The organism is Pseudomonas serbica, assembly GCF_028823535.1.
Classification (GTDB): Bacteria; Pseudomonadota; Gammaproteobacteria; order Pseudomonadales; family Pseudomonadaceae; genus Aquipseudomonas; species Aquipseudomonas serbica.
The window spans coordinates 1-47,176 of record NZ_JAQIYM010000088.1 but is presented as its reverse complement, the minus strand read 5'-3'; the positions used below and the strand labels follow the sequence as shown (position 1 = coordinate 47,176).

Annotated in this window: 36 protein-coding genes and 1 pseudogene; 25 read left to right on the top strand and 12 right to left on the bottom strand. The window is 61.9% G+C overall.

Going from position 1 to position 47,176, the window contains the following annotated elements:
• Positions 1-383: 383 nt before the first annotated feature.
• Positions 384-1,427 carry an AraC family transcriptional regulator gene (locus NQL71_RS30040; RefSeq protein WP_046817490.1) on the bottom strand — a complete coding sequence of 348 codons (1,044 nt, stop codon included), beginning with the start codon at positions 1,425-1,427 and terminating at the stop codon, positions 384-386.
• A 352-nt stretch (positions 1,428-1,779) separates the two neighbouring features.
• Between NQL71_RS30040 and NQL71_RS30035 the strand changes: the two genes are divergently transcribed.
• From NQL71_RS30035 to NQL71_RS30005, 7 genes are all read left to right on the top strand, one after another.
• Entirely contained in the window at positions 1,780-2,346 is a 567-nt protein-coding gene (locus tag NQL71_RS30035) for an RBBP9/YdeN family alpha/beta hydrolase (RefSeq protein WP_046817489.1), read from the top strand.
• Positions 2,347-2,469: 123 nt separating this feature from the next.
• Positions 2,470-4,473 (top strand): DUF1302 domain-containing protein, encoded by a 2,004-nt coding sequence (locus NQL71_RS30030; protein WP_046817488.1) that lies wholly within the window; start codon positions 2,470-2,472, stop codon positions 4,471-4,473.
• A 41-nt stretch (positions 4,474-4,514) separates the two neighbouring features.
• Positions 4,515-5,873: a DUF1329 domain-containing protein gene (locus NQL71_RS30025; RefSeq protein ID WP_046817487.1), complete on the top strand. Its 1,359-nt coding sequence runs from the start codon at positions 4,515-4,517 to the stop codon at positions 5,871-5,873.
• Positions 5,874-6,054: 181 nt separating this feature from the next.
• Positions 6,055-7,146 (top strand): WD40/YVTN/BNR-like repeat-containing protein, encoded by a 1,092-nt coding sequence (locus tag NQL71_RS30020; protein WP_248687392.1) that lies wholly within the window; start codon positions 6,055-6,057, stop codon positions 7,144-7,146.
• 16 nt (positions 7,147-7,162) lie between these two features.
• Positions 7,163-9,682 carry an efflux RND transporter permease subunit gene (locus NQL71_RS30015; RefSeq protein ID WP_077186096.1) on the top strand — a complete coding sequence of 840 codons (2,520 nt, stop codon included), beginning with the start codon at positions 7,163-7,165 and terminating at the stop codon, positions 9,680-9,682.
• 6 nt (positions 9,683-9,688) lie between these two features.
• Positions 9,689-11,467, top strand: coding sequence for an acyl-CoA dehydrogenase C-terminal domain-containing protein (locus tag NQL71_RS30010; RefSeq protein ID WP_046818737.1), 1,779 nt, complete (start codon positions 9,689-9,691; stop codon positions 11,465-11,467).
• 24 nt (positions 11,468-11,491) lie between these two features.
• Positions 11,492-13,135, top strand: coding sequence for a fatty acid--CoA ligase (locus NQL71_RS30005; RefSeq protein ID WP_077186097.1), 1,644 nt, complete (start codon positions 11,492-11,494; stop codon positions 13,133-13,135).
• Between the two features lie 723 nt (positions 13,136-13,858).
• On the opposite strand, the gene msrA is transcribed toward NQL71_RS30005, so the two are convergent.
• The 3 genes from msrA to NQL71_RS29990 are packed head-to-tail and all read right to left on the bottom strand — an operon-like array spanning position 13,859 to position 15,541.
• Positions 13,859-14,365 carry a peptide-methionine (S)-S-oxide reductase MsrA gene (msrA, locus tag NQL71_RS30000; RefSeq protein WP_077186098.1) on the bottom strand — a complete coding sequence of 169 codons (507 nt, stop codon included), beginning with the start codon at positions 14,363-14,365 and terminating at the stop codon, positions 13,859-13,861.
• A 52-nt stretch (positions 14,366-14,417) separates the two neighbouring features.
• Positions 14,418-14,936, bottom strand: a complete 519-nt coding sequence (locus NQL71_RS29995) for a copper chaperone PCu(A)C (protein ID WP_274643819.1) — start codon at positions 14,934-14,936, stop codon at positions 14,418-14,420.
• A complete protein-coding gene (locus NQL71_RS29990; RefSeq protein WP_046818741.1) occupies positions 14,936-15,541 on the bottom strand; it encodes an SCO family protein in 606 nt (201 codons plus the stop codon). Before NQL71_RS29990 ends, NQL71_RS29995 begins: the two co-directional genes overlap by 1 nt.
• A 242-nt stretch (positions 15,542-15,783) precedes the next feature.
• Here NQL71_RS29990 and NQL71_RS29985 point away from each other — a divergent pair, with 242 nt between their 5' ends.
• A complete protein-coding gene (locus NQL71_RS29985; RefSeq protein ID WP_077186099.1) occupies positions 15,784-15,984 on the top strand; it encodes a YbdD/YjiX family protein in 201 nt (66 codons plus the stop codon).
• Positions 15,985-16,086: 102 nt separating this feature from the next.
• Here NQL71_RS29985 and NQL71_RS29980 read toward each other — a convergent pair whose 3' ends face one another.
• Positions 16,087-16,443, bottom strand: a complete 357-nt coding sequence (locus tag NQL71_RS29980) for a DUF6124 family protein (protein ID WP_046818743.1) — start codon at positions 16,441-16,443, stop codon at positions 16,087-16,089.
• A gap of 760 nt (positions 16,444-17,203) precedes the next feature.
• On the opposite strand from NQL71_RS29980, the gene nirB reads away from it, so the two are divergent.
• Genes nirB through NQL71_RS29965 form a run of 3 tightly spaced genes read left to right on the top strand, consistent with a single transcriptional unit; the run spans position 17,204 to position 20,611 of the window.
• Positions 17,204-19,765 (top strand): nitrite reductase large subunit NirB, encoded by a 2,562-nt coding sequence (gene nirB / locus NQL71_RS29975; protein ID WP_077186100.1) that lies wholly within the window; start codon positions 17,204-17,206, stop codon positions 19,763-19,765.
• Positions 19,765-20,139 carry a nitrite reductase small subunit NirD gene (gene nirD, locus NQL71_RS29970; RefSeq protein ID WP_046818745.1) on the top strand — a complete coding sequence of 125 codons (375 nt, stop codon included), beginning with the start codon at positions 19,765-19,767 and terminating at the stop codon, positions 20,137-20,139. Before nirB ends, nirD begins: the two co-directional genes overlap by 1 nt.
• Positions 20,140-20,170: 31 nt before the next feature.
• Positions 20,171-20,611 (top strand): CBS domain-containing protein, encoded by a 441-nt coding sequence (locus NQL71_RS29965; RefSeq protein ID WP_274643818.1) that lies wholly within the window; start codon positions 20,171-20,173, stop codon positions 20,609-20,611.
• 90 nt (positions 20,612-20,701) lie between these two features.
• Here NQL71_RS29965 and NQL71_RS29960 read toward each other — a convergent pair whose 3' ends face one another.
• Positions 20,702-21,133, bottom strand: coding sequence for a nuclear transport factor 2 family protein (locus tag NQL71_RS29960; protein ID WP_274643817.1), 432 nt, complete (start codon positions 21,131-21,133; stop codon positions 20,702-20,704).
• A gap of 227 nt (positions 21,134-21,360) precedes the next feature.
• Here NQL71_RS29960 and NQL71_RS36930 point away from each other — a divergent pair.
• The 7 genes and pseudogenes from NQL71_RS36930 to NQL71_RS29930 form a co-directional block, all read left to right on the top strand.
• Positions 21,361-22,308 (top strand): annotated as a pseudogene (locus NQL71_RS36930) (MCP four helix bundle domain-containing protein); the annotation flags it as partial.
• Complete coding sequence (locus NQL71_RS36925) at positions 22,303-23,166, top strand: methyl-accepting chemotaxis protein (RefSeq protein WP_425520701.1); 864 nt, start codon at positions 22,303-22,305, stop codon at positions 23,164-23,166. The pseudogene NQL71_RS36930 and the gene NQL71_RS36925, both read left to right, overlap by 6 nt.
• Before the next feature lie 354 nt (positions 23,167-23,520).
• Complete coding sequence (locus tag NQL71_RS29950) at positions 23,521-25,095, top strand: ABC transporter substrate-binding protein (protein WP_425520700.1); 1,575 nt, start codon at positions 23,521-23,523, stop codon at positions 25,093-25,095.
• Positions 25,096-25,109: 14 nt separating this feature from the next.
• Complete coding sequence (locus tag NQL71_RS29945) at positions 25,110-26,051, top strand: ABC transporter permease (protein WP_046818748.1); 942 nt, start codon at positions 25,110-25,112, stop codon at positions 26,049-26,051.
• The gene (locus tag NQL71_RS29940; RefSeq protein WP_166622138.1) at positions 26,048-26,923 is read left to right on the top strand and encodes an ABC transporter permease; all 876 of its coding nucleotides are present in this window, start codon (positions 26,048-26,050) and stop codon (positions 26,921-26,923) included. The genes NQL71_RS29945 and NQL71_RS29940 overlap by 4 nt, the downstream gene beginning before the upstream one ends.
• Positions 26,924-26,925: 2 nt before the next feature.
• Positions 26,926-28,557 (top strand): dipeptide ABC transporter ATP-binding protein, encoded by a 1,632-nt coding sequence (locus tag NQL71_RS29935; RefSeq protein WP_274643816.1) that lies wholly within the window; start codon positions 26,926-26,928, stop codon positions 28,555-28,557.
• A gap of 114 nt (positions 28,558-28,671) precedes the next feature.
• Positions 28,672-29,955: an OprD family porin gene (locus NQL71_RS29930; protein ID WP_166622140.1), complete on the top strand. Its 1,284-nt coding sequence runs from the start codon at positions 28,672-28,674 to the stop codon at positions 29,953-29,955.
• An 896-nt stretch (positions 29,956-30,851) separates the two neighbouring features.
• On the opposite strand, the gene NQL71_RS29925 is transcribed toward NQL71_RS29930, so the two are convergent.
• Entirely contained in the window at positions 30,852-31,730 is an 879-nt protein-coding gene (locus NQL71_RS29925; RefSeq protein ID WP_274643815.1) for a GntR family transcriptional regulator, read from the bottom strand.
• A gap of 193 nt (positions 31,731-31,923) precedes the next feature.
• On the opposite strand from NQL71_RS29925, the gene NQL71_RS29920 reads away from it, so the two are divergent.
• From NQL71_RS29920 to NQL71_RS29910, 3 genes are read left to right on the top strand one after another with little or no spacing between them, the layout of a single operon-like run.
• A complete protein-coding gene (locus NQL71_RS29920; RefSeq protein WP_166621559.1) occupies positions 31,924-33,423 on the top strand; it encodes a serine hydrolase domain-containing protein in 1,500 nt (499 codons plus the stop codon).
• A 27-nt stretch (positions 33,424-33,450) separates the two neighbouring features.
• On the top strand, positions 33,451-34,758 hold the full coding sequence (aptA, locus tag NQL71_RS29915) for an omega-aminotransferase AptA (protein ID WP_274643814.1): 1,308 nt from the start codon (positions 33,451-33,453) through the stop codon (positions 34,756-34,758).
• 9 nt (positions 34,759-34,767) lie between these two features.
• Entirely contained in the window at positions 34,768-36,189 is a 1,422-nt protein-coding gene (locus NQL71_RS29910) for an aldehyde dehydrogenase family protein (protein ID WP_274643813.1), read from the top strand.
• A 125-nt stretch (positions 36,190-36,314) separates the two neighbouring features.
• Here NQL71_RS29910 and ilvD read toward each other — a convergent pair whose 3' ends face one another.
• Positions 36,315-37,997 carry a dihydroxy-acid dehydratase gene (ilvD, locus tag NQL71_RS29905; protein WP_077186101.1) on the bottom strand — a complete coding sequence of 561 codons (1,683 nt, stop codon included), beginning with the start codon at positions 37,995-37,997 and terminating at the stop codon, positions 36,315-36,317.
• Between the two features lie 362 nt (positions 37,998-38,359).
• Between ilvD and mqo the strand changes: the two genes are divergently transcribed.
• Positions 38,360-40,003, top strand: a complete 1,644-nt coding sequence (gene mqo, locus NQL71_RS29900; RefSeq protein WP_046818757.1) for a malate dehydrogenase (quinone) — start codon at positions 38,360-38,362, stop codon at positions 40,001-40,003.
• Positions 40,004-40,045: 42 nt separating this feature from the next.
• Positions 40,046-40,300 (top strand): hypothetical protein, encoded by a 255-nt coding sequence (locus NQL71_RS29895; protein WP_143512486.1) that lies wholly within the window; start codon positions 40,046-40,048, stop codon positions 40,298-40,300.
• Positions 40,301-40,315: 15 nt separating this feature from the next.
• Here NQL71_RS29895 and NQL71_RS29890 read toward each other — a convergent pair whose 3' ends face one another.
• Positions 40,316-40,765, bottom strand: a complete 450-nt coding sequence (locus NQL71_RS29890) for a YajG family lipoprotein (protein WP_046818758.1) — start codon at positions 40,763-40,765, stop codon at positions 40,316-40,318.
• A gap of 167 nt (positions 40,766-40,932) precedes the next feature.
• Here NQL71_RS29890 and NQL71_RS29885 point away from each other — a divergent pair, with 167 nt between their 5' ends.
• Entirely contained in the window at positions 40,933-42,342 is a 1,410-nt protein-coding gene (locus NQL71_RS29885) for a DUF2252 domain-containing protein (protein ID WP_046818759.1), read from the top strand.
• 30 nt (positions 42,343-42,372) lie between these two features.
• Here NQL71_RS29885 and NQL71_RS29880 read toward each other — a convergent pair whose 3' ends face one another.
• The 3 genes from NQL71_RS29880 to NQL71_RS29870 form a co-directional block, all read right to left on the bottom strand.
• Positions 42,373-42,867, bottom strand: coding sequence for a PaaI family thioesterase (locus tag NQL71_RS29880; RefSeq protein ID WP_046818760.1), 495 nt, complete (start codon positions 42,865-42,867; stop codon positions 42,373-42,375).
• A gap of 92 nt (positions 42,868-42,959) precedes the next feature.
• Positions 42,960-44,138, bottom strand: coding sequence for a trans-sulfuration enzyme family protein (locus tag NQL71_RS29875; protein ID WP_248687837.1), 1,179 nt, complete (start codon positions 44,136-44,138; stop codon positions 42,960-42,962).
• Positions 44,135-45,511, bottom strand: coding sequence for a pyridoxal-phosphate dependent enzyme (locus NQL71_RS29870; protein ID WP_046818762.1), 1,377 nt, complete (start codon positions 45,509-45,511; stop codon positions 44,135-44,137). The genes NQL71_RS29875 and NQL71_RS29870 overlap by 4 nt, the downstream gene beginning before the upstream one ends.
• 472 nt (positions 45,512-45,983) lie before the next feature.
• On the opposite strand from NQL71_RS29870, the gene NQL71_RS29865 reads away from it, so the two are divergent.
• Entirely contained in the window at positions 45,984-47,084 is a 1,101-nt protein-coding gene (locus tag NQL71_RS29865; RefSeq protein WP_046818763.1) for a polyamine ABC transporter substrate-binding protein, read from the top strand.
• Positions 47,085-47,176: the final 92 nt, after the last annotated feature.

The following is a 47,176-nucleotide window of genomic DNA, read 5'->3' as shown; positions in this document are numbered from 1 at the left end:
ATGGTGGGGCAAGACCTTTGGTTCCTTTGGGGCGTTTGCCAAAGGGACTCGCCGTAAGGGCGAAACCCTAGGCGGCCGTTACCGCAGGAATGGATATGTACTCCATCAACAAATAATAGGTCGGCTATAAGGCCGCCTTCGCGAGCAGGCTCGCTCCCACAGTTTGATCGCAGTTCATCTGCAGGAGATGGGTCATTTGTGAGGCCGCCTTCGCTGGCAAGCCAGCTCCTACAGGTTGAACGGAGTACATCTGTGGGAGATGGGTCGGCTATGAGGCCGCTATCGCTGCGATGCGGCGACCCGACAAGCCAGCTCCTACAGTTGATCGGGCGCGGCCGGGGGAGATGGGGCGGCTGTCACGCCGTGTTTTTTTGCCCGCGATATCAGGAGAGCCTGGGTGGGCCAGCATCCGCCGGGGCCTTTGCCGAACCCTGCTTCTGCGCTCGCCACGCCGCCGGCGGCATGCCGAACTGGCTGATGAACCAGCGGGTAAAAGAACTCGCCATCGCATACCCCAGCATGTCCGCAATCCGCCCCAACGAATAATTCGGATTCTCCAGATACCTCAGCACCAGGTCGCGGCGCACGTCGTTGATCAGGTCGTTGAAGGCGCAGCCATCGTCCTTGAGACGGCGTTGCAGGGTGCGTACGTTCATGCCCTGGCTCTGGGCGATCTGCTCGATGGTGGCGCGGCCCATGGGCAGTAGCAGGTAGATGGCCTTGCGCACTTCGAACAGCATCGAAGTGCTTTCGGTACTTTGCAGTGAGTCGAGGTAGCTCTGGGCGTAACGGGCCATCGCCGGGTCGGCATTGGGGTTGGTCATGTCCAGGCTGGCGTCGGAACAGACGATGCCGTTGAACTCACTGCCGAACTCCAGGGTGCAGCCAAACAGGCGCCGGTGCAGTTGCAGGTTGTCGGGGGCCTTGTGGGTGAAGTTGACGCTGTAGGGATGCCAGTGGGCGCCGAGCAGGGCGGCGCACAGGCGGAACATCACGCCGATGGCCAGTTCGGTGGCCTGTCGGCTGGGCATCGGTGATTCGGTGACCACCTCTTCGCGAATGATCACCATCTTGCCGGCCTCCTCGATGAAGATCGCCAGCGAATCATTCATCAAGTGCCGGTAATGCACCACCACCTGCAAGGCATCGCGCAGCGTGCGCTGATGGCTGAGCAGCAGGGCGACCACGCCGAAGTCCGAGAGCTGGCGTGACTCGGCCATGCTCAAACCGAATGTCTGGCAGCCACTGGCGGCGGCCGAATCCTCGAGCAGGCGCACCGCGGAGTCGATGGGAATGCGGTGCCCGGGGGCTTGCAGCTGGGCCTTGGACAAGCCGACGCCGGCCAGTACATCGTGCGGGTTGAAACCCAGGTATTGGGTGACCTCAAGGTAGTTGGTCAAGACGGCGGCGCGAACAAGCTTGGGCATTCGAAGGTCTTTCCTTAGCCAATTGCGATCAATTGAACCTGGCGACTATATCCAGCACATCAGCACTTGAACAGTTGTGCGGTTGACGCCGGTGCACGCCCGATTCTGCCCGGCAGACGACCGTTGTCCCAGGGCATATGACGCTCCCCATTGATTACAGCGACCCGCAGCGCTCCCGTGGGGTTATTCGACCAGCGGTTACCCCCGCCGGGCGGCGGAAAATGTGTCATCAAATGAAAAGTGCCTGACGTCCAATGAAAAGCGCCAGGGGGGGGCGATCTTTAATGTCAGTCCTACAAAAAGCCCCTGGCCAACGAGCCAGTCGAGTCATCGAGAAAGCGTAGGTGTTGAATTGAACAAACTGCAAACCGCCGCAACCGTTCTGATCGTACCGGGCCTGCGCGAGCACGTTGCCGAGCATTGGCAAACCCTGCTTGAAGCCAGGCTGGACAAGGTACGCAGTGTGCCGCCACTGGAGACCGACAAGCTCGATTGCCAGGCACGCGTGCGAGCGATTCAGCACGAGCTGGAACAGATCGACGGGCCGGTCATCCTGGTCGCCCACAGCGCCGGTGTACTGATGGTTGCTCACTGGGCCGCGCAATTTCGTCGTCCGATCAAGGGCGCCCTGCTGGCCGCGCCACCGGATCTCGGAGCGGCCTGGCCTGCCAACTACCCGTCCCCTGAGACCCTGTGCAGCAACGGTTGGGATCCTCTTCCCAAAGGCCCGCTGCCATTCCGTAGCCTGGTGGCCGCCAGCACCAACGATCACCTGGCCAGCCTGGAAGCCGCAACTAAACTGGCCGAAGGCTGGGGCGCCGAATTGCTCAACCTGGGCGATGTCGGCCACCTCAATCCGGCGGCTGGTTTCGGACCTTGGCCCCAGGCCGAAGCACTCATCCTGGAACTGGACCGCTAGTACAGGAGCCGGTCGGGCCGCATCCCGGTCGGCATTTGCCCTCACCCCTGAAAACGCAGGCCTCACCGGGTCGCGCGAGGGCTGCTGCGCTTAAAACAAATACAAAAAGGCGGAGACAACGCAATGCACAACAATAAGAGTCACGGCTTCACCACAGCGCGCTACACCTTGTTGGCCTCGGCCATCCTGGCCGCCATCATGCCGGCCGCCCATGGGGCAGAAATCGAGACGGGTAACCCGGACTGGAACGTTCGCCTGGACAACACCATCAAGTACAACTACGGCGTACGTACCGAAAGCGCCGACAAGCGCATGTTGGGCACGCCGAACAATAACGACGGCGACTACAACTTCCGCAAGTCCGGCACCAACATCACCAACCGCGTCGACCTGCTGACCGAGATGGACGTGGTCTACCAGAACCACATGGGCTTTCGCGTCAGCGCCGCCACCTGGTACGACAAGGCTTATGAGAACACCGGCTCGAACTCCAACCCGTTCGTCAACGGCAACGGTTCGACTTCGGGCCTGATCGCCAATGACCCGCGCCTGGCCGGGGTCACCAATGACAACGTCGGCAATGGCAGCCCGCACCTGAGCAACTACGCCCAGCGCTACTACACAGGTCCCTCGGGCGAAATCCTCGACGCCTTCGTGTTCTACAGCACCGAAGTGGGCGAGGAGTCGATGCTCAGCGCCAAGGCTGGCCAGCACAACGTGTTCTGGGGCGAGACCATTCTCAACCCGGTGCATTCGATCAGCTACGGCCAGTCCGGCCTCGACCTGGCCAAGCTGGCTGCTTCGCCGGGCACTGAAGCCAAGGAGTTGTTCGTCCCGCGCAACCAGCTGTCGATGACGTTCACCGTCAACCCGGAATTGACCGTGGGCGCACAGTATTTCCTCGATTGGGACGCCGCGCGCCTGCCTGAGGCAGGCACCTACTACGGTGGTTCCGACCTGGTCGGTTTCGGTGCGCAGTCGTTCCTGTTGGGCAACACCAACGCCGTGGTCCCGGGCAGCCCGCTGGGCTGTGGCCTGGCACCGTGCAACGCCTTGACCAACGTGCGTCGCGGGCATGACCTGACGCCGGACAATCGTGGCGACTGGGGCATCATGGCCAAGTGGTCGCCGGCATGGCTGGACGGCACCCTCGGTGTCTACTACCGCGAAACCTCGGAAATCCTGCCGCAAGCCTGGCTGGATGCCAGGGGCATCAGCTCGGCCAACGCCAACGGCACCCGTCCGGCCGGGCAAGTGCCTGCGGTGATCAACACCCTCAACTCGCTGAGCTCCGCCACCTATCAAATGGCTTATGCCGACAACATCAAGATCGTCGGCCTGAGCCTGTCCAAGGACGTGGGCGGGGTGAGCGTGGGTTCGGACCTCAACGTTCGGCACAACATGCCGCTGGCCAGTATTCCGGCGATCGTCAGCACCAACAGCCCGCTGGGCCTGGGCCAGGGGCTTGGCCTGCTGCCGGCGCGTACGCCCGGCACCGGCATCGTCTATGACACCCCGGAAAAGGGCGACAGCATGGCCGCCACCGGCGACACCCTGCACTGGACGCTCAACGGCCTGATGACCCTGCCGAAAACACCTGTGTTCGACCAGGCAACGGTGCTTGCCGAGTTGTACTACAGCAACTTGCTCAAGCTCGATAGCAAGAACGAGGCGCTCTACAAAGGCAAGGATACCTATCGCGGCATCGACCAACCGACCCGGGACAACTGGGGTATCGCGGTGAACTTCACACCGACCTGGTACCAGGTGTTTCCCGGTGTCGACCTCAACGCGCCGATGTCCATCAACCTCGGTCTCGATGGCGTGTCACCGGTCTCCGGTGGCGGTGCCAAGGATACCGGTAACTACGCAGTCGGCCTCGGGGCCGTTGTGTACAACAAATACTTTGTCGACCTGAAGTACGTGGATGCTTTCGGCAAGGCCGACAAGTGCAATGTCAGTGGCGTGAGCACCGGCCCCAACGGCGGTGACGGTGCTGCGCCGAACGCCTTCAGCGGCAACGAAAACTACGCCTGTTACGCCGGTGGCTACTCCTCCTTTTCCGGTGGTGGTGCAACGACTGAGGACCGTGGCGCCGTTTACCTGACGATGAAAACCACTTTTTGATTCACCACTGATTTGCTCTACGCAAGCAGGAGAATAACAAGATGAAATTCGTGAAAACCGTGTTGGCCGCTTCCCTGGCCATGGTCCTTGCCGCCCAGGTACAGGCCGCTGTTTCAACCCAGGACGCTGCCAAGCTGGGCACCAGCCTGACCCTGGTAGGCGCCGAAAAGGCCGGGAACGCTGATGGTTCCATTCCGGCCTACAACGGTGGCCTGACCACGCCGCCGGCCAGTTTCAAATCCGGTGACAGCATGCGCCCGGACCCGTTTGCCAGTGAAAAACCCTTGCTGGTGATCGACGGCAAGAACGTCGATCAGTACAAGGGCATGCTGACCGCCACCACCGTGGAACTGGCCAAGCGTTTCCCGACTTTCCGTGTCGATGTGTTCCCGACCCACCGTACCGTGTCGCTGCCCAAGGCCATCCTCGATAACGGCGTGAAGAACGCCAGCGGTGCCAAGTCCCTCGAAGGCGGCCTGGCCATCGACAACGTGCTGCCAGGCGTGCCGTTCCCGATCCCGCAGTCGGGCAACGAAGCGATGTGGAACTTCCTGTTGCGTTATCAGGGCGTGAGCATCAACTCCAAATACGACTCCTGGAACGTTGACTCCGCCGGCGTACCGAGCCTGGCCACCACCGGGCAGGCGTTCATTTCCTACCCGATCTACGAAAACCTCGCGCAGCCGATCAGCAGCGCCGACGTGTACTACCAGATGAAGCTGTCGTACACCGGTCCTGCCCGTCGCGCCGGCGAAGCGGTGATGCTCAAGGACGCCGCCAACCCGCTGACCCAGCCGCGCCGCGCCTGGCAGTACCTGCCGGGTCAGCGTCGGGTGAAACTGGCCCCGAACCTGGCGTACGACACGCCTAATCCGGGTACCGCCGGTGCGGGCACCTACGATGATGTGTTCGTGTTCAACGGTGCGCTGGATCGCTACGACTGGAAGCTGGTCGGCAAGCAGGAAATGATCGTGCCCTACAACACCTACAAGCTGACCTACGTCCAGGATCCGAAGTCGATCACGACGCCCAATCACCTGGCACCGGACTTCGTGCGCTGGGAAAAACACCGCGTCTGGGTCGTCGAGGGCACTCTCAAGGCTGGAGCTCGTCACATCTACGCCAAGCGTCGCTTCTACCTCGACGAAGACAGCTGGACCGCTCTGGCCTCGGATCAATATGACGCCCGTGGCCAGCTCTATCGCGGTTCCTTCGCCTTCCTCAGCCAGAGCTATGACAAGCAGATCCCGGACTCCACGCCGTTCATGATCTACGACCTGGTCGGTGGTTCCTACAACATCAACGGTGTAGTCGGCCCTTACGGCGGCATCAAGTACATCGATCCGCTCTCCAAGGCCCAGTGGTCTTCGGAATCCCTGGCCGGCAGCGGCATTCGCTAAACCAACCGCAAGCAGACGCTCGCACGATCCACTGTGGGAGCGAGCCTGCTCGCGATGGACCTGAGGGCGACGCGGGCATCCAGACAGCACGCGTAATCGTTAACGTCCATCGCGAGCAGGCTCGCTCCCACATGAGCTGCACGGCGCGAGGTGTGGCGCGGTTTTCCGAAGAGGACGCGGTATGTGTTCGTATAAAAATAAAAGGTGGCAGCTGGCGTTTGGCGTTGTGCTCTGCCTGTCGCAGGGCGTCAGCCACGCGGTGGATTACGTCGACGTGCTGGACCTGCCTGCCAGGGTCAGCGCCTTGGCCATCAAGAGTCCGCTGTCCGGCATGGCCCGCGCCGGTGAGCGGGTGATCAGCGTTGGCCAGCGCGGCCACATCCTGTTTTCCGATGATTCCGGTCAGCACTGGCAACAGGCCGCCGTGCCGGTCAGTGCCGACCTCACCGCTGTGAATTTTCCAACCGACAGCCAAGGCTGGGCGGTGGGCAATGACGGCGTGGTGCTGCACACCAGCGACGCGGGTGTGAGCTGGACAAAACAACTCGACGGTCGCCAGATCGGCGATCTGTTGGTCAAACATTACACGGCGTTGGCCACTGCCGAACCGGGCAATGAACAATGGCCGCTGCTGGTCGCCGAAGGCCAGCGCCTGGTGGAGCAGGGGGCGGACAAACCGCTGCTCGACGTCTGGTTCGCCAATGACAAAGTCGGCTATGTGGTCGGTGTGTTCAACCTGATCCTGCGCACCGAGGACGGTGGCCAGAGCTGGACGCCGTTCCAGGATCGCACCGACAACCCGCAAGGCTTCCACCTCAATGCCATCGCCTCCACCGGGGATGCGCTGTACATCGCCGGCGAACAGGGCCTGTTGCTCAAGTGGGATGACAATGCCCAACGCTTCGCCGCCGTGCCGACGCCTTACCAGGGCAGCTTCTTCGGTGTGGTTGGCAAGCCTGGCGAAGTGCTGGTCTACGGCCTGCGCGGCAACGTGCTGCGCAGTACCGACGGCGGCCAGAACTGGACCGCACTGGACACCGGCCTGCACGTCAGCATCACCGCCGGCCTCATCGATGCCCGGGGCAATTACCGCCTGTTTACCCAGGGCGGACAGATGCTGGTCAGCCAGGGCACTGGCGCGCAATTGCATCTGCTGCAGCAACCGGCCCGTACCCCGGTCGCCGGTGCCACCCAGTCCGCCGCCGGCATGCTGGTGGTAGCGGGCAGTCGTGGCGCCCAGACGCTGTCCGCCGATCCAGCCATCGAACCCTAAGAGCGAGAACCCAGACATGGGCAATATCAAACAAGACGCCATGCCGGTGATCCGCGAACTGCGTGATTTCGACCGCCGCTCCGGCAACCTGCTCGAACGGCTGGTGTTCAACTATCGGCCGCTGTTCATGCTGCTGATGGCCATGGCCACCGTGGTGCTGGGCTACATGGCCGTGACCCGCCTGGAGCTGCGCCCCAGCTTCGAGAAGATGATTCCGCAGAGCCAGCCGTACATCCAGAATTTCCTCGAGAACCGCGCTTCACTGCGCGGCCTGGGCAACTCGGTGCGGGTCGTGGTGGAGAACACCCAGGGCGATATCTTCGACCCCGAATATCTGGACGTGCTCAAGCAGGTCAACGACCAGTTGTTCCTCACCGAAGGCGTCGACCGTGCGTGGATGAAGTCGCTGTGGAGCCCGGCGGTGCGCTGGACCGAGGTCACCGAGCAAGGCTTCCAGGGTGGCCCGGTGATGCCCGATACCTATTCGGGCCAGCCGGAACAGATCGAGCAACTGCGCCAGAACATCTCCCGCGCCGGCATCGTCGGCAGCCTGGTGGCCAGCGATTTCAAGTCGAGCATGTTGATCGTGCCGCTGCTGGACAAAGCCGCCGCCGGTGGCCAGCGCATCGACTACCACGCCTTTTCGCAGATGCTCGAAGAGCAATTGCGCGACAAGATCGAATACGCCGGCGACAGCGCCGCGCGCAAATCCGGTGTCGAGGGCAAGGGCCACTACAAGGTCCGAGTCATCGGTTTCGCCAAGCTGATGGGCGACCTGATCGACGGGCTGATCCAGGTGATGATGTTCTTCGGCCTGGCCGTGGTCACTTCCCTGGTCATCATCTACGCCTACACCCGTTGCGTGCGCAGCACCCTGCTGGTGGTGGGCTGCTCGTTGGTCGCGGTGGTCTGGCAGCTGGGCATCGTTGCCTGGCTGGGTTATGCCATCGACCCGTATTCGGTGCTGGTACCGTTCCTGATCTTCGCCATCGGCGTGTCCCACGCGGCGCAGAAGATGAACGGCATCATGCAGGACATCGCCCGTGGCACGCACAAGCTGATCGCCGCGCGCTACACCTTCCGCCGTCTGTTCATCGCTGGCGTTACCGCGCTGCTGGCGGACGCGGTGGGTTTCGCCGTGCTGATGCTGATCGACATTCCGGTGATCCAGGACCTGGCGATCACCGCCAGCATCGGTGTCGCGGTATTGATCTTCACTTCCCTGTTGCTGATGCCGGTGGCGCTGTCCTACATCGGGGTAGGGCGCAAGGCGGCCGAGCGTGCGCTGAAAATCGACACCCGTGCCGAGCACCATAAAGGCTTCGGCAAACTCTGGGACCTGCTCGACCGTTTTACCACCCGCAAATGGGCGACCGGCGCCGTGTTGGTGGCGGTGCTGATGGGCATCGGCGGTTTTGTGGTCAGCCTGCAGTTGAAGATCGGCGACCTTGAAAGCGGCGCGCCGGAATTGCGCGCCGACTCGCGCTACAACCGTGACAACGCCTACATCACCAGCCACTACGCGCTGTCCAGCGACCTGTTCGCGGTGATGATCAAGACCGCGCCGGAAGGCTGCCTGAACTACAAGACCCTGGTCCTCGCCGATCGCCTGGCCTGGGAGCTGCAACAGTACCCGGGCGTGCAGGCGACCGCGTCGCTGGTCAACGCGGTACGCCAGATCACCGCCGGCACCTATGAAGGCAACCCCAAGCTCAACAGCATCCAGCGCAACCAGGACGTGCTCAACTACGCCGCGCAGCAGGCCTCGGTCAACTCGCCGGAGCTGTTCAACAACAACTGCTCGTTGATGCCGGTGATTGCCTTCCTCAAGGATCACAAGGCCGAGACCCTCGACGCCGTGGTGGCGATTGCCGACAAGTTTGCCAAGGAAAACAGCAGCCCGGATCGCCAGTTCCTGCTGGCGGCCGGCAGTGCCGGGATCGAAGCGGCGACCAACATCGTGGTGCGCGAGGCCAACCACACCATGCTGCTGTACGTCTACCTGGCGGTGACGCTGTTTTGCCTGATCACCTTCCGCAGCTGGCGCGCCACGCTGGTGGCGCTGTTGCCGCTGGTGCTGACCTCGATCCTCTGCGAGGCACTGATGGTGGCCATGGGCATCGGCGTGAAGGTCGCGACCTTGCCGGTGATCGCCCTCGGCGTGGGCATCGGCGTCGACTACGCCCTGTACCTGCTCAGCGTGCAATTGCACTTCCAGCGCCAGGGCCTGCCGCTGTCCCAGGCCTACCGCAACGCCGTGTCGTTCACCGGCCGGGTGGTCGGGCTGGTCGGTATCACCCTGGCGGCCGGCGTGGTGTGCTGGGTCTGGTCGCCGATCAAGTTCCAGGCCGACATGGGCATCCTGCTGACCTTCATGTTCCTGTGGAACATGCTCGGCGCGCTGATCCTGATCCCGGCCCTGTCGTACTTCCTGCTGCGTGAACGGGCACCCCAGCCCGGTTCTGTAACGGCAGGCGAAAACACTGAATCCACTGAACGTCCCGGCATGCCACATGCCGTGACCACTTCCGAGTAAGCCAAGATGTCTGACTACAAAGCTCCCCTGCGCGACATGCGCTTCGTACTCAACGAGGTTTTCCAGGTGTCCCGGCTGTGGGCCAGGTTGCCTGGCCTGGCCGAGGTGATCGATGAAGAAACCGCCGCCGCGATCCTCGAAGAAGCCGGCAAGATCAGTGGCGAAGTCATCGCCCCCTTGAACCGCGCCACCGACGAGCAGGGCTGTACCTGGAGCAATGGTTCGGTCACCGCGCCAGATGGTTTTGCCCAGGCTTATCAAGCTTTCGCCGAAGGCGGTTGGGTGGGTGTCGGCGGTGATCCGCAGTACGGTGGCATGGGCATGCCCAAGGCGATTTCGGCCCAGGTCGAGGAGATGGTCAACGCGGCCAGCCTGTCGTTCGGCCTGTACCCGATGCTCACGGCCGGTGCCTGCCTGTCGATCAAGGCCCACGCCAGCGAGGAGCTCAAGGAACGCTACCTGCCGAACATGTACGCCGGCACCTGGACCGGTTCGATGTGCCTGACCGAGGCCCATGCCGGTACCGACCTGGGGATGATTCGTACCAAGGCCGAGCCCCAGGCCGATGGCAGCTACAAGGTCAGCGGCAGCAAGATCTTCATCACCGGCGGTGACCACGACCTGACCGAAAACATCATCCACCTGGTACTGGCGAGATTGCCGGATGCACCGGCGGGGCCGAAAGGCATCTCGCTGTTCCTGGTGCCGAAAGTGCTGGTCAACGCCGACGGCTCCCTGGGCGAGCGAAACTCGCTGTCCTGCGGTTCCATCGAACACAAGATGGGCATCAAGGCCTCCGCCACCTGTGTGATGAACTTCGACGGCGCCACCGGCTACATCATCGATGCCCCGAACAAGGGCCTGGCCGCGATGTTCACCATGATGAACTACGAGCGCCTGGGCGTGGGCATCCAGGGCCTGGCACAGGGCGAACGTTCCTACCAGAACGCCCTGGCTTACGCCCGTGACCGGCTGCAGAGCCGTGCGCCAACCGGCGCGCAGTGCAAGGACAAAGCGGCCGACCCGATCATCGTGCACCCCGACGTGCGCCGCATGCTGTTGACCATGAAGGCCTTGAACGAGGGCGGTCGCGCGTTCTCCAGCTACGTGGCCCTGCAACTGGACATCGCCAAATTCAGCGAAGACCCGACCGAGCGTACCCGCGCCCAGGACCTGGTGGCCTTGCTGACTCCGGTGGCCAAGGCGTTCCTCACCGACATGGGCCTGGAAACCACCCTGCACGGGCAGATGGTGTTTGGCGGCCACGGCTTCATCCGCGAGTGGGGCCAGGAGCAACTGGTGCGCGATGTGCGCATCACGCAGATCTACGAAGGCACCAACGGCATCCAGTCCCTGGACCTGGCCGGGCGCAAGATCGTCGGTAGCGGCGGGGCGCTCTACCGCCTGTTCGCCTCGGAAATCCGCGACTTCACCGCCAGCGCCAGCACTGAACTCGGCGAATTCACCCAACCGCTGAACGCCGCCGTGGACACCCTCGACGAGCTGACTGCATGGCTGCTGGACCGGGCCCAGAACAACCCGAATGAAATCGGCGCCGCCTCGGTCGAGTACCTGCAAGTGTTCGGCTACACCGCGTACGCCTACATGTGGGCGCGCATGGCCAAGGCCGTCATGAGCGGCGATGCCGAGGACGATTTCTACATCAGCAAACTGGCCACTGCGCGTTTCTACTTCGCAAGGTTGCTGCCACGTATCCATTCGTTGAGCGCATCGGCCAAGGCCGGCAGCGACTGCCTCTACGAGCTTCAAGCCGATCAGTTCTGATCGAAAGGACAAGGAATCTCTATCATGATGGCGACAAAAATAATTCCACCCGCCGACGGCGCCTACGCCTACCCCTTGCTGATCAAGCAATTGCTGCTGTCCGGGGTGCGCTACGAACCGGGTCGGGAAATCGTCTACGCCGACAAGCTGCGCTACAGCTACCAGACCCTCAACCAGCGTATCCGCCGCCTGGCCAATGCGCTGACCGCGGCCGGGGTCAAGGCCGGGGATACCGTGGCCCTGCTCGACTGGGACAGCCACCGTTACCTGGAATGCTTCTTCGCCGTGCCGATGATCGGCGCGGTGCTGCACACGGTGAACATTCGCCTGTCGCCGGAGCAGGTGCTGTTCACCATGAACCACGCCGAAGACGACCTGGTGCTGGTGCATGACGATTTCCTGCCGCTGGTGGAGCAGATCAAGGACCGGCTGACGACGGTCAAAGGCTTTGTCCAGCTCACTGAAGACCAGGCGTGCGACACTTCATTGCCGGTACTGGGCGAGTATGAGCAACTGCTGTCCCAGTGCGAAGACCAGTACGAATTTGCCGATTTCGACGAGAACTCGGTGGCGACGCTGTTCTACACCACCGGCACCACCGGCGACCCCAAGGGCGTGTATTTCACCCATCGCCAACTGGTCCTGCACACCCTCAATGCCGTGGGCTCATTGGGCGTCTACCAGGGCGCGCCACTGCTGCGTTCCGACGACGTCTACATGCCGATCACGCCGATGTTCCACGTGCACGCCTGGGGTGTGCCTTACGTCGCCACCCTGATGGGCATCAAGCAGGTGTATCCCGGCCGCTACGAACCCAACAGCCTGGTGCGGCTGTATCAGGAAGAGAAGGTGACCTTCTCCCACTGTGTGCCGACCATCCTGCAGATGATCCTCAACTGCGAGCAAGGCAAGTCCGCCCGTTTCGACGGCTGGAAAATGCTCCTGGGCGGCAGTGCGTTGCCCCTGGGGATTGCCAGCGAAGCCAGTGCCAAGGGCATCGTGGTACACGCCGGCTACGGCATGTCCGAGACCTGCCCGCTGCTGTGCCTGACTTACCTGCGTGATGAAGACCTCAAGCAACCCATGCAGGCGCAACTGCCGATACGCATCAAGACCGGCACGCCAGTGCCGATGGTCGACCTGAAGATCATCGACGCCAGTGGCAATGCCGTTGCCCATGACGGTGAGTCCCTGGGCGAGATCGTGGTGCGCGCGCCCTGGCTGACCCAAGGCTATCTGAAGGAGCCGCAAAAAGGCGCCGAGCTGTGGCAGGACGGCTGGCTGCACACCGGCGACATGGCCTCCATCGACCCGTTGGGCGGGGTGGAAATCAAGGACCGGATCAAGGACGTGATCAAGACGGGCGGGGAGTGGATCAGCTCGCTGGAACTGGAAAGCCTGATCAGCGAACACGAGGCGGTGCTGTCGGTCGCGGTGGTCGGCATTGCCGATGAGCAGTGGGGCGAACGGCCCATGGCCCTGGTGGTCTGTACGCCTGGGCAATACCTCGATCGCAAGATCCTCGAGGCGCACCTGCAAGGGTTTGTCGAACTTGGCCGCATCAACAAGTGGGCGATCCCCAAGCAGTTCAAGTTCGTCGCCGAGATTCCCAAGACCAGCGTCGGCAAGATCAACAAGAAGCTGATCCGCGAACAAGCGTTGGCTTAAACCCCACGGATCAATGCCCAACGCCAAACATTGTAGGAGCTGGCTTGCCAGCGAAGAGGCCCTCAGGGACGCCTTCGCCGGCAAGCCGGGCTCCTACAGGTCCGCGGTGGCCACGGACTCACGCGCTACGCAACCCATTGTAGGCGCTGGCTTGCCAGCGAAGAGGCCCGAAAGATCGATGCAATACTCGAGGACGCCTTCGCCGGCAAGCCGGGCTCCTGCAGGTCTGCGGTGGCCACGGACTCACGCGCTACGCAGCCCATTGTAGGAGCTGGCTTGCCAGCGAAGAGGCCCGAAAGATCGATGCAATACTCAAGGGCGCCTTCGCCGGCAAGCCGGGCTCCTACAGGTCCGCGGTGGCCACGGACTCACGCGCTACGCAACCCATTGTAGGAGCTGGCTTGCCAGCGAAGAGGCCCGAAAGATCGATGCAATACTCGAGGGCGCCTTCGCCGGCAAGCCGGGCTCCTACAGGTCTGCGGTGGCCACGGACTCACGCGCTACGCAACCCATTGTAGGAGCTGGCTTGCCAGCGAAGAGGCCCGAAAGATCGATGCAATACTCGAGGGCGCCTTCGCCGGCAAGCCGGGCTCCTGCAGGTCCGTGGTGGCCACGGACTCACGCGCTACGCAACCCATTGTAGGAGCTGGCTTGCCAGCGAAGAGGCCCGAAAGATCGATGCAATACTCAAGGGCGCCTTCGCCGGCAAGCCGGCTCCTACAGTTATTTGCGTCTGGGCAACGTCCAGTTCGGTCGTATGAAATGGCAGGTGTAGCCGTCGGGGAATTGCTCCAGATAATCCTGATGCTCAGGCTCCGCCTCCCAGAACGGTCCGGCGGGCGCTATTTCCGTGACCACCTTGCCGGGCCACAGGCCGGAGGCGTCAACGTCGGCCACGGTATCCTCGGCCACGCGCTTTTGCTCTTCATCCAGATAAAAGATCGCCGAGCGATAGCTCATGCCGGTGTCGTTGCCCTGGCGATTGAGGGTGCTCGGGTCATGGATCTGGAAAAAGAACTCAAGAATCTGCCGATAGCTGATCTGCTCCGGGTCGAAGACGATTTCGATCGCTTCGGCGTGGGAGCCATGGTTGCGATAGGTTGCATTGGGCACATCGCCGCCGGTGTAGCCCACTCGCGTTGCGACCACCCCAGGGTAGCGCCGCAGCAGATCCTGCATGCCCCAGAAGCAGCCGCCGGCGAGGATGGCGGTTTCGGTGTTCGTCGTCATCAGTACGCACCTCCCATCAAAGCGCGGCCTCCGTTGGGGAGGCCGTCAGCCCTCAATGCATCTTGCTGTGATCCATGTTGCCGTGATCCATGTTGCCGTGATCCATGTTGCCGTGATCCATCGTACCCATTGCCCGGGCCTCGGCGTCTACCTTGATCGTTTCTTTCTCGCCCTTGGCGTTTTCCACGGTCAGGGTCAGGGGCACGCGGTCGCCTTCCTTGATCTGGCCCGTCAGGTCCATGAGCATGATGTGGTAGCCATGGGGATCGAAATTCACCGGCTTGCCGGCCGGCAACGCCACCGACTCGACCTGTTGCATGCTCATCACATCGTCTTTCATGCTCGACTGGTGAATCTGCACCAACTTCGCCACGGGCGACTGCACGCTGAGCAACTTGCTGTCTGTGTCGGCCTGCAAGGTCATGAAGGCGCCGCTCGACGGCTGCCCGGCCACGGTTGCCCGGACCCAGGCGTCGTTGACCTGGGTTTGCGCGGACACCTGCCAGGCCATGCCGATGAGCGTCAGGCCCAGGGCCAATTGTTTGATACGGGGTGCGCAAAACAAAGTCATCAGCAGACCTCCATGACGGTGAGCAGGTCTTCTGCGCACTCTTGAGCGGTAAGGGACGCGGACAGGCCGAGGCGCAAATTGCCACGGGAGTCGAACACGAAGCTGGTCGCGGTGTGCGACAGGGTGTAGGTATCGCCGCTCGGGACTTTCTCGAAGAATACGCCGAACTCCTTGGCGGTGGCGGCGGTTTCTTCCAGCGTGCCGGACAGCGCTTCGAAACTCGGGTCGAAAGCCTTCACGTACTTGTCGAGCAACTCGGGTGTATCGCGCTCCGGATCCAGGGTGATGAAGATCACCTGCAGGCGCTCGCCATCGCGGCCCATCAGTTTTTTCGCCTGGGCTGCGCGGGCCAGCGTGGTCGGGCAGACGGCCGGGCATTGGGTGAAACCGAAGAAGATCATCGGCATCAGGCCCTGGTAGCTGCCGAGCATCCGGGTTTCGCCGTCGGCGTCCTTGAGCTTGAAGGAACGCCCCATGATCTTGTCGCTCAGGTCCTTGCCGTACTTGAACGACAGCTTGCTGCTGTCATCACAGCCGGCGAGCAGGCCGAGGCTCAGCAGGCTCATGCCTTGCAGGACCGTGCGGCGGGAATACAACGTACTCATGGAAAAAAGCATCCTGTGTAGCGACTGGAAATCTACAGTGGCTGATCTATCAGACGAGAAAAAGCGCGTGGATGTTAACAAACTGTTGCCCGTTGGCGCTCAATCGACGGCCAGCCGGTCATGCGCCAAAAGGTCGCGGTCGGTGAAATACATGAAGATACAAATGTGCCGGATGCCGACACATTGCCGATACATGCCTGCGATTTCATGGCGCTTTCCAACGTGTCGAAGCGAGCATTGTCATGATCCGTAAACTGCAGCAGGCCGCCGGTTTCCTTAGTCAGGGCGCGCGTTTGATGGTGGGTGTTCCTGATTACGACAACTATGTCGCGCAGCGGGCGATCACTCATCCGGGCGAGCCGGTGATGAGCCGGGAGGCGTTTTTCCGTGAGCGTCAGGAAGCGCGTTTTGGGCGTGGGAAATGTAATACGCGGTGTTGCTGACGCTGCAAACTTTCCCACTTATGGCCCCGATCCACTGTAGGAGCTGGCTTGCCAGCGAAGGCGGCCGAAAGACCAGCGCATTATTGAAGGGCGGAACACCCATCAAGGCGGATCAATCTGATCCAGCACCCGATTCGCCGTGATCTCCGCCAGCATCACACTGTTTGAAATCCCCAGCAGGGCATTACGCGAGCCACCGTCCAGGTGATCCACCAACTGATGAACCATCACATCCACCGAGGCCAGTGTCTCGACCAGGTAAACCATCAGGGTTTCGTTCGTAGCCTTTGGGTTCACTGAGAACAGCGAGCAGGGTGTGCGCGGGGTGGCTTTGATGTCGGCGGATGACGGGAAGTGGTAATCGAGGGCGCGTTCGGCGGCTTCGTTGAGTTTTCTGGAATCGGGCTCGTACGGGGAGGCCGGATCGGTGTCCGGGGGATTCGGTGTGACCTTGAACATGGTGAAACTCCTGGAGAATTGGAGCTGCCACCTTTCGCTGCGAAACGAAAAAGGGTGGCAACTGTACGCGGGTTCGCAGACCAGGACTCCAGGAACCCGGCAGGCCCAAAGGCCTCCCACGCACAGCTGCCATAAGCGTTTGCTCACGTACGTTGTGCGTCTGGAGATTTACCCGGGCTGCGAAACCCGATCACTGACAATCAGTGACGCGAATCAAGTTACCGAGCGGCCCCAAGGCGCACAAGCCGGCGGATTCTGGCGTAGCCGTAGGCAACGGCGCAAGGTCTTGTAGCTTTCAAGAAGTGAGTTGTAGGGCGGTTAAACAAGGTCCCTTCGATGATGTTTAAACCGACCGCTCCATGCACTTTTAAAGCGCCGTGCCTGACAACGTGCACCAGTGCGAAGCGGTTTGCGAAATTCCCCACGGCAAACTGCGACAGCCGTCCAACCCGCTCAATCCTCCACAAACACGCCTAACTCGCGGCCAGCACTGCAGTTTCCGCGGCCGTGGAAGTCTCCTTCTACGATCTGGCACAAACACTGCAACACGCCCCTCAAGCCCATCCGAAAAAGATGGGCAGCCCTCTCGGTCAACGACGATCGACTGGCCGCACAGGTCGTGGGCAACATCGGTGGATCAGGCATGGCCGTCTGGTTTCAACACCGCAAAAGAACAGGCAAAGACGCCTGGAACCGCAAGGTTTCAGGCGTTTTTTTTTTGCTTTTTTTCACCGTGATGGGCTTTGGGCAGGTGTCGTATATGAATTCCAATGTAGCCAGTTTGAACAAGCTGCAAACGCTGATCGTGATCGGCAATGGCATGGTCGGACATCATTGTGTCGAGCAGTTGATCGAGCGCGGCGCGCTCGACCGCTATCGCTTGCACGTGTTCAGTGAAGAGCCGATGCGTGCCTACGACCGTGTGCATCTGTCCGAATACTTCTCCGGTCGCGATGCCGAGTCGCTGGCACTGAGCGACGCGGCGTTGTACCAGACGCCTGGCGTCACCCTGCACCTTGGGGTGCCGGTGCTGGAAATCGACCGAGCCCGGCGCCAGGTGATCACCGCGCAAGGCTGTGTAGCCTACGACAAACTGGTCCTGGCCACCGGCTCCTATCCGTTTGTGCCGCCGATCGAAGGCGCCGAAGGCGATTCGCGCCTGGTCTATCGCACCCTGGAAGACCTCGATGCAATCCGTGCCGCGGCGGCCAATGCCCGGCGCGGTGTGGTGGTTGGCGGTGGCTTGCTTGGCCTGGAAGCTGCCAACGCCCTGAAAAGCCTGGGCCTCGAAGCGCACGTGGTGGAATTCGCGCCACGGCTGATGCCGGTGCAGCTGGATGACCTGGGTGGGCTGGCGCTCAAGGCGCAGATCGAACGGTTGGGCGTCGGTGTGCACTTGTCCCGCGCCACGCAATCGATCAGTGCTGGCGAGCAGTACCGCTACCGGATGAATTTCGCCAACGACGAATTCCTCGAGACCGACCTGGTGGTGTTCTCCGCCGGTATCCGCGCCCAGGACGCGCTGGCCCGTCAATGCGCGCTGGACATCGGTCCGCGCGGTGGCGTTGTGATCGACGACACCTGCCTGAGCTGCGACCCGCACATCTACGCCATCGGCGAATGCGCATCGTGGAACGGCAGCTTGTTCGGCCTGGTCGCGCCAGGCTACCAGATGGCGCGCAGCGTCGCGGCACGCCTGTGTGACGACGCCGCCGAGCCGTTCCAGGGCGCCGACATGTCGACCAAGCTCAAGCTGCTGGGTGTCGACGTCGGCTCCATCGGCGATGCCCATGCCAATACGCCGGGCGCGCGCAGCTATCAGTTCATCGACGAAACCAGCGCCAGCTACCGGCGCCTGGTCGTCGATGCCAGCGGCAAGCACGTACTGGGTGCCGTGCTGATCGGCGACAACAGCTACTACGACACGCTGCTGCAATACATGCAGAACGCGATTGCCTTACCCTCCGAGCCGGCTGCGCTGATCCTGCCGTCGTCCGAAGGCGCGCCGACCCTCGGCCCTGGCGCCTTGCCGGAAACCGCCACGGTCTGCTCCTGCCACAACGTGACCAAGGGTGCCATCTGCTCGGCCATCGACGGCGGCTGCACCGACCTTGGCCTGCTCAAATCGCAGACCAAGGCCTGCACCGGCTGTGGTGGATGCGCAGGCTTGCTCAAGCAAGTCTTCGAGCATGAGCTGATTGCCCGTGGCGTCAGCGTCGACAAGAGCTTGTGCGAACACTTCGCCTACACCCGTCAGGAGCTGTATGCCCTGGTGCGGGTGGAAGGGGTGATCAGCTTCGAAGAACTGCTGGCCAAACATGGTCGTGGTCATACCGGTTGCGACGTGTGCAAGCCGGCGGTGGGCTCGATCCTGGCGTCGTGCTGGAACCAGCCGATCATGGATCCGTCGCTGGTGCCGTTGCAGGACACCAACGACACCTTCATGGCCAACATGCAAAAAAACGGCACCTATTCAGTGGTACCGCGCATCCCAGGTGGCGAGATCACTGCCGACAAGCTGATCGCCATCGGCGTGGTGGCGAAGAAATACGACCTCTACACCAAAATCACCGGCGGCCAGCGCATCGACCTGTTCGGCGCCCAGTTGCATCAGTTGCCGGACATCTGGAGCGAGCTGATTGAAGCGGGCTTCGAAACCGGCCACGCCTATGGCAAGTCGACCCGTACGGTGAAGTCCTGCGTCGGCAGCACCTGGTGTCGTTATGGCGTGCAGGACAGCGTGCAAATGGCCCTGACCATCGAAGACCGCTACAAGGGCCTGCGCTCGCCGCACAAGCTCAAGTTCGCGGTGTCCGGTTGCACCCGCGAATGCGCCGAAGCACAAAGCAAGGACGTCGGCGTGATCGCCACCGAGAAGGGCTGGAACCTCTACATCGCCGGCAACGGCGGCATGCGCCCGCGCCATGCCGAGTTGTTCGCCACCGACCTCGACGATGAGACCCTGATCCGCTACATCGACCGTTTCCTGATGTTCTACATCCGCACCGCCGACAAGTTGCAGCGTACTTCGGTCTGGCGCGAAAGCCTGGAAGGCGGCCTGGATTACCTCAAGGACGTGATCATCCACGACAGCCTGGGCCTGGGTGCCGAGCTCGAGTCGCAGATGCAACTGGTGGTCAATCGCTACGAATGCGAGTGGGCAAACGCCCTCAAGGACCCGGAAAAGCTCAAGCGCTTCCGCACCTTCGTCAACGATAAACGCCCGGATCCGGACATTCATTTTGTCCAGGAGCGCGGCCAGCGCCGGCCGATCATGGCGGCCGAACTCAACCTGATCCCTGTTACCGAGGAGAGCATCTGATGACCCAGTCCAATACCCAACGCGTTGAAAGCGCAACGTCGGCCGTCTGGCAATCGGTATGCAGCCAACAGGACCTGGTTAATGATTCAGGTGTGGTGGTGTGGCTGGACGGGGCCCAGGTGGCGCTGTTCTACCTGCCGGGCATGGCGGGTAAAAACCTCTATGCCATCGACAACCATGACCCGCAATCCGGGGCCAATGTCATCGGCCGCGGCCTGGTCGGCAGCATCAAGGGCGACCTGGTCGTTGCGTCGCCTATCTACAAGCAGCACTTCCGTCTTGAGGACGGCAGTTGCCTGGAGTACCCGCAACAGCGCTTGCGCGTCTGGCCGGTGCGGTTGAACGACGGGGTGGTGGAAGTCGGGGTTGCCTGACGTTGCACGCCATTCACAGCAGGAGACGGACATGAAGACAGCCGCACAGTTGCTCAAGCTCAAGGTCGTGGAAAACCAGCAGGTGCACAGCATCGCGCCGGACGCCATGGTGCTGGAGGCCGTGAAGAAAATGGCCGAAAAGAATGTCGGCGCGTTGCCGGTGATCGACAAGGGCAAGGTCGTCGGGGTGATCAGCGAGCGCGACTATACGCGCAAGGTGGTTCTGCTGGGACGTTCATCCGTCGGCACGCCGGTCAGGGCCATCATGAGTTCCCCGGTGATCACGGCCGACAGCCAACAGAGCATCGAGCATTGCATGGCGGTCATGACTGACAGCCATTTGCGGCATTTGCCGGTGGTGGAGAATGGCGAGCTGATCGGGTTGCTGTCGATTGGCGATCTGGTCAAGGAGGCCATTGTCGAGCAGGCCGACCTGATTCGGCAGTTTGAACATTACATTCGCGGGCATTGAAACCCGCTGTTTTTATCAGGGCAACACGATGGGGGACGGATGGGCGGGTAGACGCTCATTCATCCCCCTTTTTTCTGGATCAGCCAAACATCAGAACTTGAACGCCTGTCGTCCTACCAGCAGCCATTTACCGTCGTGTTTCTGCCAGATCTGGAAATTCTCGATTTCCGTCGGGACCACCTCGGTGCCTTTGAGGGCCTGAGCCGAGAAGTGGTGGCGCACCAGCGCGACATCGCCGGAAACGGTGATGGTCTGGTTCTGCATCTCAAGGGTCTTGAAGGTGCTTTTGCCGGTTTCGATGTCGGCGATGAAGGCTTTCTTGTCCTGGATCTTGCCGCTGGAGTGGCCGTAGGTGAGGTTTTCCGCCGTCAACGCGTTCAGTTCCGGAATGTCCTTGTGCAGCATGGCCTGGGTCAGGTGGTCGACGGCTTGCGCCACGTCCTTGTCCCCGGAAGCCGGTGTGGCGGCAACGTAGCCGCTGAACAGGCACAGAAATCCAAGCAGGACCTTTGCTTTTTTCATGATGTTTCCTTGTTGTTGTGGGGCCTCGGACCGAGGAAAAACAGAGCGACTCATCGGTCATCGTACAACCTAGCATGTCGCAAAGGAAAAAAGCGAACTTGTGACGGGGAGGCATCTCGAATTAAAAGCCGGTACGGGATTTTGAATCCAAGGGCAAAAGCCTTCGTCGGCGCGCAAAACGACCCTTGGGATTCATAAAGGGATATGGCGCTAGCGGTCGCTGGCGCATGCGTCAGCCTGCTGCTGGTTTCCCTGCGCAATTCTGCAGAAAAAGCCGCGTTACCTACCGCATGTCGAAAAAACCACAATCAGTGGCGATAGCCTTCAATTCGCGCCAGGACCCGTCGATAACCTCTTCAGATGCCCAATTCGCGGTGGCCGTCGGCCAACGACATACGTGCCAGAAGAGGAACCACAGCGTGTCCATAAAACTGCGTTTACTGTTGCTGATCGGGACGGGGTTGCTCACCGCGTTGATCATGGGCCTGGTCGGCTACCTGGGGACTGCCCGGATGGCGGATGCGGTGCAGGACAACGAGGTTGGCATGAGCGTGCTGCGCAACCACATGGAAGCCGACATGATGCACGACGCGTTGCGCGCCGACGTGTTGTCGGCGATGTTGGTCGGGCTGGGTAAAAGCACCAGCAGCAAGGCCGAGGTGCGCACGTCCATCGAAGAGCACGCGGCGCACTTTCGGCAAGTGCTTGGCGACAACCTCGAGCTGCCGGTCAACGACACCCTCAAGACCGCGCTGAACAAGATCAAGCCCAGCCTCGACACTTACATCGGTACGGCCGAGCGCATTGCTGGTATGGCCCTGGAAAATCCCGAGGCCGCGCAAAAAGAACTCGGCACTTTCAACAGCGTGTTCAGCCAACTGGAAGACCAGATGGCCGGCCTCAGCGAGCTGATTGAAAGCAACACCCAACAGACCAGCGCAGGCACCCGCCAGGCGCTCAGTAATGCCAACCTGGCCCTGGGCGCGGTGCTCATCGTCAGCCTGTTGTTGCTGCTGGCCCAGGGACGTTGGGTGATCCTGAGCATCATGGGGCCGTTGCGCACGGCCAGCCGCATTGCCGAGAGCATCGCCCATGGCAACTTGAGCGAGCCCATTGTCGAGCCGACCCGCACCGACGAAGCCAGCTTGTTGATTCGCAGCCTGGCGACCATGCAGCGTGATTTGCGCGGCATGATCGAAGCGGTGCGCACCAATGCCCATGGCGTCAGCGGCATGAGCACGCGCCTGAGCAATGGCTGTCACGAAGTGGCCGGCAGCAGCCAGCAGCAAAGCGCTGCCGCCAGCACCATGGCCGCCGCCGCCAGCGAAATGACCGCGAGCATCGAGGAAATCACCCGCCATGCCGGGCGGGCGCTGGACATGGCCAACCAGGCCGAGGCGCTGGCCAAGGATGGCGGACGGGTGATCCATCAGGTGGTCAACGACATGGACGGCATCGCCCGTTCGGCGCAGCAGTCGGCGCAGGTGATTCGCACGCTGGACAAGGAATCCGAAGGGATCTTCAGCATCATCCAGGTGATCAAGGGCATCGCCGACCAGACCAACCTGCTGGCGCTCAACGCTGCCATCGAGGCCGCCCGCGCCGGGGAGCAGGGGCGTGGTTTTGCCGTGGTGGCCGACGAGGTGCGCAGCCTGGCAGGCCGCACCAGCGCTTCGACCCAGGAAATCGCCGGCATGGTCTCGCGCATCCAGCAGAGCACCCGCGAGGCGGTGATCAGCATGGAGGAGGGCGTCGCCCAGGTCGACAAGGGCATGGCCGTGACCGCCGACGTCGAGCGCGCCATCCGGGAGATCCTCGAGGCCACGCTCAACACCACGCAACTGGTCAACGACATCAGCCGCACTATCGGCGAGCAGAGCCTGGCCAGCAATGAAATCGCCCATCAGGTGGAGATGATTGCCGGCATGTCCGAAGGCAACAGCAAGGTGATCGGGCAGACGGCTTCGACCACCGATGAGCTGTCGAGCCTGGCGGGGCAGTTGTCGCAGTCGGTGGATCGTTTTCGGCTTTGATACCTCCCTGCATTTTTCGCTGCCTTTGAGGGCCTCATCGCGAGCAGGCTCGCTCCCACATTGTCTGGTGTACGCCGGACCACTGTGGGAGCGAGCCTGCTCGCGATGGCGTCTGCCCTGACAACAGTATTTTCCGGAGGATCACTGTTCGACCGAAAAACAAACCAATGTTTTTATGTGGTGAAAAAAACATTGCAATGCGATCTTCATGCTGTGAATATGTCCGTGCGAATTTAAAAAAACACAATCGCATGCGGCGCTGACCAAGGTCAGGCCATAACAAAAACGACATAAACACAGGTTGAAACCGGCTCTGCCCCTGGCCGGACCTTTCAGCGAAGGAGAACATCTCCCGTGAATCGCTTACTGAACAGATCTCTTTGCGTCACCCTGCAAGCGCTCGGCGTGGTCGCGCTCGGTGCCGCCATGGCCCAGGCCGACACTCTGTTGCGTGTGGGCCTCAATGCCGACATCCGCAGCACCGAGCCCGGCGTCAACCGCGACGAAAATACTGATACCGTCATGCTGCACATCGTCGAAGGCCTGGTGGCCCATCGTGAGGATGCGTCCGTCGGCCCGCTGCTGGCCAGGGAGGTCCAGGTTTCCGACGATGGCCTGACCTACACCTTCAAACTGCGCGAAGGGGTGCGCTTTCACAACGGCGCGACCTTGACCGCCGCCGACGTCAAGTGGACCTGGTCGCACTACCTCAACCCGCAGACGCAGTGGCGCTGCCTGGCGGAGTTCGATGGTCGCGGCGGGGCGAAGATCACCCGCATCACCACCCCGGACCCGCTCACCGTGGTGTTCGAGCTCGACCAGCCCAGCGGTCTGTTCCTGGCGTCCATGGCCCGGCCCGATTGCGGCGGTGGCGGCATCCTGCATCCGGACTCGGTCGCGGCGGACGGGCGCTGGAAGGCGCCGATCGGCACCGGTCCGTTCACCCTCGCGCAATGGAAGCCCGGCCAGTCGGTGGAGTTGGCGCGCTTCAAGGATTACAGCGCCCGTGACGATGCCGGTCCGGATGGATTCACCGGCAAGAAGCAGGCGCTGGTCGACACCGTGCGCTTCATGATCATTCCCGATGCGTCCTCGGCCAAGGCGGCCCTGTTGTCGAACAACGTCGACCTGCTTCCGGACGTGACCGCCAGCGACGCCCAGGAACTCAAGACACAGCCGGGTATCCAGGTGTCGGTCAGCCCGATCATGGCGATCTGCGGCCTGCTGTTCCAGACCAACGACCCCTTGCTCAAGGACGTGCGCATCCGCCAGGCCATCGCCCATTCGCTGGATTACGGGCAAATGGTCACTGCCTTGTCCAACGGCTTGTCCGAGCCCAACAACTCGGCGATTCCGCAAACCAGCGCCTTCTACGACACCACAGCGAAACAGGGCTACCAGTACGACCCGCAGGAGGCCCAGCGCCTGTTGAAGGAGGCCGGTTACCACGGCCAGCCGATCAAGATGATCGTCAACAAACGTTATCAGCAGATGTTCGACATGGGCGTGTTGAGCCAGGCCATGGCCCAGGCCACCGGCTTGAACATCGAGATGGAAACCCTGGAGTGGGGTACGCAACTGGAGCGTTACCAGAGCGGTAACTACCAGATGATGTCGTTCTCCTATTCCTCGCGCCTGGACCCGGCGCTGGGCTTCGATTCGCTGATGGGCGACAAGACCAAGGAACCGCGTAAAGTCTGGGATAACCCGCAAGCCCAGGCATTGCTGCGTGATGCGGTGCGCCAGAGCGATACCGGTAAGCGCCAGGCGCTGTTCGATCAGTTGCACCGCATGATGATCGAGGACACGCCGATGGTGATCATCTACAACGGCACCATCATCGGTGGGCTGCGCGACAGCGTCCGTGGTTACCACTCCTGGCCGGTGGCCAAGCCGCGACTGTGGGGCGTCAGCCTCGCAGCCCAGTAACGCGGAGCCTGATCATGTTGCGTTTTATCCTGCAAAAACTCGGGATGGCGATACCGACCCTGTTGCTGATTTCGGTGATGGTGTTTGCGTTGATCCGCCTGATTCCCGGCGATCCGGCGCTGTTGATGCTCGGCGACATGGCCGACCCGCAGAGCCTGGCCGAGATGCGCGGCAGTCTGGGCCTGGACCATTCGTTGGTGACCCAGTTCCTGATCTGGTTCAAGGCCGTGCTCAGTGGTGACCTGGGTTTCTCCATCAGCACCAGACAAGCGGTGTTGCCACTGATTCTGGAGCGCTTCAGCGTCAGCGCCATCATCGTGCTGATGGCGGTGTTCCTGGCCACGCTGATTGCGGTGCCGGTCGGGCTGATCGCCGCCTGGAAACAGAACAGCGCCCTGGACCTGGGGCTGGTGACCACCGCGACGTTGCTGTTGTCGATTCCCAGCTTCTGGCTCGGCCTGCTGTTGCTGCATGCCTTTGGCATCAAGCTCGGCTGGCTGCCGGTGGTGGGTTACGTGAGCTTTGCCCAGGCGCCATGGCAAGCCATGAGCTTCCTGGTGCTGCCGGTGATCACCCTGACGCTGGTGGAACTGGGTGCGATTACCCGCATGGCCCGGGCCAGCACCATTGAGGTGTTGCGCCTGGAATACATCGCCCATGCCCGGGCCAAGGGGCTGTCCGAACGGGCGGTGTTGTGGCGCCATGCCTTGCCCAATGCCTTTGCGCCGACCTGGACCCTGGTGGGGCTGATCCTCGGCAACCTGTTGGGCGGGATTGCGGTGCTGGAAACCGTGTTCACCCTGCCAGGCATCGGCCGGCTGATGGTGGATGCGATTTTCGCCCGCGACTACCCGGTGCTGCAGGGGTGCCTGCTGCTGATCACCTTCATCTATGTGCTGGTCAACCTTTGTGTGGATCTGCTCTACCCACTGTTCGATCCAAGGGTGAAGTTATGAGTTCGAATATCCCTGTGGCGCCCTTCGTCGGCGTGGCGAGCCCACCTGCCAAGCGACGCCGGGCGTGGCCTGCGGCCAACGCAATGATCGGTGGCAGCCTGTTGCTGGTGCTGATTGGCCTGGCCTTGCTCGGTCTGGTCTGGACACCGTTCGACCCGCTGCGCATCGATCTGTTGTCGCGTCTGCAAGGGCCGTCCGCGATGCATTGGCTGGGCACCGATGAGTTTGGTCGCGATGTGTTCAGCCGGTTGTTGATCGGCGCTCGCACCAGCCTGTGGATCAGCCTGCTGACCGTCACGGTCGCGGTGGTTGCCGGCACCCTGATCGGCATGCTCGCCGGTTACCTGCGCGGCTGGACCGACCGTTTGCTGATGATGTTCAACGACGCGTTGCTGGCATTTCCCGGGATTCTCATGGCCCTGGGCATCATGGCGATCATTGGTGCGAGCAAATACGGGATCGTCCTCGCCCTGGGCATCGCCTACACGCCATCGGTGGTGCGCGTGGTACGCGGTACGGTGTTGTCGTTGCGCGAACTGGAATACATCGAAGCATCGCGGGTCATCGGCAACTCTGAGCTGTACACGATGCTGCGGCATATCGCGCCGAACTGTCTGGCGCCGCTCTGTGTGCTGGCCACCAGCATGTTCGGCTGGGCCCTGCTCTCGGAAAGCGCCCTGAGCTTCCTTGGCCTGGGTGTGCCGCCACCCGCCGCGACCTGGGGCAACATGCTTGCCAGCAGCCGGCCCTACATCGCATCGGCCAGCTGGCTGGGGATCTTCCCGGGGCTGTTCATCTGCCTGGCGCTGTTGGCCATCAATCTGTTCGGCGATGCCCTGCGCGATCGTCTCGACCCGCGGATGAGGAAATGAGCATGCCATCCACCAATCTGTTGTTGAGCGTGGAAAACCTGAAGATCCGCGTGGGCGACGATGGCCCACTGGCGGTCGATGACCTGAGTTTCAGTGTCGCACCTGGCGAGATCGTCGCACTGGTCGGCGAGTCCGGCAGCGGCAAGACCATGGCCGCCCGGGCAGCGATCGGCTTGTTGCCGCCACCGATGCAAGTCTGCGGCGGTCGCCTGGATTTCCAGGGCCGCGACCTGGTGACCACAGACACCGCCGGGTTGCGGGCCATACGTGGTGCGAGCATCGGCATGGTGTTCCAGGAGCCGATGGTGTCACTCAATCCGGCGTTGAAGATCGGCCAGCAGATGAGCGAAGCGCTGCAACTGCATACCGACCTGGACGCCGGGCAAATCCGCGAGCGTTGCCTGACCATGTTGCGGCGCATCGGCATCAAGGACGCCGAGCGCTGCCTGCAAGCCTATCCGCATCAGTTCTCCGGTGGCATGCGCCAACGGATCATGCTGGCGTCGGTGATGCTGTTGCGTCCGGCGCTGCTGATCGCCGATGAGCCGACCACCGCGCTCGATTGCCTGGCCCAACTGGACGTGATCGAGCTGATGCTGGAGCTGACCCGCGAACAGGGCACGGCGATCCTGTTCATCAGCCATGACCTGTCGCTGGTGGCGCGCTATGCCCATAAAGTGGTGGTGATGCGTCACGGCAAGTCGGTGGAGCAGGGCACAATCAATGACATCCTCCTGGCGCCGAAGGCCGAGTACACCCGGCAGTTGCTGGAAGCCTTGCCCCGGCGGGGCCAGCTGGCGGCGCTGCCGGCGAGCAACGGTCCTTTGGTGGAAGTCGATCAGGTGTGCATCGAGCATCCCGGGCCGCCATCGTTCTGGGGCAAACGCCAGTACAAGCGCGTGGTGCATTCGGCCAGCCTGGCCATTTCGCCGGGGGAAACCCTGGCGCTGGTGGGCGGCAGCGGCTCGGGCAAGACCACCCTTGGCCGTTCGCTGGTGGGCTTGATCAAACCCTGTGCCGGTGCGATCCGCTTCAAGGGCGTGGACATTCTCAAGGCCGCCAACCGAACTCATCGGCTGCAATGCCAGATGATCTTCCAGGACCCGTATTCGTCGCTCAATCCGCGGATGAAAATCGGCGAGATCCTGGCCGAGCCTTTGCGTCATGAGCCGGGCCTGAACACCGTCCAACTCAGTGAGCGGGTCGCACAGACATTGCGCGACGTGGGCCTGGGCGAGCAGTTCGTCGATCGGTTTCCCCATCAACTGTCGGGCGGCCAGCGCCAGCGTGTCGCCATTGGCCGTGCCCTGGTGCGCCATCCGCAACTGGTGATCGCCGACGAACCGATCTCCGCGCTGGACATGACCATCCAGAAGCAGATTCTCGAACTGTTCGAGCGCTTGCAGGCGCAGTACGGCTTTGCCTGTTTGTTCATCTCACATGACCTGGCGGCCGTTGAGCGAATTGCCCACCGGGTGGCGGTGATGCACCAGGGCGAAGTGGTGGAAGTCGGCGGGCGCGACCAGGTCTTCGACTCTCCACAGCACCCCTATACGCGGCAGTTGCTGGCGGCGGCCAGCCCGCTGGAAAAACTCGCTGATGGCGGCTACCGAATACGACCGGTCAGCGTTTGATCTAACCCCCTGATTGCACCCCGCGCGCCTGTCCCGAAACCGGCGCGGAGGGGCAAGTCATGTCCGAAAAACAATAAGACCTACTCACTCACGACGACTGCCAGGAGCCAAGCAATGAGCAACAACAATCTGAACCTGATCATGACCGGTGTCAGCCTGATGGGCGGGGGCCTGTTGAGCGCCCAGGCCCAGGCCGATTTCATCAAGGACAGCAAGGCCGATCTGGAACTGAAGAACTACTACTTCAATCGCGATTACCGTGAGGACGCCGGGCAGTCAAAGCGCGAGGAATGGGCCCAGGGTTTCATTCTCAACCTCAAGTCGGGATTCACCGACGGCACGCTCGGTTTTGGTGTCGACGCGGTCGGCATGCTCGGTTTGAAACTCGACTCCAGTCCCGATCGCTCGGGGTCCGGCCTGTTGTCGCGGGATAACGAGGCCGAGCCGGGCAAACCGAGTTACGCCAAGCGTGCGCACGACGAATATTCCAAGCTGGGTGTGACCGGAAAAATGCGCCTGGGCAAAAGCGAGTTGCGCAGCGGCTATCTGCTGCCGGACCTGCCAACGCTGCAGCCCAATACCAGCCGGCTGTTCCCGCAGAGTTTCCGTGGTACCCAGGTGACGTCCGCCGACATCAAGGACCTGAGCCTGACCGGTGGCCAGATCGACCGGACCAAGCAACGCGAGTCCACCGACTACCAGGACATGGGGCTGACCAGTCAGAGCGGTGCCTACAAAAGCTCGGTCAAAAGTGATCAGTTTCGTTTCATGGGTGGCGATTACAAGCTCATGCCGAACCTGGTCCTGACGTATCACTTCGCGCAGCTGGAAGACATCTATCAGCAGCACTACGTAGGCCTGAAAAACAGCTTCGCCCTCGGCGGCGGCACGCTGAAAAGCGATATCCGCTACTTCGATGCGGACAAGGCCGGGGCGGGCCTGGCGGGTAAAGTCGACAACCGCGCGCTGAGTACGCGCATGGCCTACAGCTACAAGGGGCACAGCCTGGGCGGCGGTTATCAGGAGCAGTATGGCGACACGCCGTTCACCTATGTCGATGGCACCAACACCTTCCTGTTTTCGGAGTACCAGCTGAGCAACTTCTCCCAGACCAATGAGCGAGTCTGGCATGCGCGGTACGACTTTGATTTTGCGGTAGTGGGTGTTCCGGGGCTGACGTTCTCGACACGTTGGGCCAAGGGCGATCAGGCGCAGGTGTTGGGGTTTGCTGGTGAGGGGCGGGAGTGGGAACGGGATATCGACCTGGGGTACGTGTTCCAGTCAGGGGCGCTCAAGGGGGTTTCGATGCGCTGGCGCAATGGCTTTAGCAAGGCCAATTACCTGCGTGACATGAACGAAAACCGGGTGATTCTTGGTTATACCGTGGCGCTTTGGTGATGAATTCGCTTATGTGTACGCCAGTCAGATTTGGGCGCTGGCTGCGACCAAACTATGGGAGCCGGCTTGCTGGCGATGGCGGCCTTATAGCCAATAAATCTCCTGCAGATATACGCCAATCAAACTGTGGGAGCTGGCCTGCCAGCGAAGGCGGCCTTATAGCCGACCTATTATTTGTTGATGGAGTACATATCCATTCCTGCGGTAACGGCCGCCTATGGTTTCGCCCTTACGGCGAGTCCCTTTTGGCAAACGCCCCAAAAGGAACCAAAAGGTCTTGCCCCACCATTCGGCCCCTCGCTGGGGCTCGGGGTTCCCTCACTCCGGCATTGCTCCGTGGGCCCGCCGCCATCGGCCATCCATGGCCGAGGGCGGCTATCCCGGCATCCATGCCGGGATGCCCACTGCGCAACGCCTGCGTTCGGCCTCTGGGAATGGGGCGGGTAGATCAAGATCAAAAGCCAAGCAACAGCAAGATCAAAAGATCGCAGCCTGCGGCAGCTCCAGCAGGGGGATGCGATCGCTTGATATTGATCGTTCCCATGCTCTGCGTGGGAATGCATCCCGTGACGCTCCGCGTCACCAGTGCGCCGGTGTCGACAGCGGGACGCAGAGCGTGCCAGGCGGCATTCCCACGCGGAGCGTGGGAACGATCATGCGATCGTTTGGGATCAGGTCAGATCGTAGGCCGCCATGCTTTTGTTTTGGCTTTTGATTTTCTTGCCCCCTCGAGGGTATGCCGAGCCTTAGCGAGGCACCGAACGCCAGGGGCAAGAGCCCTTGGTTACTTGGGGCCGGGCGGCGTTCCGTTTTTCCAAGTGACTCGCTGTAAGAGCGAAACCATAGGCGGCCGTTACCGCAGCAACGGATATGTACACGGTCAAACACCGTGCCCATCACCCCTTGTTCCGCGCCACCCCCATCTTGCTAGCCACCTCCAGGTGCCGATGCAACAGGGTCGAAGCCCATTCGTTATCCCCCTGTTCCAGCGCATCAAGAATCGCCAGGTGCTCCCGGCAGGAAACCTTGACCCGCTCCACGTTACTCGCCGAATGAAACTCGGTCAGGCGCCGCAACCGGTTCTGCTGCTGGATCACCTGCAGGATGTAGGTATTGCCGGAGGCCGCCGCCAACAGCTCATGAAACTCGGCGTTGCATTCGAAAAACCGCTGGCCGTCGACCGGGCCTTCCAGCAACTCGAGCTGACGCTCGCGGCAGCGCCGAAATTGCTCGGCGTTGATCTTGAAGGTGGGCTCGAGCAGGCCGGCAGGCTCGACCAGCATGCGAAAACGATAGCTTTCGAAGCGCGTCTGGGGGCTGCTCAGGGTCGGCAGGAACATCCAGCCGTGACCGTGCTTGCGCTGCATCACACCCTCATCGGAGAGCCGCAGCAGGCAACGGCGCAGCACGCTTTTGCCGGCACCGTAGCGGCGCAACAGATCGCTCTCGGAGATCTGGTCGGGCAAGACCTGATTCAGCCGGTCGTCGATCAGCCGGGTGTAAAGCTCGTCTTCTTCGTTGTGCAACTCATCGAACTGTTGCGGCAACACCGCAGAGGTTTGCAGCGGTACGCGAAAGCCCTGTTGCGGCAGCGGCTCGATCAGTTGTTGTTCGGCCAGGTACGACAGGGCGCTGCGGATCGGCGAGCGCGACACGCCCAGCCGTTGACTCAGTTCCACTTCCTTGAGGTGGGTACCGGGTTGCAGGTCGCCGGACTGAATGGCGGAAAGGATCTGGCCGGCGACTTTGGTCTGCAGCGAGGTGAGTTGAGCCATGGCGCGTTGTCGTTCCTGTGACAGGGGGAGGGAAGGATACCCGAAAAGACCGGAAAGCTTCGATGCGCCCGGACACTGAATTATAGGCCGTGCAAATACATTCATGCAGCGTCTTAAGAAACAATATGTGTATTATTTGTTATATAAAAACATTGCCAGGAAAGACAATGGCAATTTGTGAGGATGCACCGTTATGAGCTACGTACCTCTGCCCAGGGCCTTGCCCCACGAGCGCGGCGTCGACCCCCGCGGCATCGTCGATTTCCTGTCGGCCGTCGGCAGCGCCGGACTCGAGCTGCACAGCTTCATGCTCTATCGCCAGGGCGCGGTGGTTGCAGAAGCGTTCTGGCGACCGTACGCGGCGCACCGCATGCACGTGCAGCATTCGGCGACCAAAAGCTGGACCGCCGCCGCAGTGGGTCTGTTGATCGATGACGGTCGCCTGAGCCTCGATGACAAAGTGGTCAGCTTTTTCCCCGAGCTGTGCCCGCAAGACATCAGTGCGAATCTGGCGGCCATGACCGTGGAAGACCTGTTGACCATGCGCACCGGCCATCAACGGGGCATTTCCGGTGGCGACTGGCGCAACCTGGAAACCAGTTGGGTCGAAGCTTTCCTGCATGAGCCGGTCGTTGTGCCGCCGGGAAAGGACTTCATCTACAGCAGCGCTTCAAGCTTCATGCTGTCGGCGATCGTCACCCAGGTCAGCGGGCAAACCCTGCACGCTTTGCTGCAGCAGCGAGTCCTGGATTTTCTCGGCATGGACAAGCTGGAATGGGACCTGGCCCCCGGCGGCTTCAACTCTGGCGGCAACGGCTTGAGCTGCACCACGGAAGACTCGTTGAAATTCGGTGTACTGCACCTGAACCGCGGCCAGTGGCAAGGGCGCCAGTTGCTGTCCGCGCAGTGGATCGCCGAGGCCACCCGCAATCAAGTCGAAGACGTTTGGATGGGGGATTTCGACGGCAAGCAGTACCTGCCACGCAACAAGGACAGCAACGCCGAGGCGCAACGTGAAGGCTACGGCTACCAGTGGTGGATGACCCTGCATGGCGGGTACTACGCTTCCGGCGTCTTCGGTCAATACTGCATGGTGCTGCCGGACCAGGACACGGTCATCGCCTTCACCTGCGGCCTGCGTCTGGGTGAGCGACGCTTGAAAGCCGCGATCTGGGAGCACTTGTTCCCGGCACTGGGGCGTCAGGCGGTTGATCCACAAACCAGCCAGGGGCAACTGGATGCCTTGATCGATGACCTGCGCCTGCCGACGCTGCAAGGCTTGAGCACCTCTCCCAACGCTGCCGCGCTGCAGGGGCGATTCGCGGTTGAGCCGAACGAAGACGGCGTGCTGGAGGTGGGTTTTGATTTTCGCGATGACTACTGCGACTTCAGCCTGGTCGACCACCGTGGGCGGCACAGCGTGCGGGTCGGACTCCAGCAGCCCGTCGAATCGCAGACCAGCATCACCGGCAACTACCTGCATCACCAATATCAACCGGAACGGACACCCGTCATTGCCCAGGGCCGGTGGAGCGCAGAAGGGGTGCTGCAGATGGACTGGCGCTTTGTCGAAACTACCTTCGGCGATCACGTCAGCTGCCGCTTGCAGGAGGGCCGGTTGCTGTTCGATCGCGGCGTCAACACCAATGCCGGATCGATGCAACGCCCGACCCTGATCGGTACCCGGATCTGAACCTGATTAACTGGATGGACACCGCACATGAACCAGATTTCCACGTCGGCGCTGTGGGCGCCCTTTACCCCGATGCGTCAATTCAATCGCCAGCCGATGCTGTTCGAGAGCGCCGAGGGCATGCATTACACCACCACCCAGGGCCACCGGGTGCTCGACGCCATGGCCGGGCTCTGGTGCGTCAACGCCGGTCACGGCCAGGCACGTATCGTCGAAGCGATCCGCGAAGCGGCGGGGCGCCTGGACTTCGTCTCTTCGTTCAAGATGAGCCATCCGGCGGCGCTAACCATCGCCGACGAATTGGCGGCGATTGCGCCGGCGGGGCTGGACAAGGTGTTCTTCACCAACTCCGGTTCCGAGGCCGTGGACACCGCGCTAAAGATCGCCCGAGCCTATCATCAGGCCCGCGGTGACAGTCGCCGGACCAAGTTGATCGGCCGCGCCAAGGGTTATCACGGCATGGGGTTCGGCGGCTTGTCGGTGTCCGGTATCGGCCGGCAAAAGCGCGACTTCGGACCGCTGCTCGGCGACGTCGCGCACCTGCCGCTGCCCTATGACGCCAGCTTGCGTTTCAGCGAAGGCCAACCGCAGCAGGGCGCGCAGTATGCAGAGGCACTGCTGCAGTTGCTGGAAATCCACGACCCGGCGACGGTGGCCGCGGTGATTGTCGAACCGGTGACCGGTTCCGGCGGGGTCTATGCGCCGCCCGTGGGGTACCTGCAAAGGTTGCGCGAGATTTGTGACTTGCATGGCGTGTTGCTGATTTTCGATGAGGTGATTACCGGTTTCGGGCGCCTGGGGCACTCGTTCGCGGCCCAGGCGTTTGGCGTGACGCCAGACCTGATGACCCTGGCCAAGGGCCTGACCAACGGCGCTGTGCCCATGGGCGCGGTGATGGTCAGTGGCGCGGTCTACGACGCCTTCATGGAGGGCCCCGAGCAAGCCATCGAATTGATGCACGGCTACACCTATTCCGCTCATCCGTTGGCCTGTGCAGCGGCGCTGGCGACCCTGGCTGTGCATGAGGAACTGGGTATCAATGCTCACGTTCAGCAGGTGTCTGCGCTATGGCAACGCGCGGCACTCGCCCTTCGTGAGCAGCAATGGGTGCAGGATGTGCGGGCCATCGGCCTGTTGTGTGCGGTCGAACTCAAATCCCGCGATCGCGCACCGGGTGCTCGCGCCGGTGAAGTCGCCCAGCGGTGTTTCGAGGCCGGCCTGCTGGTGCGTGCTTCGGGCGAGAACATCGTGCTGTCGCCGCCACTGATCATCAGCGAAGCACAGATCACGCTGATCTTCGACACCTTGCAGCGCGTACTCGATCAAGTTGCCTGAGGAGGCCCGATGAACCATCTGGATTTTTATATCGATGGTGCGTGGGTCCGTCCGTTGGGCGGAGAAACCCTGGAGGTGATCGATCCGTCCACCGAATGCGCCATCGCTTCGATCAGCCTGGGCACCCGCGCCGATCTCGACCTTGGCGTCGCAGCGGCGCGGCGTGCCTTCCCTCTGTACGCGCAATGGTCGCGCGAGCAGCGTCTGGACCTGCTGGCCGCGATCATCGAGGGCTATCGCCAGCACAGCGAAGCGCTGGTGGAACTGGTGCACCGGGAGATGGGGGCGCCGCTGTCACTGGCGCGCAGCGCCCATGTGCCGTCGGGACTGGGGCATCTGCAGCGGGCCTTCGAGGTGCTGCGCGATTATGCGTTCGACCGGCCGCACGGCAGTACCCTGATCAGCCGCGAGCCGATTGGCGTCTGCGGATTGATCACGCCCTGGAACTGGCCGCTCAACCAGCTGACCTGCAAGATTGCGCCGGCGCTGGCCGCGGGTTGCACCCTGGTGCTCAAGCCCAGCGAGAAGGCGCCGTTATCGGCGATGTTGCTCGCCGACATCCTTCACCAGGCCGGCGTGCCCAAGGGGGTGTTCAACCTGATCAATGGCGATGGCCCAACCCTCGGCGACGGCATCGCCCGGCACCCCGACATCGATATGGTCTCGTTCACCGGTTCGACCGGAGCGGGGATTGCGGTGGCCAAGGCTGCGGCGGATACAGTCAAGCGGGTGTCCCAGGAACTGGGCGGCAAGTCGGCCAACCTGATCCTTGCCGATGCCGATATCGAGTCGGCGGTACGTCATGGTGTGAGCAGCTGTTTTCGCAACAGCGGCCAGTCCTGCAACGCGCCGACGCGTTTGTTGATTCCGCGGGCATTGCAAGCGCAGGCGATAGACATTGCCAAGTCGGTTGCGGGGCAAATCTGCTTCGACGACAGCCAGGCGTCCAGCTCCATGGGGCCGCTGGCGAATGTGGCGCAGTTCGAGCGGGTGCAGGCCCTGATCGGTGCCGCCGTCGATCAAGGGGCGCGGCTGGTCTGTGGCGGCGTCGGGCGTCCCGAAGGGGTGACCCAGGGCTATTTCGTCAAGCCGACGGTGTTTGCCGATGTCCGCCCGGACATGCCGATTGCCCGCGAGGAAGTGTTCGGACCGGTGTTGGTGATCATCGCATATGACACGGAAGACGAAGCCATCGAGATCGCCAACGACAGCCCCTACGGGCTGTCAGGCTATGTCTCGGCGGGCTCCCTGGAGCGGGCCCGGGCAGTGGCGCGGCGCCTGCGCACCGGCATGGTCCACCTCAATGGCAGCAAGGCCGACAACGGCGCGCCTTTTGGCGGGTACAAGCAGTCTGGCAATGGCCGCGAGTGGGGCGTGCACGGGCTGGAGGACTACCTCGAAGTCAAATCGATGTTCGGCTATCAGGCATGATTTTCTGTACAGGGTGAATGTAAAGGCCTCTTCGCGAGCAAGCCCGCTCCCACATTCGATCGCATTCCAATGTGGGAGCGGGCTTGCTCGCGAATGCGACAGTACAGGCAACATAAACCTTTGGGTTAAAGATACTTATCGGTCACAGCCCCCTCCGACGCACTGGACACCGTCTTCGCGTACTTGGCCAACACCCCGCGCTTGTACTTCGACTCTGGCCTTACCCAGCGGCTCTTGCGCTCGGCCAGCTCCGCGTCGGAGACCTCAACGGTAATCTGCCGGGTTTGCGCATCGATGGTGATCCGGTCGCCATCTTCGACCAGGGCGATAGGCCCGCCCTCAAACGCCTCGGGCGTGATATGCCCGACCACGAAACCATGGGAGCCGCCGGAAAAGCGGCCGTCGGTGATCAGCGCCACTTCCTTGCCCAGGCCTTTGCCCATTACCGCCGAGGTCGGCGAGAGCATTTCGCGCATGCCCGGCCCACCCTTGGGCCCTTCGTAGCGAATCACGATCACGTCACCGGCCTGCACCTCGCCGTTGAGGATGCCGGCCAGCGCGCCTTCCTCGCCGTGGTACACCCTGGCCGTGCCTTCGAAGCGCAGGCCTTCCTTGCCGGTGATCTTGGCCACGGCACCGGTGGGCGAGAGGTTGCCGCGCAGGATCACCAGGTGCGAGTCCTTCTTGATCGGCTGATCGAAGGGCAGGATCACGTCCTGGCCGGCGGGGTAGTCGGGCACGTTTTCGAGATTTTCGGCGAGGGTCTTGCCGGTCACGGTCAGCACGTCACCGTGCAGCATGCCGGCCGCCAGCATGCGTTTCATCAACGGCTGGATGCCGCCTATGGCCACCAGCTCGCTCATCATGTATTTGCCACTGGGGCGCAGGTCGGCGACCACCGGGGAAATCTTGCCCAGCTCGACGAAGTCGTCCAGGGTCAGCTCGACATCCACGGCATTGGCCATGGCCAACAGGTGCAGCACGGCGTTGGTCGAGCCGGCGAGGGCGATCACCACGCGGATCGCGTTTTCGAAGGCTTTGCGGGTCATGATGTCACGGGGCTTGAGGTCGAGCTTGAGCAGTTCCATGACCTGCTGGCCGGCGCGGAAGCTGTCCGAGGCCTTGTCGCTGCCCACGGCGTCCTGGGAACTGGAACCGGGCAGGCTCATGCCCAGCGCTTCGATGGCCGAGGCCATGGTGTTGGCGGTGTACATGCCGCCGCAGGAACCGGGGCCGGGGATCGCCACTTCTTCGATCTGCTTGACCTGGATTTCGCTGATATCACCGCGCGCATGCTGACCGACAGCCTCGAACACGGAAATGATGTCGGTGTGGCCGGCGCCCGGGCGAATGGTGCCGCCATAGACGAAAATGGACGGCCGATTGAGCCGCGCCATGCCGATCAGGCAGCCAGGCATGTTCTTGTCGCAACCGCCCACGGTCACCAGACCGTCAAAGCCTTCGCACCCGACCACCACTTCAATGGAATCGGCGATGACCTCACGGGAAACCAGTGAATACTTCATGCCTTCGGTGCCGTTGGCGATGCCGTCGGAAATGGTGATGGTGTTGAAAATCACGCCTTTGGCGCCGGCGGCATTCGCCCCCTTTTCAGCTTCGATCGCGAGTTTGTCGATGTGCATGTTGCAGGGCGTGACCATGGCCCAGGTGGAAGCAATGCCGATTTGCGGTTTCTTGAAGTCTTCGTCGGTAAAGCCCACGGCACGCAGCATGGCGCGGGCGGGCGCGGCCTCCACACCATCGATCACCTCGGAGGAATATTTGCGCAGATCGTCTTTGTCGCTCATGGCTGTTCCCCGCGTGCTCAACTGGTGACCACTGAGTATAGACACCCCTGCACAGCAACCATCACGCGCGGGCTGGCCTTGTCGTGATATTCTTCGCAACAACTTGGTTTGATCTATTCAGTTTTCCTGTCCTTGAGACGGGCGAGCAGAATCACTGTCGCTCAAGTAACTGAAGCCAAAAAAGATAAAAAGTCAGTTCAGTAGGGACATATAACTGGGGTCGATGCATGCAATCGGCCTTGTGTGCCCACCCTCCGGAATCATGTGCGAGAACCCGCGGCAGACTTGCCTGAATGCCGTGAAACAAGCGGCTCGCGATTGCAGATGGAGGGGCGGATGGCGTTTTATCATAGGTGCTACAGATGTTTAAGAAAGTGAACACGGCCCTGCTGGGGCTGGCCTTGTCGTTGGGGATGACGACAGCCCAGGCCGAAGAAGCCAAAAAAGTCGACGTGCTGCTGATTGGCGGCGGCATCATGAGTGCGACCCTGGGTGTCTGGCTCAATGAGCTGGAACCCGGCACTTCGATGGAAATGATCGAACGTCTGGACGGCGTCGCCCTGGAAAGCTCCAACGGCTGGAACAACGCCGGTACCGGTCACTCTGCCCTGGCCGAGCTGAACTACACCCCGGAAGACGACAAGGGCAACGTGTCGATTCCGAAAGCCGTTGAAATCAACGAAGCGTTCCAGATCTCCCGCCAGTTCTGGGCCTGGCAGGTCCAGCAGGGCGTGCTGAAGAACCCGCGTTCGTTCATCAACTCCACGCCGCACATGAGCTTCGTGTGGGGCGATGACAACATCAAGTTCCTGAAAAAGCGCTACGAAGCCCTGCAGGCGAGCCCGCTGTTCGCCGGCATGCAGTACTCCGAAGACCCGGCCGTGATCAAGAAGTGGGTCCCGCTGATGATGGAAGGGCGTGACCCGAACCAGAAAGTCGCGGCCACCTGGAGCCCGATCGGCACCGACGTGAACTTCGGCGAAATCACGCGCCAGTTCGTTGCGCACCTGCAAACCACGCCGAAATTCGACTTGAAGTTGTCCAGCGAAGTGCAGGACATCACCAAGAACGCAGACGGCAGCTGGCGCGTCAGCTACAAGAATCTGAAAGACGGCAGCAAGTCCGAAACCGACGCCAAGTTCGTGTTCATCGGCGCCGGCGGCGGTGCCCTGCACCTGCTGCAGAAGTCGGGCATTCCTGAAGCCCGGGAATACGCAGGCTTCCCGGTAGGCGGCTCGTTCCTGGTGACCGAGAACCCGACCATCGCCGAGCAACACCTGGCCAAGGCCTACGGCAAAGCCTCCGTTGGCGCACCGCCGATGTCGGTTCCGCACCTGGACACCCGCGTGCTGGACGGCAAGCGCGTGATCCTGTTTGGCCCATTCGCGACCTTCAGCACCAAGTTCCTGAAAGAAGGCTCGTACCTGGACCTGCTGACCACCACCACCACGCACAACGTGTGGCCGATGACCAAGGTTGGCATCAAGGAATACCCGCTGGTGGAGTACCTCGCCGGGCAACTGATGCTGTCGGATGAAGACCGCCTCAACGCCCTGAAGGAATACTTCCCGAACGCCAAGGCCGAAGACTGGCGCCTGTGGCAAGCCGGCCAGCGCGTGCAGATCATCAAGCGTGACGAAGCCGCCGGTGGCGTGCTGAAACTGGGCACTGAAATCGTCGCTTCCCAGGATGGCAGCATCGCTGGCCTGCTGGGCGCGTCCCCAGGCGCTTCGACCGCCGCACCGATCATGCTGACCGTGCTGCAGAAAGTGTTCAAGGACAAGGTCGCGACCCCGGCCTGGCAGGAAAAACTGCACCAGATCGTGCCGAGCTACGGCACCCAGCTCAACGCCAGCCCGGATAAGGTTGCCGAGGAATGGGCCTACACCGCCAAGGTGCTGGAACTGACTCCGCCACCGGCGATTGGCCAGGTGGTTGCTCCGGCTGTCGAGGCTGAGAAGGCCAAGGCACCGAAAGAGAATGCTGCGGCTGATATGGCGCTGTAACTGAGCGCCTGATCAAAAAGCCCACTGCGCCAGGGATGGCCAGTGGGCTTTTTTGTATCCCGTGCAGGGGCATATTCGCTCCTGCGGTTTCATCTGATCCGTATTTTTCAGCGCTTTCTGCCCCTGTTATGCATTCAGCCCGAGCCCCACAATGTCGGCAAGTTTCGCCGCCGTAGCCGCGGTGCACCGCACTTTCGAAATGTTGGAGGCTTTATGGGCAAGATGGCGTTTTTCCTCGGTGGTTTCCTGGTGTTGACCATTCTGATCGGTGTGCTGGCAACGATTTCGCCGGTGTGAGCTAGGCGGCGCCTGCTACGCCGGGCCTTGTTGCTTGATGTCCCCACAGAAAATATCGACGTTGCCATCCGTCGCTGCCGTTCGCACGACGACGTGATATTCACCGGACAGCAACACAGGCAAGGCCACGGGCACGCTTCTGGAGAACGTCCAGCCGCGAATCGGTTGGCGCTCGGTGTTGACCCTGTCATTCATGGCGTAGGCGACGGGACCGGGATTCTGGCAACTGCCTTTGTTGATGAAGCTGTAGAGTCGCAGGGGCAGGGCGGCACCGCCTGGCACGCCGCTGATGAAGAAACTCAGTCCGGTTTGCTGGTCCCAGGCGGACAACGCGACATTGCCGATCTGGCCAGTATTCTGCCGGGTGGCAACCAGGGTGACCGACACGCTTTGGTTCGATGAGGTGGCACAGCCGAACAGGCTGGCGCTGACCATCAGCGCCACCAGTGAATGTCTGGGCTTCATTGCAGAACTCCTGTGAAGAACAACAGGGGGGAGATTAGTGGGTATAGCCTATTTATCGAGCGCCGAAGGCTGTCGATTTTTAGGCGCTGCAAGCGGGCACAGGTCGCAAAGCGGATCTAGACTCAATGGCGTCGGGCTCTCCGTTGAGCCTTGGCCAAGGAGTGAACATGGCTCCCCGCAAGAGCAAGCCCGCCAACGCCGGTAAATCCACCCCGGCCATGCAGGAGCCGGTCTTTCGTTCGCGCAAGGAGCGCCTGAGTGCTGGTGAACGACTAAGCCAGAGCGTGCCCCATGCGCTGCACGCCGAATGGAAACCGCCACGAAAACATCGCGACCCGATCCAGCTGCTGGAAAAGTCCAACCGCTATCGACTGCCCGAGCTGGTACCCGTGCGCTACGGGCGCATGTTGCGCAGCCCGTTCACTTTTTTGCGTGGTTCAGCAGGCTTGATGGCGTATGACCTGGCCACGACCCCAACCTCGGGTATCGAGGTGCAAGCCTGTGGCGATTGCCACCTGTTGAATTTCGGCTTGTTTGCCACCCCCGAGCGCAACCTGATCTTCGACATCAATGATTTCGACGAAACGCTCCCCGCGCCTTGGGAGTGGGATGTAAAACGCCTGGCGATCAGTTTTGTCGTGGCGGCCCGGGACAACCGGATCGGCGATAAAGTGGCCAAGGGCATCGCGATGGAGTGCGTACGTGCCTACCGTGAGCGCTTGCGCAAGCTGTCGAAGTTGAGCCCGCTGGAGGTCTGGTATGAGCGTCTGGATGCACAGTCGATCATCGACAGGGCGCCCACGGCCGAGATCAAAAAGCTTCGCGAACAAGTGGTGGAGAGGGCCCGGGCCAGGGTCGGCGATTATCTCTATCCGAAAATCAGCAGCGAGGTGGCAGGTCGTCGTCGGCTGATCGATCAGCCGCCGATCCTGTTTCATGTAGACGAACCAGACTTCCTGCAGCGAGCCCGCGTGGCGCTGCAGGATTATCGCCAGTCGCTGCCCCATGAACGGCGTGTGCTGTTTGATCGTTATCGCCTCGAGGACATTGCCGTCAAGGCTGTCGGGATCGGCAGCGTGGGAACCTATTGTTTCGTCGGCCTGTTCTTTAGCGCAGAAAATAATCCGTTGCTCCTGCAATTCAAGGAAGCCTGCCCCTCCGTGTTGGCGCCTTACGCCGGCAAGAGCGAATACGAGAACCAGGGGCAGCGCGTTGTCACCGGGCAGCGACTGATGCAGTCCTCCAGTGACATCTTCCTGGGCTGGACCCGTGGCCAGAACGGTCGTGACTTCTTCGTTCGGCAACTGCGCGACATGAAGATGTCGGCACCTATTGAAGGCATCACGGCAGCGAGCTTGAAGCGCTACTGCCGCTGGTGCGGCGAGACGCTTGCCCGTGCCCACGCCAACTCCGGGGATGCTGCCCTCATCAGCGGTTACCTGGGCAAATCGGACAGCTTCGACCAGGCCATCGGCAAATTTGCCGTGGCCTATGCCGATCAGAACGCCAAGGACTATGCCGCGCTATTGGCCGCGTACCGATCCGGGCGTATCACCGCGTACATGGAGGAAGATTGACCCGCGACCGGCGTGGCTGGCACCTGGTACCTAGCGCCCGTGCGCGTTGTCTGCCAGTTGCGCGGCATCGACCCGGACGAAAATGGAGTCGCCCACCGCGGTCAACACGTCCCCGGCAAAGACTTCGCAGATGACCCGCGTCTTGCGTCCGACTTCCCCTTCGACCCGCGCCCGCAGGGTGAGCGGGATACCCATGGGGGTCGGCTTGATGAACTTGATGCCGAGGTTGCCGGTGACGCAATTGATGCGCGGCAGGCTGGCGACCTCGCGGTTTTCCGCGCGGTAGTGATAGGCCATGACCGCCCAGTTGGAATGGCAATCGACCAACATGGCGATCAGTCCACCGTAGACCAGGTCCGGCCAGCCGCAATATTTGGCCTCTGGTACATGCTCGGCCATGACATGCACGCCGTCCTCATGCCAATAGCTCTTGATGTGCAGCCCGTGGGGATTGCTGCTGCCGCAGCCGTAGCACACGCCGTCGGGTGCGGCGCAGTCTTGCAGGGAGGTGTCGAGTTGGGACATGTCGTGGGATCCGGTTGAGCGTCAATTCTCAATCATAACCGCTGTTACCTGTAGGAGCAGCCTTCGCCAGCTCCTACAGGGGCTCGGTACCCTTAGATCCGTGCGAGGGCCTGCGCCAGGTCCGCACGCAGGTCTTCCACATCCTCCACCCCCACCGACAGCCGCACCAGCGCATCGCCGATGCCCAATTGCGCGCGGGTGTCCACGGGGATGGTGGCGTGGGTCATGATCGCCGGGTGTTCGATCAGGCTTTCAACCCCGCCCAGGCTTTCGGCCAGGGCGAAGATCTGCACGTTTTCCAGGAAGCGTCGGGACCCGGCCAAATCGGTGTCCAGGTCGACGGAGATCATCCCGCCGAAGCCGCGCATCTGCTGGCGCGCCAGTTCGTGCTGCGGGTGCGAGGGCAGGCCCGGGTAGTAGACGTGGGCGACCTGCGGCTGACGTTCCAGCCATTGCGCCAGTTCCAGCGCATTGCTGCAGTGGCGTTCCATGCGCAGCGCCAGGGTCTTGACCCCGCGCAGGGTCAGGAAGGCGTCGAACGGCCCGGCGATGGCGCCCACCGCGTTCTGCAGGAAACCCAGGCGTTCGGCCAATTCGGCGTTCTGCCCGACCACGGCGATGCCGCCGATCACGTCGGAGTGGCCGTTGAGGTACTTGGTGGTGGAGTGCAGCACGATGTCGAAACCCAGTTCCAGCGGGCGTTGTATCCACGGGCTGGCAAAGGTGTTGTCGGCCACGCAGATGATGCCCCGGTCGCGGCAGGTGCGGGCAATGGCGGCCAGGTCGGTGAGGCGCAGAAGAGGGTTGCTCGGCGTCTCGACCATGACCATGCGCGTGTCGTCCTGCAGGGACGCTTCGAAGGCGTCGAGGTCGGTCAGGTCGACGAAGCTGAAGCGGTGCCCGGCGCTGCGCTGGCGGACCTTGTCGAAGAGGCGGAAGGTGCCGCCGTAGAGATCATTGCCCGAGACGATGTGCGACCCGGCGTCGAGCAGTTCCAGCACCGTGGAAATGGTCGCCAGGCCCGAGGCGAATGCAAAGCCCCGGGTGCCGCCTTCGAGGTCAGCCACGCAACGTTCCAGCGCCCAGCGCGTCGGGTTGTGCGAACGCCCGTAGTCGAGGCCTTTGTGTACTCCGGGGCTCTGTTGCAGGTAGGTGGAGTTGGCGTAGATCGGCGGCATCAGCGCGCCGGTCGAAGGGTCCGGCGTTTGCCCGGCATGGATCACGCGGGTGGCAAAGCCCTGTGGCGGGGCATTTTCATCGTGCTGACTCATGGCAGGGATCTCCGCAGGTGATTGAGCATGTCGGTTCGGGTAATCAGCCCGTGGAACCCCGAGGCATCCTGAATGATCGCCACCAGACCACGGCCCAGCTCTGCCTCCAGATCTGCCAGGGAGGCTCCGGGGGACAGGGTTTGCAGTTTATCGGTCATGGCGCTGGATACCGTCTTGCGAAAGTGCGTAGCGTCTTCATGCACGCCCAGCAGGATGTCCGACTCGTCGATCACGCCGACCAGTTGCTTGCCGTTCACCAGCACCGGCAGTTGCGACACATCCGCCAGGCGCATGCGCTGGAACGCGGTGAGCAGGGTGTCGTCGGGGCCGACGCTGATCACCCGGCCGTCCTCGAAGCGCCGCGCGACCAGGTCGCGCAGGTCACCGTAGTGCTTGCGTTGCAACAGGCCTTGATCGTTCATCCACTGGTCGTTGTAGACCTTCGACAGGTAACGCGTACCGGTGTCGCAGACGAAGCTGACCACCCGTTTCGGCTCGGTCTGTTCGCGGCAATAACGCAGGGCGGCGGCCAGCAAGGTACCGGTCGAGGACCCGCCGAGAATGCCTTCGGCGCGCAACAACTGACGGGCATGGTCGAAACTTTCCTCGTCGCTGATCGAATAGGCATGGCGCACGCTGGACAGGTCGCAAATCGACGGAATGAAGTCTTCGCCGATGCCTTCCACCGCCCAGGAGCCGGGGGTAGGGAGGGTGCCGTTGCGGCTGTATTGGGCCATCACCGAACCGACCGGGTCGGCCAGGACCATTTCCAGATCCGGCTGCACGCGTTTGAAGAAACGGGTCAGGCCGGTGAGTGTGCCGGCCGAACCGACACCGACGACGATCGCGTCCACATCATGCTGGGTCTGCGCCCAGATCTCCGGCGCGGTGCTGCATTCGTGGGCCAACGGGTTGGCCGGGTTGTTGAACTGGTCGGCGAAGAAGGCGTCGGGAATTTCTGCTGCCAGCCGCGCGGCGACGTCCTGGTAATACTCAGGATGGCCTTTGCCGACATCGGAGCGGGTGATGTGCACCTCGGCGCCCATGGCCTTGAGGTGCAAGACCTTCTCGGTGGACATCTTGTCCGGCACCACCAGCACCACCCGATAGCCCTTGGCGCGGCCCACCAGCGCCAGGCCCAGGCCAGTGTTGCCGGCCGTGGCTTCGACGATGGTGCCGCCGGGTTGCAGGCGGCCATCGCGCTCGGCGGCGTCGATCATTGCCAGGCCGATGCGGTCCTTGATCGAACCACCGGGGTTTTGTGATTCGAGCTTGAGAAACAGTGTGCAGGGTCCTGTATCGAAACGGCTGATGCGTACCAGTGGCGTGTTACCGATCAGTTCGAGTACGGCAGGGCGGGAGTCGTTGGGCATGTCGTCACCTCGTTGCGCTAGCACCATGGATGGACAAAAAGACGGCGGCGATTGATCGCGCCAGTCATGAAATTGTTGTGTCTGGACCATAGGCCGGGATCGCCACACTCGCAACCGTCCGGGCGAAAGTACCCCCGACATCGGGTTTTTTTTGGAAGGGCGCGCCGCTGGCGAAACCGTAGGGGGATGGCCTGGGCAAACGGGAAGGGCACCAGCGTGCTGGCGTAGAACAGGCCGGCGCGGCTGCACAATCGGCCATGCGGACACCGATAATGGCCATTACGATCTCCTTTTGGCCAACCCCGCGCTATGAACCGGTCGGGCGGTCGGCAAGAATCGAAACCGGAGGCTGATGCACTTCAGCTTCCCCATCGATAAACAGTAACCTGATCTTCCTTGCCTTTGGCTGTTTTGCCGGGCACTGCCGTGTACAGCACATAAAAACCATCGAGCTGACTTGGGGAATTGATCCATGGACACAATCAAACGCCTATTGGGTGCCACCGTTTGCGGGCTGACGCTGCTCGCCAGCGCCGTACACGCCGAGCAGCGCGAATTGCGGGTGTACAACTGGGCGGACTACATCCTGCCGTCCGTGCCCAAGGACTTCGCCGAGAAAACCGGCATCAAGGTCACCTGGGACACCTTCGACACCAATGAGTCCCTGGAAGCCAAGCTGCTGACCGGCAACTCCGGCTATGACCTGGTGGTGCCGTCGAACCAGTTCATCGAGACCCAGATCAAGGCCGGCGTGTTCCAGAAACTGGACAAGTCCAAGTTGCCCAACTGGCAGCACCAGGACCCGGCGCTGCTCAAGTTGCTGGACAAGAACGACCCCGGCAACCAGTACGGCGTGCCTTACATGTACGGCACCGTGTTGATCGGCTTCAACCCGGCCAAGGTCAAGGCCGCGCTGGGCGAGAATGCGCCGGTGGACAGCTGGGACCTGGTGTTCAAGCCCGAGAACATGGAGAAGCTCAAGGCCTGTGGTGTCGCCATGCTCGACTCGCCTTCGGAGATTCTGCCGCTGGCCCTGCATTATCTGGGGCTGGACCCGAACAGCCAGAACCCCGATGACTACGAAAAAGCCAAGGCGCTGATGCTGAAGATTCGCCCCTATGTCACCTATTTCAATTCGGCCAAGTACATGACCGATATCGCCAACGGTGATATTTGCGTGGCCATCGGCTACTCCGGCAGCTTCTACCAGTTCGGCAATCGTGCGAAGGAAGCCGGCAACGGGGTGGTGGTCGATTGGCGCTTGCCCAAGGAGGGCGCGCCGATCTGGTTCGACACCTTTGCCATTCCGAAAAGCGCGAAGAACGTCGAGGAAGCCCACGAGTTTCTCAACACCTTGCTCGACCCGAAAGTCATCGCACCGATCAGCGATTTCCTCGGTTACCCGAATGCCAACACGGACTCGCTGCCGCTGATCAACAAGGAAATCACCGGCAACCCGAACCTGACGCCGACGCCTGAGGCCCTGAAGACCCTGTACGTCGTGCAACCGTTGCCGCAAAAGCTGGAGCGAGTGCGGACCCGGGTGTGGACCTCCATCAAGTCGGACAAGTAAACCGCGCTACACCTGTAGGAGCGAGCTTGCTCGCGAAAGCGGAGGGTCAGGCAACGATGATGTCGACGGGTATACCGCCTTCGCGAGCAAGC

Coding starts and splice junctions, on each gene's coding strand:
- NQL71_RS29990 (WP_046818741.1), bottom strand. CDS start 15,541: ATGAGTACGTTGTATTCCCGCCGCACGGTCCTGCAAGGCATGAGCCTG.
- NQL71_RS30015 (WP_077186096.1), top strand. CDS start 7,163: ATGGGCAATATCAAACAAGACGCCATGCCGGTGATCCGCGAACTGCGT.
- NQL71_RS29960 (WP_274643817.1), bottom strand. CDS start 21,133: ATGAAAAAAGCAAAGGTCCTGCTTGGATTTCTGTGCCTGTTCAGCGGC.
- NQL71_RS29910 (WP_274643813.1), top strand. CDS start 34,768: ATGAACCATCTGGATTTTTATATCGATGGTGCGTGGGTCCGTCCGTTG.
- NQL71_RS29870 (WP_046818762.1), bottom strand. CDS start 45,511: ATGCCCAACGACTCCCGCCCTGCCGTACTCGAACTGATCGGTAACACG.
- NQL71_RS36925 (WP_425520701.1), top strand. CDS start 22,303: ATGCAGCGTGATTTGCGCGGCATGATCGAAGCGGTGCGCACCAATGCC.
- NQL71_RS30025 (WP_046817487.1), top strand. CDS start 4,515: ATGAAATTCGTGAAAACCGTGTTGGCCGCTTCCCTGGCCATGGTCCTT.
- nirD (WP_046818745.1), top strand. CDS start 19,765: ATGACCCAGTCCAATACCCAACGCGTTGAAAGCGCAACGTCGGCCGTC.
- NQL71_RS29890 (WP_046818758.1), bottom strand. CDS start 40,765: ATGAAGCCCAGACATTCACTGGTGGCGCTGATGGTCAGCGCCAGCCTG.
- NQL71_RS30020 (WP_248687392.1), top strand. CDS start 6,055: ATGTGTTCGTATAAAAATAAAAGGTGGCAGCTGGCGTTTGGCGTTGTG.
- ilvD (WP_077186101.1), bottom strand. CDS start 37,997: ATGAGCGACAAAGACGATCTGCGCAAATATTCCTCCGAGGTGATCGAT.
- NQL71_RS29945 (WP_046818748.1), top strand. CDS start 25,110: ATGTTGCGTTTTATCCTGCAAAAACTCGGGATGGCGATACCGACCCTG.
- NQL71_RS29980 (WP_046818743.1), bottom strand. CDS start 16,443: ATGTTCAAGGTCACACCGAATCCCCCGGACACCGATCCGGCCTCCCCG.
- NQL71_RS29865 (WP_046818763.1), top strand. CDS start 45,984: ATGGACACAATCAAACGCCTATTGGGTGCCACCGTTTGCGGGCTGACG.
- NQL71_RS29965 (WP_274643818.1), top strand. CDS start 20,171: ATGAAGACAGCCGCACAGTTGCTCAAGCTCAAGGTCGTGGAAAACCAG.
- mqo (WP_046818757.1), top strand. CDS start 38,360: ATGTTTAAGAAAGTGAACACGGCCCTGCTGGGGCTGGCCTTGTCGTTG.
- NQL71_RS29995 (WP_274643819.1), bottom strand. CDS start 14,936: ATGACTTTGTTTTGCGCACCCCGTATCAAACAATTGGCCCTGGGCCTG.
- NQL71_RS29940 (WP_166622138.1), top strand. CDS start 26,048: ATGAGTTCGAATATCCCTGTGGCGCCCTTCGTCGGCGTGGCGAGCCCA.
- NQL71_RS29885 (WP_046818759.1), top strand. CDS start 40,933: ATGGCTCCCCGCAAGAGCAAGCCCGCCAACGCCGGTAAATCCACCCCG.
- NQL71_RS30010 (WP_046818737.1), top strand. CDS start 9,689: ATGTCTGACTACAAAGCTCCCCTGCGCGACATGCGCTTCGTACTCAAC.
- nirB (WP_077186100.1), top strand. CDS start 17,204: ATGAATTCCAATGTAGCCAGTTTGAACAAGCTGCAAACGCTGATCGTG.
- NQL71_RS29985 (WP_077186099.1), top strand. CDS start 15,784: ATGATCCGTAAACTGCAGCAGGCCGCCGGTTTCCTTAGTCAGGGCGCG.
- NQL71_RS30040 (WP_046817490.1), bottom strand. CDS start 1,427: ATGCCCAAGCTTGTTCGCGCCGCCGTCTTGACCAACTACCTTGAGGTC.
- aptA (WP_274643814.1), top strand. CDS start 33,451: ATGAACCAGATTTCCACGTCGGCGCTGTGGGCGCCCTTTACCCCGATG.
- NQL71_RS29930 (WP_166622140.1), top strand. CDS start 28,672: ATGAGCAACAACAATCTGAACCTGATCATGACCGGTGTCAGCCTGATG.
- NQL71_RS29875 (WP_248687837.1), bottom strand. CDS start 44,138: ATGAGTCAGCACGATGAAAATGCCCCGCCACAGGGCTTTGCCACCCGC.
- NQL71_RS29880 (WP_046818760.1), bottom strand. CDS start 42,867: ATGTCCCAACTCGACACCTCCCTGCAAGACTGCGCCGCACCCGACGGC.
- NQL71_RS30030 (WP_046817488.1), top strand. CDS start 2,470: ATGCACAACAATAAGAGTCACGGCTTCACCACAGCGCGCTACACCTTG.
- NQL71_RS29920 (WP_166621559.1), top strand. CDS start 31,924: ATGAGCTACGTACCTCTGCCCAGGGCCTTGCCCCACGAGCGCGGCGTC.
- NQL71_RS29925 (WP_274643815.1), bottom strand. CDS start 31,730: ATGGCTCAACTCACCTCGCTGCAGACCAAAGTCGCCGGCCAGATCCTT.
- NQL71_RS29935 (WP_274643816.1), top strand. CDS start 26,926: ATGCCATCCACCAATCTGTTGTTGAGCGTGGAAAACCTGAAGATCCGC.
- NQL71_RS30005 (WP_077186097.1), top strand. CDS start 11,492: ATGATGGCGACAAAAATAATTCCACCCGCCGACGGCGCCTACGCCTAC.
- msrA (WP_077186098.1), bottom strand. CDS start 14,365: ATGACGACGAACACCGAAACCGCCATCCTCGCCGGCGGCTGCTTCTGG.